We start from the raw sequence: 54,231 nt of genomic DNA on the forward strand, positions 1-54,231 counted from the left end.
GCCACTTGTAAAACGTCGGCTCGCTCACGCCGTGCTTCCGACAGAGCTCCGCCGCGCTCAGCCCGGCCTGGTGCTCCTTCAGGATGCCAATGATCTGTTCTTCGCTGAACCTGCTGCGCTTCATCGTCCGTCTCCTCTGTCGAGGAACAGACTAACCTCAGAGTGGGGAGGTTTCAGGGGAGCAGGTCAGCCGCCCTCAAGCTCGGACCATCGACCGGAAGCTGACGTCCGTCAGAAGTGCGGCGAACGAGCAGCTTCCCCATTCTGTCGAAAGATCGATGCTACTGGGCGTCACTCGCACCCACCGCTGTTGACCTTGCCCGTTACCGTATGTTGTTGATCGAGCCTGAATATACTCCGTATAACGTATCGCACGCCGACCGAGCGGTGAGACGGAGGCAAGCCTTGAAGCGCATTGTTATTCTTTGCGACGGAACATGGAACAGGTCCGACAGCAAGACTCCGACAAACGTCGTGCAACTTGGGCAGGCTGTTGCGCCCGTCGCGACAGACGGGACCGTGCATGTTCCGATTTATATCCAGGGCGTCGGCACTGGCGAAGGCGTAACGCGATTGTCGCGCAAACTCGACGCAGTGCTTGGGGGTGCCTTCGGGTGGGGTCTACTGGACAATATCGCTGAGGCTTACCGCCATCTGGTCTTTCTCTACAAGCCAGGTGACGAGATCTACATCTTCGGCTTTTCTCGCGGCGCATACACGGCCCGGTCGCTCACCGGATTCATTCGTTCGACCGGGATCGTCAACCGGGACTCCCTCAACCTCATCCCCGAGGCCATTTCGCGATACAGAACGCTCGATCAGCCGAAGCGCACACATCCAAGCAGCAACGCGAGCCATGATTTCCGAGCGAGACTTTCGCCTCGCGTGGTTACGAGAGAGGTGGAAACCGATTGGAGGAGTGCCAAAGGAATGCCCGATGTTCCGCGCCTCCGGATCAACTTCCTTGGTGTTTGGGATTCCGTCGGAGCACTTGGCGTACCTGCCCATATTCCCGTCTTGGGCAATGGGCGAAACGACGCTATCGCTTTCACGACGCGGACCTTTCGAGCATGGTTGTGTCCGCACGCCACGCCGTTGCACTCGATGAACGGCGCAAATCATTCGAACCGACACATTGGACGAACATCGCCGAGCTCAATCAAGAGAGCGGGAACCCAGACCCTGAACTCTACCAGGAACGATTCTTTGCCGGCGACCATGGCTCGGTTGGGGGCGGCGGCGACATCCGGTCTCTCTCCAGCATTGCGTTGACATGGATGATCGAAGGTGCTCACGCAGCAGGCTTGCAGTTCAATTCTGAACGGGTTGCACAGATCGAAACCGAACATGATCCGAACGGCCCGCTTCGCAGCACGCGCGAAGCACCGACGGGCATCGTGAATTGGCTAACTCGTCTCTCGCCAAAGGATCGGGCAGGGCCGGGTGCGATCGACGAGCTGCACTCGGCGGTGCTGGATCGCGTAAGAGTAGATCCGAATACGTATCGTCCCGGCAGCTTGGCGAAGCTGCATGAAAAACTCGTCCTCCTGCTTTCGGACGAAAGCTCCAAAAAGGGGTCCTCCCAAACACAACGCCTAACCCTGTCCCGAGAGCATCGCGCGGTCATAGGCAGCAGCATGTTATCCGAATAAGCGACAAGGACGCGCTACATCGTCCTCCGTGATCATCTCGGGGTTGTGGCACTGAGACGCCGGAAACTCCCCCTTGGAAACAAGGCCGATTTCAGGCGTCAGGCAAAAGCGACTTTCCCGTCAGATCGCTAATTTAGATCGCATTTTCGAAGGAGAAGCTGTCGTTCGCGCTCCTTCCAGCCAAAGTCGGCAGCGAGCCCAAAGTGACCGCGTCGATTTTGGGCGTGTTCGCGATTGCAGCATGGGCGCGCCCGTCGCGGACGGCCCTCTCCGGCCATTCACGAGACTGGCCATCGCTGCGCCGCAGCTTCCCTGAACTGGCCCTTCGCGGCAACGTGCAGCGTCATCTTCCTGCCCGACGTCAGCAGTGCGGACCTTCCAGCCGTTCGCCGCTGGTGCGCGATCTCTGCTGCGTCCGCGAAGGCCACAGGTCGGAAGGGCGGGGAGCGGACCTTCTCTGCATGTGCAAAAGCACCCTTGCCAGGACGTGTAAGCGGACATTCCGCCAAGAGCACGCCGTCGGACCCGGCGTTATCTTCAAAGCGGCCGAAAAGCGGCATGACAGTCTTGCGGCATAGCAATCGCGGTAATTTTGCGAAAGTGGCCATAGATGCAGTCTGAAACGTCTAGCAACCTACTGCGTGAAGTGCATAGAACGCCAACCTGACGGCGGTGCGCTGTCCTACTGATGGCGAGGTGGCGCCTGAGGTGTTAAGGAGCGGTATGGCCAAGGAACTGAAAGAAGCCGACGAAGACATAGCTGCGCTCACGGTGCGGGTGCCGCGTGCGCTGGTAAGCAGCATCGATCATGAGCGGAGAGCTCGGGCCGTTCGTGTTCCGCACAACACTTGGATTCTGGAGGCTGTTGTCGAGAAGCTAGATCGAGAGAAGCAGGGCCCGCATAACGGTTTGGGCCAGGGAGCAGCCGATGGCGAGGAGTGATCTGCTTATCTCGCTGGTCAAGGCAGGATCAAGCGGTGACTCCCAAAGCGTGCGCGCTGCGGCCGAAGCCATTATTGCCGAAGAAAAGGCCAAAAATCATAATGTTCTGGCGGATCGCTTGACAAAGGCCTTGCATGTGAACGGCAATGGCAAGGGTCACCAAGCGCCGGCCGTGCTCGGAGTAACCCCCACCCGTCACCGGGAATTCCTGCTCGAACTGACGCCTGAAAAACGTATCGAGGATCTGGTGCTGTCGGATCTGAACCGGCGTGCCTGTACGGAACTGATCGAGGAGCAACAGCGCGCCTCGCTTCTGCGGGCGCATTCGCTTGAACCGCGGCATCGGGTGCTGCTTTCCGGGCCGCCAGGCAATGGTAAAACCTCGCTTGCCGAGGCGATCGCCGAGGCGTTAGCGCTGCCGTTTTTTCTGGTTCGCTACGAAGCGATGATCGGCAGTTATCTCGGCGAGACAGCGGCCCGGCTGAAACGGGTCTTCGACTATGCCCGTACCACTCCCTGCGTTCTGTTTTTCGATGAATTCGATGCTGTTGGCAAGGAGCGGGGGGACGAACACGAAACTGGCGAAATCAAGCGCGTCGTGACCTCGCTGCTGATGCAGATGGACGATCTGCCCAGCTATACGATCACCGTGGCGGCAACTAACCACAGCGAGCTGTTGGATCGGGCGGTCTGGCGCCGGTTCCAGCTCAGGCTGTCACTTAACGCTCCGACGCGGGCGGAATTGACCACATATTTTCAGAGGTTTGCTGACAGCATGGGTCAACCTATGGGGCGGGCCGCCGGCAGCATTGCGAAAGCGCTCGGCGCGATCAGCTATGCTGAGGCCGAGGAATTCTGCCTAGATGTACGCCGCCGACATGTTCTGGCCATGGGGGAACTACCACTGAAAAAAACCGTCGAGGAGCGGCTGAAGATGTGGGCCGCACGAACCTCGCCAATTGCCCGGGAGGATGGCTCGCATGACCGAATACCCACTTCTGCCGGTCCCGAATCCGAGGCGTGACAAGCGGCCGAAGGGTGGCAGCGGCGGTGGCAAGGTGCAGACCCCGTCGCGCGCCAAGCAGCGCGACAGGCTTGGCCCCACCTTTCAGCGACTCCGCGATGTCTTCGACGGGGATGGAGACCCGCTGAGTCTGCGCGAGGACCCTCTTGGCATCGCGCCGGAGCGGGCGCTGGTGTTCGAGGTCGCGGGCTCGATCGGCGACTTCAGCGCGGCAGTCGCCCGCATCGGTGGGCTAGATTTTCTTGCCGACGAGGAGATGATCTTCGAACCGGACGAGAACTTCGGGGTGATCGAGTCCCGCAAGGGGCGCGAGCCGGGTATCCGTGACGATAAGCCGATCGCGGGCCGCCTTTATATGGCCATGCCGGACACACAGGCCCTGCGCCATCTGTTGTCGCTCTGGCGGCGCTATGAGGCGGGAGAGGCTGCTCCGCGCGGCTTCGCGCCCTGGTTCGAGGTCTTCAAGCATCTGCATACGCTGCGGGTCTGGGGACCGGCAGATCGGATCCCCAGCGAAACGATCCAATATCTTGAAGAGGAACTGGCCGCGCAAGGCGCGAATGCCATCGTGCGCGTAGAAGTCGAGCTGTGGTTTGCCGGCACCGCAGCCCGGCGCGCGGCGGCGCAGGCGGGTTTCGCGCGCGCTGTCGCGGCGGCCGAGGGCGTGGTCGTCGATCGGGCGGAGATCGGTGAGATCGGCTACATGGCCCGCTTGGTGGATCTGCCGGCGGAGGAGGTGCAGCGTCTGATCGCGCGAGAGGAGGTCAGCCTCGCGGTCTGCGATGATGTCATGATGGTGCGACCGCAATCAACGGTGGAGTTCCCTGTCGCAGCCGATCCGCTTGACGAAGCGTTGCCTGCGCCGCATGGCCCGGAAGCAGGGCTTCCGCCAGTGGCCGCCCTGTTCGATGCCATGCCGGTGCAGAACCATGCACTGCTTGCCGGCCGCTTGGTTCTGGACGACCCCGACGATTTCGAGGCAATGAGCGCGGTCGCGGAGCGCAAGCATGGGACAGAGATGGCGTCGCTAATCCTCCATGGCGACCGCAATCTGGGAGAGGAGCCGCTGTCCCGGCCAATTTATCTCCGTCCGGTGCTTTACGCACCAGGCGGAGGCCGCAGTGAGCAGCCGCTGCGCAACCGACTGTTGCTCGACCTGATCTACCAAGCGGTCCTCCGGATGAAAACTGGCGACGCCGAGGGTGAAGCAACAGCGCCGGGCGTCTTCATTGTCAATCTCTCGTTGGGTGATCGAAACCGTCCCTTTGCTGGGCCGATGAGCCCTTGGGGCCGGCTGCTCGATTATCTTGCAGACAGGTTTGGCATCCTGTTTCTAGTAAGTGCCGGTAATGTCAGCGAACCGCTTGCGGTTCGGGACTTCGCCGGACTGATCGACTTCGAGAACGCCTCGGTCGAAGACCGCGAAGCGGCGATCCTTCGGGCTCTGGCGGAGCAGCAGGCGGTGCGCACGCTGCTATCGCCGGCGGAATCGCTAAATTCGGTAACCGTCGGCGCCTGGCACGAGGATGGCGCGCCGCCGATGAATGGCGCAGCGGTGTTCTCGCCCTTTGCTGATGGACCCGGCCCCAATATATCTTCCGCCCTTGGCCTCGGACACCGGAAGGTGGTCAAGCCGGACATCTTCATGCCGGGAGGCCGTGAACTGGTCCGGGTCGCAGCCAACGGCACAGGCGGCGTAAGCCTTCGGTTGGTGCCGCCGGGACGGCTATACGGTTTGCGTTGCGCCATGCCCGATGGGGGGGGCGACTTGACCCGGGAGGGCTTCAGCTCAGGCACCAGTGCCGCGACGGCGCTGGCAACGCGGGCCGCACATCGGATCTTCGATGCCCTCTCCGATCCAGATAACGGCAATCTTCTCGAAGGAGTCGATCCGGCTTTCTATGGGGTCATCGTTAAGGCGATGCTGGTGCATCGCGCACAATGGGGCAGCTTAGGCGGGCTGCTCGATCAGACGTGGCAGCCGCAGGGTAAGGGGAGCCATGTCGTGCGCCGGGACGGTATCGCCCGGCTGCTGGGCTATGGCCGACCGGCGGTTCACGAGTCGATGGAATGCGCCGCAAACCGGGCCACGATGATTGGCTTTGGGGAGATTCCAGCCGGCGAGCAGGCGGCCTTGTACCGTATCCCCCTGCCGCAGAGTTTGGAGCGCGTGCGCGAACCGCGCGCGCTGACGGTGTCGCTGGCGTGGTTCTCGCCGGTGAACATCCGGCATCAGGCCTATCGCCGGGCAAAGCTGGAAGTTGCACCGGACAGTCCGGATACCAAATTTGGGGTCGCGCGGGTCGCCGGTCAGCCCTCGGACAAGTCAGCTCCGCGCGGGTCGCTGTTCCATGTTCGCTATGCAGGCGAGCGTGCCGTCGCATTCGTCGATGGCAACACGTTAGCGCTCCGGGTCTTCTGCCGAGAGCAAGGCGGCGCGCTTGACCAGTCGATCCGCTACGGCCTGGCCGTCACCATCGAGGCGGGCGCGGCCATCCAGGTTTATGAAGAGGTGCGCCAAGGGCTAGGTATCCGGCCCCGGCCCTAACCACTGCGGTCTATCGGAGGAAATGCTGCGCTCGCTTTCGAACGACTGCTTCCGAGGCAAACGCCTTGCGGCATAGAACTAGGCTGATTGTCAGCTTCGGGCCTATTCCGTTGAAAAACTCGTCCTTGATCGGGGGGCATCTGGCTGATTCAATTCCTGCGAAGGGTGGGAGGATCGGCGATGATGGGACCGCGGCAGGAGGTGCAGCCGGCGTTGTTCTACGAGTTCTCGCTTGAGGATCACGTCCCGCAAGACCACTTGCTTCGATCCATCGACCGCTTTGTCGACCTGAGCAGCATCCGCGCCCATCTTGCAGATTTCTACAGCCACACTGGCCGCCCCTCGGTCGATCCCGAGTTGCTGATCCGCATGCTGCTGGTCGGCTATTGCTTCGGCATTCGGTCGGAGCGGCGGCTGTGCGAAGAGGTGCATCTGAACCTGGCATATCGCTGGTTCTGCCGCCTCGATCTGAGTGACAGGGTCCCGGATCACTCGACGTTTTCGAAGAACCGGCACGGGCGATTCCGCGACAGCGAATTGCTTCGCCACCTGTTCGAAACGACCGTTGCCCGCTGCATCGACGAAGGCCTCGTCAGCGGCCAGCGCATGGCCGTTGATGCAAGCCTCATCGAGGCGGATGCGAACAAACAAAACTCGACGCCGAAGGAAGAGTGGGATGCGGGGCAGATTGATCCCGCCGACGCATCGCGGGCCGTTCGCGAGTATCTCGACACCCTGGACGAGGTAGCGTTCGGTGCCGCCAGCGAGGTGCAGCCCAAGTTCACGTCGCATTCCGACCCCGCCAGCCAGTGGACGGCAGCCCGCAAGGGCCCGGCATTCTTCAGCTATTCCGACAATTATCTGATCGACACGGATCATGGCGTGATCGTGGATGTCGAAGCCACCAGGTCCATCCGGCAAGCCGAGGTCGGTTCGACCAAGACCATGCTGGACCGGGTGAAGGCCAGGTTCGACCTGCATCCTGAACGGCTGATCGCGGACACGGCCTACGGCACTGGGCCCATGCTGGGCTGGCTGGTCGACCGCAAGATCGCGCCGCATATTCCGGTCTTGGACAAGTCCGAGCGCACCGACGGCACCTGGAGCCGAGCGGACTTCGAGTGGGACGCCGAGAACGACCGATACACCTGCCCCGAGGGGCAAGAACTGAAGCAGTTCCGAAGGAACTATTCCGACCCGAACCGGGGGCCGACCGGACAGGGTAGAGCGAAGTACCGTGCCCTGAAACTGACCTGCCAGGCCTGCCCATCCAAAGCAAAATGCTGCCCGAACGCTGATGCCAGATCCATCACTCGTGAAGAACATGAAGACGCCCGCCAGGTCGCCCGCGAGATCGCCAAGACCGACCAATATGTGATCTCGATGAAGCTGCGGAAGAAGGTCGAGATGCTGTTTGCCCACCTCAAGCGGATCCTCGGCCTCAATCGGCTCCGATTACGCGGGCCATACGGCGCAAACGACGAATTCCTCCTCGCCGCAGCCGCCCAGAACCTCCGCAAATTGGCCAAGATCCTTCCTGCACCGCAGCAACCGCGAAAAGCCTGACACGAAAGGCGCTCGTGCCCCTTCCATGCGTCGATATTCTGCGCCAGCAAACGGGTGTTTTTCCACAGAATCGGCCGAGAGCGACAGTCGCCGCTGCCCGCAAGGCGCACGACCCACTGCGCCGCCGCATGTCGGCTCCGAGCCCAAAGTGACCGCGTCGATTTTGGGCGTGTTCGCGATTGCAGCATGGGCGCGCCCGTCGCGGACGGCCCTGACCTGCCGTTCAAGGGGCTGTCCCTCGCTGCGGTGCGGCTCCCCGGAACCGGTTATTCATGGCATCGTACAGCATGGTCTCGCAGGCCAAAGTCAGCAGTGCGGGACGGGGACGAAACCGCTCTCGCGGTAGGGGCGCCAGGGGCGAGTGTAGGGCGCTGATCGGGGCGCCGGGATTCTGTGGATGGGCGCGCCTGTCTGACGATTGGGACCTTCTCAATCCGATGACAGGAGGTTCCGATGACGGACCAGCATGTTCCCGCCCTGCGGCGACGGTTTCTCGAGGATATGCAGATCAGAGGGCTGCTGCCGAAGACGCAGACGATGTACCTGCGCGCGATGCGCGAGTTCACGCGGTTTCTGGAGCACTCACCGGATACGGCGACACCGGAGGAGCTAAGGGCCTTTCAACTCGACATGAAGGAGCGCGGCGTCGGCGCACCGACCTTCAACAACCGGCTGACGGTGCTGAGCTTTTTCTTCGCGACGACGTGTCCCCGCCCCGAGATGAAGCGGCACATGCGCTATCAGCGCGCCGCGAAGAAGATCCCGGTCGTGCTGAGCGCCGAGGAAGTGACGCGCATTCTCGAAGCCGCACCAGGGCCGGGGCTGAAATACCGGGCAGCCTTCAGCGTGGCCTATGGCGGCGGGCTGAGGGCGAGCGAAGTCACCCATCTGAAGGTCGGCGATATCGACAGCGACCGGATGCTGATCCGCGTCGACCAGGGCAAGGGCCGAAAGGACCGCCACGTGATGCTGTCGCCGAGCCTGCTTGAGCTCTTGCGCGACTATTGGCGCGAAGCCCGGCCCGCGGGCTGGCTGTTCCCCGGCCGCAGCCGGATCGATCCGATCTCGACGCGGCAGTTCAACCGCGCCTTCGGCGTCGCCTGCGACTTCGCCGAGATCAGGAAGAAGGTGTCGCCTCACACGCTCCGGCACAGCTTTGCAACACATCTGCTGGAGGGCGGGACCGATATCCGGGTGATCCAGGTGCTGCTCGGTCATGCCAAGCTGGAGACCACGACGATCTACACGAAGGTCGCCACCAAGACGATCCGGGACGTGACCAGCCCGCTCGATCTGTTGCTGCGACGGGAGGCTGGTTCCGGCTGATCCCGGTCCCGTGCCCCGTCCAAAGCTGGAGCTCGCGGATATCTTCCGCGCCCATGGTGCTGCATATCGCCGTGGCCATGACGGGCATCTGAACCTGTCTCAGTTGAAGGTGATGTCCGCCATCAAGACCTGCCGCACCGCCGCGCTCGGCGGGCATGTCGCGGTCTGCACCAAATGCGGCCACGAGCATGTCGCGTACAACTCGTGCCTTATGGGCAGATCCGGTAATGGGGAGCTGGCGCGCCGAGACGGGTATTTTTCGGCGACTTGCGGCGCATTTTTGTCTCCATAACAGAGTGGTCCCGTGTCTCCGTCGACGCGGCCATTGATGGCCGGTCACAAACGGGGACGAACATGCTGGATATCTACTTCTCGGCACCGAAGATGCTGGGGCAGTTGCGGACTGGGCCAAGCGGACCATACCTTGACGGCTTTGGCGCCGCGCTCGATCGTCAGGGTTACAGCACCTGCACGGCTGTGCGATATCTGCGGGCGGCAGCGCATCTCGGCCATGTCGTGGCGCGGGGTAGAACGATGCCGAGCGACATTGATCTGGCCGTGTTTGGCGAACATTTGCGCAGTTGCCGATGTCCTCGATCCATGGGAGGGCGGCGCAACCACCACACCATTTTCGGCGCCAGGCTCTTTCGTCGGCACCTTGTCGAAATCGGCGTTTGCCGGTCCGCTGCTCCCGCATTGCAGCCCGCCGAGCCGTCTCTGGTGACCGACTTCAAGGTGTGGCTGCACAAGCATCGCGGGGCGTCCGCTCCCACCATCAAGTCCTATGCCCGTGATGCCGCCCACCTGATGGCAGCACTCGGGGATGAGCCTGAGCGGTGGGAACCGGCGGCCATTCGCAGTTTCTTTTTGGACCGCGCGAGTCAGTGCGGCAATCGAACCGTCGAGAAGCTGACGACCAGCCTACGCGCGTTCCTGCGATACCTTGCTGTCACAGGCCGCTCCCGGGCAGGTCTCGCCGAGGTCGTCCCTAGCCATGCCCGTTGGCGACTTGCCGATCTGCCGCGATATCTGTCGACGGAGCAGGTGAACCGGCTGATCGCGGCAAGCGATGGCGAAGGCGTTTCGCGTCGACGCGATCGCGCGATCGTGCTTCTCCTGGCGCGCCTCGGGTTGAGGGCTGGCGACGTGGCACATCTCCGCCTCGACGACATCGAGTGGGAAACGGGGGCGCTGCGGGTCTCGGGCAAGTCGCGCTACGAGGTGCGTTTGCCGCTTCCGCAAGACGTCGGGGATGCGATCGCCGCCTACCTCGCCTGCCGCCCTTCGACATGCCAGAGCGATCACGTATTCCTACGCAACATCGCGCCGTTCCAACCGTTCCGGAGCGGTGATGGTGTCTCGTCGGTGGTGAAACGCCTCATGCAGCGGGCCGGCATCGTGGCGCCGGTCAAGGGTGCGCACGTCCTTCGGCACACGGCGGCGACCGAGATGCTGCGCCATGGCGTTCCACTCGAAAGGATTAGGTTGGTCCTGCGGCACAGAGGCATCGAACCCACGGCCCGCTACGCCAAGGTCGATGTCACGCTCCTGAAGCAGATTGCGCAGCCCTGGCCGGAGGTCCTGTGATGCTGAAGGCCATCGAGGCGTATCTGGCACTCCGTCGTGCCACCGGGTTCGCGATGTCGAATGCGGAATACCTGCTCAGAAGCTTTGCCGCCTTCGCTACCCAGCGCGGACAAAGGCATGTCCACACGCAGACCGCAATCGAATGGGCGGCACTGGGACCGTCTCTGGCGCAACGTGATGTCCGATTGAAAACCGTCTGCCGTTTTGTGCGTCATGTCCGGATTGAAGATGGCCGGCATGAACTGCCGCCGGCACATCACTTCGGCGCCCGCAAGACGCGACGCTTGCCGCATATCTACGCGGCAGCGGATATCGACCGCCTTATCGAGGCCGCCCTCCGGCTTCGACCCAAGGGCGGCTTGCGCTCCCAGGCCTATGCGACATTGATCGCGCTGCTCTCGGTCACCGGGTTGAGGATCTCCGAAGCTCTGAAGTTGACGATCGCCGACGTGACGCAGGACGGTCTGCTGATCCGCGAGACCAAGTTCCGGAAGACCCGCCTGGTGCCGCTGCACGACACGACAGTGGCGGGCTTGAATGGTTATCTGACGCTTCGTCGACCCTGTTCGGGGACCGATCCGCTGATCGTCGATGCGCGTGGGCTGCCGCTGCGCTACATTGCGGTCAAGGAGACCTTCGACAGGCTCGTCGTCCGGGCTGGCGTTTTGCCGACGTCGAAGCGCCGTCCACGTCTGCACGATTTGCGTCACACGTTTGCGGTTCGCGCGCTGCAAGGCATTCCGCTGGATCGCAGCCGAAGCGGCGCACATATGGTGGCGCTGGCCACCTACATGGGTCACGTCAACATCCCTGCAACCTACTGGTATCTGGAGGCCACCGCCGACCTGATGCGCGATGTCGCCGCGGCCGGTGAAGGGTTCCTCACCGAAGGGGGACAGTCATGACACCGATTGCACCCCTCATCGAAGCGTTCCTGGATCAGACTCTCGCCCGCCAGCGGGGCGTCAGTCGGCATACGCGCGACTCCTACGACCTGAGCTTCCAGTTGCTGTTCATCTTCGCGGCAAAGAGGTTGAATGTCGCGCCATCGGCACTGACGCTGGAGCAGCTCGACGCCGACCTCATCAGCGCCTTTTTGGAATATCTCGAGGACAAGCGTAAGAACGCGCCGGTGACGCGCAATGTCCGGCTGGCGGCGATCAAGTCCTTCTTCCGCTTTCTCGAATACAGCCAGCCGGCAGCTCTGGATCGTATCCGGCGCGTTCTGGCGATCCCATTCAAGAAAACGGATCAGCGTCTGGTCCCCTATCTTCTGCGGGAGGAACTGCAAGCGGTGCTCGACGCTCCGGATCCCGCCACGCGCGATGGCATCCGCGACCGGGCCATGCTGCATCTGGCGGTTTGTGCAGGTCTGCGCGTGTCCGAGCTGACGGGGTTGAAGCTCGATGACATCGACCTGTCGTCGATGAGCATTCATGTCCTGGGCAAGGGTCGGCGGGAACGGACGCTCCCCTTGTGGAAGACTACGGCCGCGGCCCTGCGTGCCTGGCTTGCCGTTCGCGGGCGGGTTCCAGCACCCGAGGTGTTCGTCAACGCCCGGGGAGAGCCGCTCAGCCGATGGGGCTTCGCCTATCTGCTCAAGCAGCATGCAGCGACTGCCGCCCGAGCACATCCCGGCCTCAACAAGAAACGCATCTCGCCTCACGTGCTCCGGCATACATGCGCAATGATCATCCTCCAGGCAACCAAGGACATCCGCAAAGTGTTGCTGTGGTTGGGGCACGCAACTCTAACGACCACCGAGATCTACACGCGGGGCGATCCGACAGAGAAGCTCGACGCAATGGAATCGATCGTTCCCCCGCATCTGCGGCGCGGCGCGTTCCAGCCGTCCGACAGGCTGATCGCGCTCCTCAAACGCCCAACATAATGGTGAGCCGGGATGACGGCGGCGGACACAATAACAAGGCGATGCCGCCGCCAGCTCCCCGTTACCGGATCTGCCCATAATGCAGGTAATGGGCGGCGCCCATTACGTACCGCAACCGGCATTGCCCGAAATGCCAAGGGGCCGCATCGCGGGACTGGATGCAGGCGCGCATCGAGGACCTTCTGCCGGTCGAATACTTCCACGTGGTCTTCACCCTGCCGGCCCGGATCGCCGACATTGCCCTCCAGAACAAGGCGGCGGTCTATGGTCTGCTGTTCAGGGCATCCGCGGAGACGCTGCTGACCATCGCCGCCGATCCCAAGCGTCTGGGCGCGCGGATCGGCATGACCAGCGTGCTGCACACGTGGGGCTCGGCGATGACCCACCATCCGCACGTCCATGTCATCGTCCCGGGCGGGGGGGCTGTCGCCGGACGGCGCCCGGTGGGTCGCCTGTTGCCCGGGGTTCTTCCTGCCTGTGAAGGTCCTGTCGCGGCTGTTTCGGCGCCTGTTCCTCGAAGGGCTGGAGGCGCTGCACCGGGCCGGCAAGCTGGCGTTCTTCGGCGATCTGTCGAAGTTGGCCGACCTCGATGCCTTCAAGGCCCATCTCGCGCCGCTGCGCAAAGCCGACTGGGTCGTCTACGCCAAGCCCCCCTTCGGCGGCCCGGAGGCGGTCTTGGCCTATCTCAGCCGATACACCCACCGCGTCGCGATCTCGAACCATCGCCTTGTCAGCGCGGACGCCGGCACCGTGGCCTTCCGGTGGAAAGACTACCGCATCAAGCGCGGCGATCGGATGAAGGTCATGCGTCTGCCCGTGGCCGAGTTCATACGCCGCTTCCTGATCCATGTCCTGCCATCGCGGTTCCACCGCATCCGCCACGCTGGCTTCCTGGCCAACGGCATCCGGCGTGACAGGATCGAGAAGATCAGGCGTCTGATCGATAAAGCTCCGGAGCCGGATCGGACGACAGAGGAGGACGGGCGCACCGCCCCGGACGAGCGCAACCTGTGCCGGGCATGCCCCAGATGCGGTGGCGCTATGCGCATCATCGAAACCTTCACCCGCGGTGAAACTCCGAAGTCCCGCGCGCCACCATGGGAGGATGCCGCATGATCCAACCGTCACACCCGGCCCTGCAATCCAGAGAAGTCGGACCCGTCAGCGCGGCCAACCGCCCAAAATCTGGGCCACAACATGCACATGACGACCAAGACAGGCATCAATCCCTGGCACCGGCGCACGCAAATCGACGGTCCTACAGTGCTCAAAGTCATGGGGCCGCAGTTCAGCGCAGCGACGGCCCGAGACCCGAGCCACAATCCCCATAGCACCGAAATCTGCCCGCGCTTTCCTCCTTGTCAGATTTGTCGCCGCTGAATGGCAAGCATCCAGCAGCCACAAACCTTAGACAAAGCAGTCGCGGGTCCAAATTCATCGTGCTATGGCTTCCCCGTTGCCAAGCCCTGACGTCAAGACCGCTACACGTCTGGAACCTGATGAGTAAAATCATGAAGAGATCCGCCTCTCGCGCCCGTTCCCTGTCAGTATGGGCAATTTCAATGCTGATTGCTCAACAGGGCATTGCCGCTGAATATACCGCGGGCGTTCGGCAGATGGTGGTTCCATCGGACGAGAGGAACACTGATCTTAAGGTGACAATCTGGTATCCGGCATCGTCAGGCGGCGAAGCTGTCATGCTGGGCGAGAACGTCTTTTTTAATGGGACGCCCGCCATGCAGGATGCACCGTTTATCGACGGAGAATTCCCTCTCGTTTTGCTGTCACATGGGGCGGGCCTTGCGGGACGCTCCGAGGCGATGAGCTGGATAGCGACCCCACTTGCCGAGAACGGATTCATCGTCGCCGCGCCCACCCATCCCGGCAATACTGGCCCCGACCGATCGGCGGCAGAAACGATGAAGCTCTGGCTACGACCCGCGGATATCTCGGATACGCTCGATGCAATCGAGGCAAGTCCGACCTTCCAACGGCATGTTGCCTCCGATCGTATCGGGGTTCTGGGCTTGTCGATGGGAGGCAATACCGCTCTGTCCCTTGCTGGCGCAAAACTCGAACCCGAGCTATTGGCGAGCTATTGCGACACCGATGAGCTCAACCCATCCCTGTGCGATTGGGTTCGCATGAGCGGCGTCGATCTCCATGCGATGGACAAGACGACCGCCGGTCGAGACAATACTGATCCCCGTGTCCGTTTCGCTATGGCAATCGATCCGGCCCCCGCGGATATATTTTCACCCGAGTCGCTCCCCGAGATTTCGATCCCTGTTTACGTCGTTAACTTGGGCTCGGCTTCTGAGATTCCAGCAAGCATTTAGGCCTCGGGGGTCGCAGCTGCAATTCAAGATTCGACCTATCAGGTGATCGAAGATGCAAGTCACTATTCGATCCTTGGAGAATGCAGACCGGGTGCAGCGGAGATAGCCATTGAAGAAGGTATCGAAGATCCGATCTGTGACGATGGAAAAGGAGTCTCTCGGTCTGCGATCCATGCCCAACTCATCGACGTTACCACGACCGTTTTTCACAGCGCACTCAGTCCAGAAGATTGATGCCTGTGAGATCCATCGGTTCCAACGCTGACCGAGGCGCAATTGCCACTTTCCAACCTGGCTGTGGCGGATCAGAGCCGTCTGAGTAACCTTGGCGCCGGATTGGTCTGGCAAAACGAATGGCGAGAAAGGGCTCGACCCGGTCATGCGGCGCTTAGGCGGGGCGCGCACGCGTCGCCCAGGTGCGCAGTCAATCTCGGCCCATACCTGCCTTTGACCGGGCACGTGTTTGCTGCGGCGCAGCTTCCCAAAACAGACATTGGCTCATTCTGGCAAACATGGCTTTGCTGTTTGATCCGATGCGTCCCGCATCATGCCCAAGCGATCGTCTCGACAAATTTTACTTTCCTTCGGGGCTTACTAGAGACACCTATTCCCGTTAGCGTCGCGGAATGACACAATGCCCCAGTTCTCCGATCCGAAACGAACGAGTATCCATCGCCGACGCTGAGATAAGTATCGATGGGTTTACGCTCATGGAAGTGCTCGGTAGCGGCGCAAACGGTACGGTTTTCAGAGCCAAGGACACCCTACTCAGGCGAGACGTCGCTATTAAGATTTGGAACCTGAATGGCTTGGAGCGCTCAAGGGACGAAATCTCAAAAATCGCCCAGTTTCAGCACCCGTTGATAGTTTCAACGTACCTGTTTGATTATGCTGGTGGCGTTCCATATGGAGTGATGGAACTGGTCGAAGGAATGACCGGCAAGAAATGGCTGGAAAAAGGTCCCGACCTTCGAGCCCGAATGCGTTTTTGGGGTCGTTACTCTGAGGCTCTTGGCATTTTGCACCGTTCCGGGACAGTTCATGGCGACCCACACTTGGGAAATGTATTACTGTCAGGCTCAGGCTGCGAGTCGATGCAAACGGGTTCTGGCACAGGCTTTGTTTTCAAGCTGGCAGATACTGGAACCAGCGTCTTTTGGGGTAACCACGATGACTTCGAGACCCGGGAAGAGAAGTTGATCGTTGAAACGGCCAGAAAGCTATTCAAACCTTTTGGACTGGGGAAGGTGTTTAAAATCCCAACGAACATTTCATATGCGCTGGCGGTTAGCCTCATCGATCGGTTCGTCGAGTATCTTTGGCGAGTGTATGAATGTGTTGATTGGGACAGGCGAAGTGAAAATGCAACCTTCATTGCAGAGCATATCATCGCAACACCCTTGTTTGATATCCATGCGGCGGTCAAACAGGTTGAAAAGTCCGGTGTCACCGACGCTGGGCGACTTTGCCGACGCGTGAACGCAAACCTTGTAAACGGAGGTATTTTGGACTTGGATCAAGATGAGTTCCGTTCTGACGCTTTGGTGGAATTTGAAGCAAAGAAAGCCGCCCTAATCACATCTTTGAAGGAACGGACACACCCGGGCTTTGGGGTTGAACATCCTGGAATGTCATCATTTCGCTTCGCTCACTGGTATTAGGATTGCAGCGGCCCAAAGCTGTCTTTGGCGAGCCGATCAGGATGCCGAGGTGCGGCCCGTCGAACTAGCCATTCGCTGCGACTGCAAAATCTCAACGCAAGCGAACTCATAGTCTGCGGAATTTGATGACTTTCGCTGCGGTTGCTCCGACTGTCGCTGTCGGCCTCTTACCGCCAATCGACACTCAATTCATCGTCGTATCTGAGGGGCATGACCATCATGACTTCCAGATTGGAGAAAAGGCGGCCCAGACGTTCGCGCGCAACGTCATACCCAAAAGTTGATTCTTCCATCATCATCTCGATTTCCGCTCTGGGTTTTTCCTCAATCAGGCCAAGCACATAAATGAAGAAGGCGTGGACATCATGGTATCGAGCGAGCACACCGGCAACATCGAATACCGCCTCTCTGTTCTTGAATAATTCGAGGATTGGATCAGCACCTCTTTCGTAGAGCGGCGTAAAACGGTCGAAGTAGACTGTTTCGATGGCGTCCTTGCCAGGATCAATGTTTCCATGGAGGTTATGATTCCGGCGATCCATAACCCGTTTGAACGCTTTGTATTCATCGCTGTTGGGATCGACCCCTGCTGAGAAGTATTTGCATTTCAAGTGCAGGTCGAAGACCCTCGTATCAATTGGTTGCCGGATATAGTGTTCATACTGTCTCGGGTTGCTCTTCAGCTCGTCCTTTCGGCTCATGAATATCACGAGATTGATGAATGCCTCAGCTAGTACTGGCGTAATCAAATCGAGTGAGAGCGATGCACCAAACACCCTGTCCGCTCGCTTCCCTATCTTCTCAACTTGTTTGGAGTAGCGCTTGATGCCTGCGTCGGACCGACGCTTTCCCGGAGTGAAGTCGGGAAGGTCTTGCTCATCTGTCAATATTTCGTGGAAACCAGCGCAGGTATCCGCGATCAACGCAAATCGGTTCGAGACAACGCTCCACTTTTCGAGTGTCGCGCCGACTGCCGCCATTTTGCTACCACAGCGGCGGAAATCGACCTTCAGCGCCTTTGCGAATTTTACCCAGTTCTTGGACGACATCCGCCTGCCAAAAACCGCGACATGGACATCGCGGTTCCCTCCCTGCAAGTAAATCCAAGCCTCACCCGCTCTTAACAGGTAGTCCCAATGGAAAAGGTTGTCGCTGTCGTGCGGTTTCTTTGCCATCGTTTGGAAACCGTAGGGTTGGCCAAAACGGGCAACAAGGTATTTGTAGACAGACAGTGGCGAGAGCTGCTTGCGAAAGACGAGCATGCTGCCACTAGGTTTCCCAGTCGTCTTTGGGCGATCCATGAAATCAAGCATCTCTCTTGGAGAGGGCTTTTCCCAATGCTCAGGTTCAAAGATCATCAGTGGTTATCGCCTCTTCATGCACATTACTCAAAACGATAGCCGACATCTGAACAGGTTGCAGCATGCTTCTATACGGGCACTGCGCAGACTTGCGGTGGCGCAGCATAGTCCCTGAGAAGCCTGCAGTCTGAATGTCGGCTTCCGTCCTGACGCTCAGATCTGTTCGCTGCCGCAGAGAAAGTCCGCAACCCGCCCTTCCTGCAAAACGCGTTTGCAGACGCAGCGAAAACTGAGCAGGTGCGGCGAGCGGCGGGAAGGTCCGCGATGCAGGCACTCCCGCGCGCCGCGTTGAAGGTACGTTTTGGGTCGGAAATACTTAGCAGCTGGGTCAGGATTGGTTGGGATTGACTCCCGAAAGAATGCAGAAATTCAGGGGCTCGAGTCGCTTTCGTGTGGCATTCGACAGCCGATCATTACAGCGAGTAAAACGCGCAATGAAAGACACAAGGTGAACGAAACCAAGTCAGTCCTATTATCGGCCCTTTGCGTCACCGACCCGCGCTCCATGACAATGGTCAATGGATCGTAGGCATGCATGCGATCGTCTCCGCGCGTTCAATCATCCGCATGACTGTTCTAAGGCTCGGCAAGCGTGCCCGTGGAGGAAGCGATGCCAAACTCTCCTCAATCGCAGATATTGCGAGGTCCGGAAGCTTTCTTCGCTCGGCTTCGCGGCGCGCGAAATCCTGCAGGTCCTCTCGCGATATATCGGAAAGCTGCAACGGCGGGCACCTGCTGAGGAGTGGTTCGGGCAATCCCTCAATACTGTTTGCTGTGAGAACCCACCCGACCCAAGACATATCAAACTGGATACGGAAATATGGACAATGCCATGTCGAGGCGGTCGATAACTCAAGCAGCGGCAATAGGGCGTCGGTGATGCTAAACCGGATTCCCTTGCTGGAATACACGTCGCCCGCCTTCTCGACCTCATCAACCACCACGATCGGACTTGCGTTCTTCTCTCGAAGAATAGTCGTCACGACCTTCCCTGGTTCGCCGTTCGCCCACCCACGCTGTGATCCGACAATTGAAAAGCTCGCCGGTTCCGATGTCGCCTCGACCATGGAAGTGGGGCGCTCGAGGTACTCTGCGAGCCGACGCGCCCAGAAGGACTTGCCGATACCGGGCGGCCCGACCAGAAGGAGTGCTGGAAAACGAAAGCCCGGCTCATCGCAACGGACCGACCGCCGCATTGCGTGCCACACGCATTCAGTGGCCGGGGCCATCCATGGCATCTCTTCGTGAAGACTAGAAGCGACAACGTCCGCCTCGTGCTCGTTCGAAATACCGCTGACTGTCAGGCCGTGCCTTAGCCCTTCCAATCGAGCTCGATCCTGATCTTTGAGATGGTCCATGCCCGTTGAGGCATGCAGCCGCTCAAGATATGCCATTGCCCGATTGGCGATGCGGATCTTCTCCCTTCTCGAGACGATCGCATGCGGCGCGAGTTTGTCGTCTTCGGAGATGCGACCAGCCGAGAATTCGGCTTCCTGTCGGGAAATACGAAGGTCTTTGAGAAAGCGTTGAAGCCGTTGCTCCACGTCGTCGAGGCGAGGAATATTCTCGTAGAAACGAACGTTGGAAAATGGGATCTTCGTCGTCTTCGGCATGGAAGTGTCCTTTCGACATACGGCGCCACGCGGTTCGAGCGCGGGCTGACCCCGCCTGTTCAGGCGGTGGACGCGGTTAATGTGAAAGGCTCCGGAACCTTGGAACAGACGATGAACACCAAGGCTTGAACGAGTCAACTCGGGCGCCGCTGCGAGCAGATCTCAGTGAGTTTGAGCGGGAATTCTCGACCAATCAAATTTTCAATATGCTGATTTTAAATGATATTTCATTGAGGAACAAACCTTTGGACTTTTGGCCTTAAGAAAATTCGGCAGGCTGTGTTAGCGCTAGCGCAGTAAAGCTGACTTTCTTCGCAAAACCGGTGTTTGGATTTCGTTCTCCAACTGCACGATGGCGACCCCGGCAGGAGTGCCAGAAAGCCCGAAAACACACGATAAATCGTTGCCAGCGGAAACAAGGACCGCGACGGCAGAACAGCTACTTACGATGGAGTGGAAAAGCGATGACCAGATGCAACGTCAGGATCGAAGACCAGCACTTTCACGAGATGCACCATGCGCTCGGCAATCCGTGGCCGGATGAGATCGCGGGCGAAACATACCGAAACTACTTCGCCACCGATGCTGACAGCGACACAGCTGATCGCATGCGAGCCTCGTCTCACTGGACAAACGGAAGTGCCAAGTTTGGCATGATTTACTTCCACGTCACTGATGAAGGAAGGCGGGCGTTGCTCAAGTTCATGCGCGATCATGTGGCCATCCCGGCCCGATACATAGTCACCTATCGCCACCACAATGGTAGCAGCGTTGTGGCCGCTAAGAACCGTTCTGCCGCACGCTACGCAGCTTATCAGCACGCGGATGTAGACTGGCCGTTCATGGAGTTTGCCGCAAACATACGGTCAATCACGCTTTACGCACCGGCACTCACCCCCGCCTAGGCCGGTGTCCCTGCAAAGGAAGAGAAGGGAAGACGATGACGGATGATCTGGTGAAGCGGCTGCGGGCCGCCTATAGCCGTTGGAGCAACCCACCATCGCCAGAGCTACCGGACGGCGCTCGCATCGTCCTTGAGGCCGCGGATCGCATCGAGCAGTTGGAGGCAGCACTGCGGGACGTAACCGAGCGGCATCAAGTGACGCATTGCCACGCCGCCGCCCGCGCCGCTCTCGCCCCACAGCGAGGTTAGAGCGCTTCCCTCACGTTCCGTCTCATCACGCGTACCAGTCCCAGAGAGCCGGCGCCCTCAGATACTCGCGCCATTCGTCGTAGGTGCGCGGCGGCGTGGGTTTGCGGAACGGAGCGCCATCCAGAATTGCACCGCTGCGCCAATCGAGATGCTGCCGGGGTCCAGCACGATGCTCGCCGCTGTTGACCGGAGACCCGTCGCCAAACTCCAGGGGCGAGCCGTCTGCCCGCTTAAGATCACCAACCCGCAGCCGGTAATCATGTGTCGCCGGATCGCCCGAGAACAGACGGGCGATGTCCGCCTCGGTCAGCCTGATTGAGTTCTGGTCGATTCCGTCGGACGCCATCGCCGAAAGGTAGGTCTGCCAGTTGGCCTCAGTGTCGATGCGATATTGCGTGCCATCGACCCGGATCGACGGAATACTTGAGCCGGCCAGTATATAGACGTTGTAATCCATATCAATCGGCCCGCTGCTCGGCAGGTCTATATTCACAAGATCGCTAATGCCGGTGACCGTTTCGCGTCGATTAATGACGATGTTATGCGACCACGTCAGACCCCCACCAACAGCAGAAAACACCGCGGCCCTTACATTATAGTCGTCAAGCCAGTGCAGATTGTTTCGGAACGCGGGCTGGCACAATGCTGAGAACAAGGCATGAGCTGCCTGCGACCCCGGAGCCAAGTGGAAAACGCAGTCCTCGACCGTATTGATCGGCGGATTTTCGGTGTTCGCTGAATAGCCTGCTGGAGCGGCAAGATAGAGTCCGTAAATACCGATCCCGAAAAACAGACCTCGTCTGATGTCACCGTAGCGGTCTGGGTTCGCGACCGTGCTGTGCGGAATTTGGACGAATCCGTCTTGACCGAAAAACTCGGTTTCTTCCCATTCTGGCGTCGCGAGCGCGCCGTTCCAGACATACCCAGTCGCAACGTTGTTCGCGATCACCACCGCATAGTCGCGATCCGAGCCGGTCACTGCATTCAGAGCGGACACACTCGTGTAAACCTGCACATCGTCGGCCGTCGCGAGGTAATCGGACACGTCCAGCTTGCCGCGAATACTAGTGCTGATCTTGCCGCCATTGTGCACAAAGGGTTGGTGCAGGGTGATATTGCGTAGGCCGGTGCCGCCGGCCGCGCCGCTGTCGTGACAATAGACCGCCTCATTGCCGCCGCGATAGTAATCCGGCCAGATCACGTGCAATCGCGTGGCCTCGGCATCTGCCAGCGGGCCGGCGTCGCGATAGACTGTGATCGGAATCGGTCCAGCGCGCGGCGTTTGAACAGCAGCGAAAGCACCGGTGTCTTCCATCGTGCCGCACCCGATGATCAGGTTGTGCTTCGGGCCCCAGGCAGCGCCGCATCGCACAAGACGGGCGTCGTCTCCGCTCACAATCGAGCCGTGCCCGTCCACTTGCCTCTGCGCGATCACACCCTCTATCGTCACGCTGTCCATAAGGAAATCGGGCGTGCTGGCGAGCTGGTCGAACGTCCCGATCCCGCCCTTGTATTTCGCGATCCGGATCGTCTTGCCGCTGAACGTGTCGCCACGCGGGCGGTAGAACAACGTCACCAGTTGATCATTTGCGCCGGCGGCGGTGTCATCGTCGCCCCGCACGCCGACGTGCAGCCTCCCTGGCTTTGCATTCGCGGCGGTCTTGTCTTCCGCGTATTCCGACGGGAAGACCCGACCCGTGGATGTTTCGACCTCGAACACGGTGAATTCCGGGTCGTTGATCATACGCACGGCGTCCTCCCATTCCCAGTCGAGTGAGTAGAGATTACCGGTTGCAGCGGACCAAGCGCCGGATGAAACAGCCTCAGAGCACTCAAAAACCGGAAGCTCGCCTTCGCCTGCACCAACGATTGAGCGCACACCGCCGGGAAACTCCAGCGTGCGGCCCTCGAACGCGCTGCCCGTCTGGATCGCAACGCCGGAATCCGCGTGCGGGCATAGGTAGGCCAGCCAGGTGTCGGACGACGCGGACAGATCATTGCCAGCGAAGCCCCGCACATACGCAGTCGCGGTATCGCCGCGCGGGTTCTCCACAAAATAGGCCGCGCCGCTCGCAGCGGCCACATCGGCAATGCTGGTCTTGCGTTCGATCTGGTTCGGACGCCCGATCGGGTCGCTTGCCGCCACGTAGGCAATTGCCCATTCCGCCTCGGGCGGTGCGGCCGTCGCGCCTCGTGTCAGCGTGATTTCGTAGACCCCTGATTGTCCGCTGACAGCCGCAAAATCACCGTTGCTCAGCGTCTCCCGCCGGATCAATCCGGCGACGGTCTGCTTTGCCACGGTCGACTTGTGGCCCCGCCCCGCATCGTCTGGGGCGTTTCCATCGAGCCAGAAACGCGACCCGGTCGCCAGACCTGCCACTCGACCGCGCTTCGTTTCATCCCGGGCACGCCGAGCACCGGAACCCTCATGGTCAAGCGAGACCCGTTGCCAAGACGTGTCGCCCAGATCGGCGCTGTTTTTCAGCAGAGCTGTCGCGGCCGTGCCGCCGACCGGCAAGTCCGCCTTCTGATGGTCGGCGGCCAATCCGATCTTGAGATCGATCTGCGTCAGTTCGCGCCCGGAAACCGACGAAAACGACCCGCTCTTTCCGTAGAGGCGCAGGCTGTCGAACCCTTTTGCCACGCCCAACACGCTCTGAACCGGCAGCGCAAAGGTCCGCGTCGTGCCGCCGCCCCTGAAGTCGAGAAGGATATCCTCAATCTCGGTCCATGCGTCCTCTTCGAAACGATTCCGCATCTGCACGGCGAACGTCCCGTGATCATTGTTGAACGCACCGGCCACCGTCACGGTGATTTCGGAGGCGATGACGCGGCTCCCGCGCGGCCATTCAATCGCGTAAATGTGCCGATCCGCCTCCGTGCCCGCGCCGTCGTTCGCGCCGGAAAAGCCGAGAACAGTCGCGTTGCTGCCGTCGATCAGATTGGCGGGTTCTGCGCTGGTCCCTTGCGCGCGCGCCGAGAGGATCTCGCGACGATCGCCTTCACCGCCAAGACCGGAATATGCTGTATCCGGAAAAATACGCGTGAGGGCGTCCTGAACATCGGATTGCAAGCTGCTCTGATCGCTGAATAGCGTCCAATTGACGTCATCCGTGCCGAGCGTCGTCACGGTGCTGCGGGCGAAGTAGGTCCGGCCGCCGTTGGTCGTGCCGCCGTCGACGTAGACCAGGGCCGCGCGCACCTCGGCTGCGGCGTTCATGTCGGTGGCGCGCGACCATGCACCCGAGGCCGAGACGTAGATCCCGTTCTCGGCTGCGTCGCTCTGATCCTTCACCAGCACCCGCGAGCCGGACGTGGTCACCCCGTCGATCGTCTGCTCGCCGGACAGGGTGATGTTGCCGGTCGTTGCCGCAGCGACCGGGCCTCCCGGCACAGGCCGCGTTCCGGTCACGGCAAGCTGTTCAACGGAGTTTACGCGATCTTCAAGTCCCGAAGCCTCGCCGCCGATAAGTGTGTTCAGATCAACCATGTCTTACTCCGCCTCGTAGGTGACGTATTCGCCGTCGTAGGTGACGGGCTCGCCGTTGTAGAAAACTGCGTTTGCAGGAATACCCCCGCCCCGCCGATTGCCCAGCCCGAGATATAGCCCTAGCCTCATGATGTGCCCCTATTCGATACCTTGACGCTCAGGATCTCGCCTGCCGATTGCTTTATTCGGATTGTAGGATATAATTGACGGGCCGGAAAGGCGTTGCTGCGCCTGACCGACCCTAACCACATTGCGATGATTGGAGCATCGAACATGGCTAAAAAGCCCCTACCCTGCCCGACTGTCCTGCGTCAACTGCTTGACTACAACCCCGAAACCGGAGTCCTGACTTGGAAGCATCGGCCTACCTGGGTTTACAAGCCCAAGAAGGTCTCTCCGCAAACTCGCGCTAACAGATGGAATGCCACGTGGTCTGGAAAGCCCGCGCTGAACCTTGTGCGAAGTGGCTACAAAGGTGGATCTATTTTCTCCGTAACCGTCGAGGCACAGCGCGTCGCTTGGGCTATATACTACGGCGAGTGGCCGAGCGACCGGCACATTGACCACATCAACGGAGATCCGACCGACAACCGGATCTGCAACCTGCGACTTGCTACGCGCTCTCAGAACAACCAGAACGTCCGATCCGCCAAGGGCTCTTCATCGCGCTACAAGGGCGTGGCGTGGGATAAGTCGCGCGGCAAGTGGACGGCCGGCATCAAGCACAATTACAAGCGTCACAACCTCGGGCGCTTTGACTGCGAAGAAGAGGCAGCCCGCGCTCACGATGCGGCGGCGCTACGGATCTATGGCGAATACGCCAAACTCAATTTCCCGCCAGCCCCGCTGTAAACTTGACGCGAGCGAACACCTCGGCTTCGTCGCGCATGGCTTCGATATCCTCGGATGAGATCATTGCGTTTCCGTGCTGTTGTGTTACGATTTCAGAGTAAATGCGGCGTGCCCGAGCGGTCTAAGGGTGAGGGACGCCAAAAGCCGGATAGCGCCGGACCGTGGGTTCGAATCCCACCGCCGCATTTACTTTCCACACCCCGCCTCAGTGATAATCACCACGTCCGTTGCGGGCTCTCCTACAGCGTCAGGAGTGGCCTCCAGGTTGCTTTCCAACCCGGCCCGCAATTCCGTGACAGGCACTCTCAGCGCCCCGCACATGGCCTCGTCAGTCGCAATCACCGAGCAGCCGGTCGCGCCAGTTAGCGCCAGCACAGCGAGAATTCGCATCGTCAATCCTTTCCCGTGTTTCGATGGTATCGCGCGCGCGGTCCAACTCAGCGGCATCGCGGCCGGTGAAATACATCCACGTCAGGGCAGTGACGCAGAACACGATGATTGCGCCGGGTATCCAGAGGTTCATCGCGCCACCTTTGTGTTCCGATAGGCAACGTATCCTGTCACAACCGCCATGATCCAAATCCCCGCAGCGCTGTCGGCATAGACAAACAGCCACGCGGCAACGCCAGCGAGGGCCAGTTTCGCCACCCACCAGAGCCGCCCGAAATACGACATGAAGAAACGCACGACGGGGTTAGCCTCACGCCCGCCCCGCTCCAGCGCCTCTATCGTGGTGATGATGTCGAACAGCGTAGCAATGCCAAATGCGATGAGAGCGGCGGTCATGTGGTCCATCCGTTCTTCTTCGCAACGGAATACACCGCCTCTGTCACAGCGCCGATCAACGCACCGGCAATGGCGAGGTAATCCGGATCAACGGCAATAGCCTGTCCAGTTTCTGGGCTGACAACACCGTAGGCGACGAGAGCGCCAGCGAAATACCGCATGGCAATGCGCGCCAGCGGGGCAACGGGAATGGTCATTTGCGACCTCCGAAGATGCTGAAGGGGCGACCGGAGCCGCCCCGATTGAGTCATACAAAGTTGGCTTTGACAGCCCACATTGCCGCTTGCTCATAGTTCGTCAGCGCAATAGAGCGCTGTCGGTTTTCCGGAACGTTGGTTCGGATATATTCCATAAGCTCCTCCGTCAGCCGCTTGGTTTCGGCCACAACGTCAGAGCCAGAAGGATTGAACTCGGGGATCGTAGTTTCGTTGCTCATAGCATTCTCCTAGAGCTATCGCGGTTGACGCTCCGCGCGGCGAAACCCCGTTTTGGGGAATTACTTGCCAAAGATGCTGAGAAAGAAGGACACCAGCGCGGCCCAGATGCCCTGAGAAGGCACCTCCTGCGCGGGCTCGGGTGCAGGCGCCTGCTTGGCCTTTCGCACAGCATCCATAAAGTCACCGACGCTCACGTGCGCTTTGTTCAGGCTGTCTCCGGCGTAATAGCTTTGCCCTTTACGAACGACGCGAGTGCCGCGACGAACGTCTGTCACAACGGGCAGGCTGGCCCATTCCTTCGCCAGCGAGTTGCAGAACTTCTCCAGTGACAGCTTGCCTTGCAGATAGTCTTGATATCCGCGCCGAAACAGAAGGGTGGTGGCGAGCCGATCCTGGCCGCCCTCGTCAAACATATCCGTCACGGACATGCCCGCGTCGCGATAAAGGCCGCGCAGCGTATCTTCGAGGATCTGGTATTTGCCGGCAGCCTCGCTCATGTAAAGCGGGTCAATGCTGTCCTGCCATGCGAGCACTTCGCCAATGGTCATGGACGTAAGCTGGCGCGGGCGGTGCTTGGACTTAATCCCGCCCCACACGATATTGTAGTCACCGCCGCTTTCAGGCTGAGCGATGAAGTTTAGCAGCGGTCGCGCTTGGGCAACCACCCGAGGGGTGATCTGCATTGCGTCTGTCCTGTTTTGGGGGTATCGTTGTGCGGTGAGCGCGGCGTGTTTGTTCCGCCTTTTTCGCCGTCAGTGCACGGATTACCGAAGAAGGGGGCTGCTATCCGCAATGCCGCAGGTCGCCGCGCTTACTCTCTCAGGAGGCGATATGCAGATTAACCTTGGCTTCGTTTGCTTCAGCTTCAGCCGCACGACTTGGTGGGTTCGCAGGAAAGGTGGCCGCTGCCACATGCTGAAAATGCCTTGGTGCCCAGCCCTGTTTTCAGAGCGTTACGGGCGCTGGCCGCACTATCGCCTTGCTGGATTCCGCTTTGGCTCGCAAGAATAAGCCACCGCTCCCAACTCCGCCGACAGTGATTAGCCTCTCCCCTGAGAGCGTATCTCCACAGCCAATCCACGATCACCACGTAGACAGCCCACACGCGGCATTCAGAGCGCCACGCTGCGTGGGCACAAATGCTCATATCCGGCAAGTCGGGAAACAGGCGACGGTGCAGCATCACCGAAGCCCGCTCGATCTTCATCCACCTTCTGGCGTAAATACGACAGGGCCGGGAGGGCGCTCGCCCTCAACCTCCGTCAGATCCACGCTGGCTCTAAGAGGAATTACGCCGAACAACATCACGCGGCGCTTCGTCATCAGGTAGAATGGCGGGCCGGCATCAAGGCAGCGCTCTGCCCAGTCGCCAAGGCGATACGTGACAGTGTTCCCGGCTATCTCCTGGTACGTGGCCTCTTGCCAGTCACCGGAATTGCATTCGTATCCGTCACCGTCGATCAGCGTGATTTCCGAGCGCCACACCGCGTCTACAGTCCCAAAGGGAAGCTCGCGCACAAAGCGCACGTTATCGCCGGCCACTTGAAGCGAGACAGGGCGGATGAACAAAGACGACGGCAGGCAAAGCCAGAGTGCCGTTCCGATGATGCCAAGGATCACCAGAACAGCCCCCAGTTTGTCCGAGAAGGACCACCGCATGTCATAGGCTGGCCTGTTCATTTGCCGCCTCTCAGTGCCAATATGGCTGCTAGGGCGCCGGCAATGCCACCGATTGTCAGAAACCCCTTGATGAGCCAACGCGCGGCCCAGTTGGATCGCTCCACGACAATTACAACGCCGGCCATGCGCTTTATCAGCGGAGGTTCGCCAGCGGGTGTTGGCTCCATGAAGGCCTGATACATTTCGCGGGACCACGCGTGGCACTCGTCCAGCTTCCTGCGTTCATCATCAGTCATTGCTCAACGCACAACCTGAAAGAAAAAACCGTTGTTCGCCGCGCTACCGCCGCCGTCCACGATATCAACCTGGAAGTTGCTGTTGGTCTGCGTGACAACTTGCGCCTCAGTTGGCGTCCGAGTTCCACCGGCGCCAAACGTCTGCACGATTACAGAATAGTTCGCATCCGGCATCGTCGTGTTGAGGCCGATTTGATACCGCCCCGTGGTGATGCGGGTTGAGGTTACACCGCCGCCTTCGGTCAGCGAGCCGGTAGCGTTTACCTTGCCCCAGGCGCGAGTGGCAAAGGCCGCAGCCGCAGAGCCATAACCCGCATCTACCGAGAAGTCGCCGTCAAGGATCGTGTCACCATTCACCTCCAGCTCTGCTGCGGGCGTAAGCGTGTTGATCCCCACGTGCTGCGTTGAGCCATCGCAGAAAATGGTTGTGCTGTTGCCGGACTGAATGAACACATCGCCTTGCGTGCGGACGCGGACATATCCGGTCGTTTCGTTGATGATAGTGAAGTCGGAGCTGGAACCGTTATTGAAGCCGACATAAGCCTCGCGCGCACCATCGCGGTCAAAACCCATGTAGACGTTGCCAGCCGAAGAATTGACCAGCGTCGCCACTTCTCCGCTGCCGGTGATCGTCGTGGCGCCAGACGCAGAGAGCGTGGTAAACGCACCAGTTGAGGCGCTGTTTGCCCCGATGGGCGTGCCGTCAATCTCACCACCGCCGATATCGACGTTGCCGGCGCTTTGCGTGGCAATCGTGCCGAGGCCTAGCGTCGTGCGCGCCGCCCCTGCGTTGGCGTCATCCAGAAGCGTGCCGGCGAATGCCGTAGCCGCGCCAAGGTAGCCCCACTGGCTTGCGCTGATCGTGGTTGTGCCGATGTTCTGGATCTGCCCCAGCTCGTCATCAGTCAGGGCGTCAATCTCGGCATTGTAGGCCAGAACGTCCGAGCCAATCTCAAGGCCAAGAGCCGTCCTCGCGGCCGACGGGCTAGTCGAACCCGTCCCGCCCACAGCAATCGGCCGGGCTGCGTTCTGCTCCTGCTCCAGATCCTCCAGCGGATCGTTGTGCTGGCTCGCACTGGCCGTCTGGCCGTCTACTGCCAGATATCCGGCTGGAAGGCTGTATGTATCGCCGCTACGGGGCATCGCTGCACCTCATTGACAAACGGGCATCGGATGCCGACTTTCATCAGCATGATGCGGATTCTGTTTTCTGTGATTGCTCTCGGCACCATTGCCGGTTGCGATTTGGCCGAACGAGACACCAGCGCGTGCGAGAGCTACGGCTTTTCGCCTGGGACCGAAGCCTTTGGGAATTGCCTCATGGAGCGGGATCAGACCCGCAAGCAATCAATGGCAGACGCGCTTCGCTCCAGCGGTGACAACTTCAACTCCACACCAGCGCGCACGTGCTCAACTTACGTTTCGGCGCACGGCTCCACCGTTCAGACGCGGTGTTATTGATGGGCTTAGTCGATTTCGCTTGCGCTGTGTTTTTGGGAAACGTGATGACGCTCAGCGTCATTTGGGGTTTTCGGCAATTTGTTAAGCACGACGAGCAGGCGTCATGGAAGGCATACGGAGCGTTTCTCCTGCCAATGCTAGCGCTTGCCGCGAGCGTTTACGTTATTGAGGGACCGCCACCGCAGTTCGACGCACTAAGGCCTCAAGAATCTGCCGCTGCGCCTCAGACCCCTGCATCTGCTCAATAACGGGCTCAAGAGCTTTTGCATCCCCGGACATGAGTGCGCGCGCAATCAGTTGTCGCGTCGGTTCGTTCATGCCCGTGACGGCGGGTCCGACAGCCGCGCCAAGATTCATCGCGGCACTGCCCATCTGAAGGTTGCCTGCGTCCCGCAGCGCACGCCCAACGTTGGCAAGAGGCCCAACATCCTTGATATCTTCCAGATTGTCGGCTGTCCGCGACCCACCTAGCGCCCGCTGATAGGTGTCATACATCGTGTTTTCACGACCCACCCGCCGGCCTAGCAGGCCCGGATTGCTGGCGATTGCACCGGCTTCCTGCTGACGTTTGGTGCTAGCGAATTCACGAGCGGAGTTTGGAGCTTGTGCTTTGTTGCGCTCGATGCTCTCTTGGATGGTATCGCCGTAACCAACGCGAGCGGCGCGTTGCTGGTCTGGCGTCATGCTTTGGAATGTAGGAACGTTGTCAGCCGCGCGGCCGCGCCTCGCCATCTGTGATCCAGAATCGACGGCATCAATGACCCGAGATGCTGAGCGAAACCCGTCATTGGCAGCGCGATACGCATCGCTGGACTGCTCAAGAGCTTGATCCAAGGCGGTCACCAGATTGCTCAACTCGCGAGCTTCATTGCTCCGCCCTGCGCGCGTTGCAGCGCTGATCGCGTCCTGCACGTCTTGCTTGACCCCTAGGACGCGATCAAAATCCGACAGTTCGCGGGACACTCCGTCTGGCCCGGGTTGAGCGGCGAGGCGGCGGCGAAAGCCGGCCATTCGACCATCAATGCTATCTCCAGCAACACCGCTTCCCTGCATGCCACCAATGCGACGATCAATGACGGCAAGTGCATTTCGCACGTCCACCGGCCCCGCATTGCGACGCGCTGCATCATACGCTGCATCGGCAGTGGCCTTCCGAGAACTGGATAGCCTGTCAGTAAGAGATGCCGCACTTGTTTGCGGCCGGTCCAGAACGTCAGATACCGTCTCCTGAAACTGGTAGCCCTCCGGAACAAGGTCTGTCCCAGGCTGACGCGGCTGCCCCCTAAAACCAAAAGCATCATCGACAAAGCCGCTCATTCGATCAGATTGATTTACTTGGCGCTGTTGCAGAAAGCGTGCAAGCTCATCTGCACCATCCCCGCCGGATCGAACAACTCCAGATGCACGACGTTGCCCGGCTTGGCCCAAGGCGTCCATAAGGCGGAATTCGGGCTGACCTTCGGTTGACGCCTCAATCATTTCTGCTGAAACGTCATCAGCGCTTTTCCCGGATTTTTGAAGCGCGGAAGCTATTGCACGACGAGCGCGGTTTTCGCTAGCGCGACCGAGGGCGTTATCCACACCGCCACCGATCATATCCCTTGCTGCGCCTACACCCGCTCGCCCCGCACCAACAACCGCAGGAGCTGCCCCGCCCGCCATAGCCCCCCACAATGCAGCGTTGCGGCCTTCTGTAAGTCTGTCAGAAAGCCCCTCACCCTCCATGCCGCCATATGTGGCGCCACCGAGGCCACCGGCGATAGCAGAGCCGGTCATGCGAGCCGGAAGAGATCCGGCCGCTGCCGCACCACCTGTTGCAACGGCTCCCAACACAGATCCACCGATGTCCGCTCCGAGCGCCAAGCCCGGATTCTCACGCTCCAGCACCTCTTCCTGCTGACGGTAGTGGTCGCGGCGATCAGCATAGTTGACACCCGGCGCGATGCTTTCGACCGCAGCCGAAGTCTCGTCGCCAATCAGCCCGAAGGTCATGGCCTCGCCGGCCTTGTTCAGAAACGAGCCAATGCGCTCCCCAGTGTTCTGCGTGGTCGGATCGTCATCGCCAAACACGTTTTCGCGGATGACCTGCCCCATGCCTTTGGGCTCGGCTCGCTGCCCGCCATCCACGCGCCGCTCGGCCTCGCGAATAGCAGCCCGGCGCAACGCAGCCTTTTGCTCTGGCGTCATCGGAACAGCCTCCTGTCAGCTTCTTCCATCGACTCCCAAAGGCTTTCCCAGCGCTCCTGAGTGTAGCCTTCGGGCGGCGGGGGAATATCGGAGTCGCCTTGTTGCTGAGGTTCAGACGCAGCCTGCGTAGGCTCTTGGCCCCCAGCGGAAACACTGCCGTCCTCCGCAAGGCTCCACTGACCTTCGCCGTAGGCCAGATCCAGCGCGAGCTTCCGATACGCCTTTGCCGCCCGAAGGTATTCCTCAGCACTCGTAGAGTTGTTCAGCGCTGTGACAGCGTTACCGATTGCCTGACGCTCGCCGTCCGTAAGCTGCCCGACTGCGCCGCCCGTCGGGCTGTTGTCGCGCATCCTCTGGATTTCAGAAAACGCCGCGCTGTCGGTAACTTGGTTGGTGCGGTTGCCGAAGTCCACGGCGGCATTGCCGGTCAGAGCGCGGCCGATGTTTGTTCTCCGAAAATCGCCAAACGCGCCTGTTACGGGGAGACCACCGTTCTCGATCTCATCAATGTTCAAGTTGATCGAAGAAAGCGTTGTGCCCAACATCAGCTTTTGCTGCGCCTGTTTGCGCTCCTCAGCCTCCGCATTCTGCTGCCGTTCGATGTCACTGTCCGTTCCAGCCACCGGCGCAGACATGGGCCGCCCCTGCTCGTCAAGGCGGATATTGCCGTCCTTGTCGTAGAGATACGTCATTCCTTCGCCGAGCTTGGACAGGCCGGGAACGGGATTCTGGTTACCGGTATTCACGTTGATGGTTTGGCCGCCACCGCCAATCGTCATGATCTTGCCATCGGGGCTGCGCTGGTAGTTGCCTTCCGGCAGGCCAAGGCTCGCAGCCTCTTCCCGAGACAGCATTTCATATCCTGGATCAGGCGCAGTTTCGTAGCTTTGAATGACTTGCCCGGACTGCTTGTCGATAAGGCCGACGCCATCGACATACTGCGTCTCACGCTGTGGATTGCGAGCGTTCTGCAATTCAATCTGAGCCTGCTCAAGCTGCATCTGTCGCAGCGGATCTTCCGCATCCATAGCCCGTTGTAGCGCAAATTTCGCTTGCTGGCGCTGCTGATCGCTGAGGAAGGGATTGGCCAGAACCTGCTGGATCTGCTGCACGGACGGCCCGTTATAACGCGGCGCGCTGTATTGACCGCCGCCCGACGTGGAAACCGACCCCTGCGAGACACGCGCCGGGCCGCTCCTTCCGGCGTCAGCATTACCAAACCAATGGTTGCCGATTTGCGTCCAGTCTCCGCCGGCCCGCATGCCCCAGTTGGGATCTGCCACATTGGCGTTGTAATAGTGCGTCGCACCGCCCGTTGGGTCTTCATACTGACCGCTGAGAAGCATATCCGCAGCGCGATACGCCTGCTCGGACGGCTGCATGTTTTGCATGTCCAAGCCGCCTTCGCCGCCCGCGTAGCCAGTAACGCTGTTCCACGCGGAAAACTGGCCGGGCTTCATGATGACGCCGCTCAGACCGTCACCGTACCCGCCGTCCGCAACGCGATTGTTGATGACAGAGCCAGCTGCAATCATCCCGCCAAGCCCCTCACCGCCAGCCTCAGCTTGCAATGTTCTAGCAAGCAATTCGCGTTCCGACGACAGAGCATCGGCCGCCGCGCGCGTAGGCCCGCCATTTGCTGCCATAGCCGCGTTGCGGCGGTCACGCTGGGTCATTGCCGACGACACACGGCCAACGCCACCGCTGGTGCTTACGGACGGGCGCGGGCTGTTAAAGACGCTATTGAAGATCTCCGTAGCCGCGTCTTGCCCCTCCTGCTCCTTGCGGTTCGCATGCCGCTGCATCAAGCCGCCAGCGATGCTGTTAGCGGCACTGTAGATGCCTTCCCCCACGTTCTGCGGGGCAGCAGCTTGGCCCATCATCGCCCGAGCAATCTCACGCCGATGCTTGATTTCTTCGGGGGTGATCCCGGTATTGCCGCCAAAGTTATACATTAGAGCGTCCCGATGTATGCGCCGCCAAGAGAGCCCGCCGCGCCAAGAATGCCGCCCATGAGCGCCTGACGTCCGGCCTGCTGCTGCTGCCATGCGTTCAGCCGGCCTTGGTAAGCGTCCATCTCAAGCCCTGCCCGATCCACCGTCGGGATTTGAGACATATTCGGCGTGACGAAGTTCGGCTGCTGCACCTGCCCCGTGCCGAGAAGCGAAGCGATTTCGTTGATCGGCTGATTCCGGAACGCGAACATTTCCTGCAAGGCCGCGCTGCGCTGGTCATTCCGGCGCTGCTGAAGCGCGTTGTAGGACTGCTCCTGCTGGTTAAGCAGGCCCGCGTTGAGTGTGGACGCGTCCATTTGCGCCGCGTTGTTCTGCGTGGCCGCTTGGTTGGCCAGTTGCTGCTCTGCCAGACGCTGCTGGAACTGCTGGCCGCGCGCATCGTTCGCAAACGTGCCGCGTGCAATATCCGACTGCAATTGATCCGCCGTCGCGTCGTTGTAGAACTGCGCCTGCGCCTGGTTCTGGCCGAACTGCTGCTGCTGAGCCGCATTGCGCCGCGTCATGGCATCCGCGCTCTGCTGATATTGCTGCCCGACAGCCTGATTGCCGAACTGTGCGCCCGCCAGATCGGTCTGGAACTGCTGCCCACGAGCGTTGTTGGCGAACACGCCGCGCCCCTGCGCCTGCTGGTAGGCCTGGGCCTGTGCCGCATTCTCGAAACCGGCCCGCCGTGCCTCCAGATCCGCCAGCCGCGACTGCTCCTGCCCGCCGGCAAGGATCGTCTGCATGCGAGCATCATTGGACTGCTCGTTGAAGCGGTTCATCGCCCGGTCATACGCTTCCGAGCCCTCACGAATGCCCTGATTGAGAAGGCTTGTCCGCAGCGACTCGCGGTCCCGATCAAGTTGCGGGTTCAGCCGGGAAAACAGTGCCTCTTCCACGCGCCGACGGTCATCGGAGAAATCCGTCCCGTAGGAGCGGGTAATATCCCCTGCATCGCCAAATTCGGTCTGGAATTGCTGCTGCGGAACGGTCGTCTGGATGTCACCGGAGCGGTCGTCCAGGCTCTGCTGCACTCGGCCGCCGGCGCTGAAGCTGTTGCGATACCGCGCGCCGTCCACGCTGGTCTGGAGTTGGTTGTCGGTGTTCTGAACGTTGCCGCTTGCCTGCTCCAGCCCGTCAACCATCAGGTTGTTGCGGCGCTGGTTCAGGTTCTGCACATACCCTGCGCCAAGGTCACCGCGATCCGGAAGCGCGGACGGGTCCATGCTTGTGCCGAGAAGCTGGCCGAGACGGCTTGAGCTGTCGCGCGCAAGCTCCGCAAGGTTGATCTGCGTGTTGACTTGCGCGTCCTGCAATTGCCGCCCCTCGGGGCTGAGCGTCTGCTCAATCGTCACACGCGGAATGCTGTAGGTGTCGCCGGTGGACGGGTCGGTCCACGTGTAGGTAGAGTTTGGATCATAGCCCGGCAGCCCGCGCTGATATTCCTGCGCCGCTTCGTAGGTGTCGAACGTCTCACCGCCCACGCGATAGCCGGTGGTGTCCGGAGTGCCCTGATTGCCGCCACCCAGCATATTGAGACCAAACTGCCGCTGCCCGTTGTCGTTGACCGTCGGGCCGGAAGCAGTGCCGGGCGTGCCCTTGATCGTGTATTGCTCGATCTGCGGGACGTTGCTGTCGCCAAAGCTGTAGGTCAGCGAGCCATACGGCGTCGTCTGGTTCGGGTTCATTAGAACCGAGTTTGCAACCGCGGTGGTGACGTTCGTTCCAGTCTGCGCGCGCTGGACCTCTTCCGGATCAGGCGGCTTGGGTGCGGATGGTGAACACATGCTAAGCCCTCAGAAGCGATAGACCATGACGGACGAGACCTCCTGAAAGCCCATGCGCTTCCAAATCTTCGCCACTCGGAGATCAGTTACGGGGTTGATGAGAACGCGCTTGACGCCTCGCGTTTTCAGATCGGCCAATGCCGCCTGCACCAGTTTTTTGCCCAAACCGTTGCGATGCTCGGGCACGACATACAACACGTCCTCTTGTGCGATGAGATCGCTGTTGTGCATGTCGTTGGTCAGGTAGACGTTGCAGTGACCAACCGGGCGGCCCTCATGCCGCGCCACGTAGTTAAGCAGGTATCCCGACGAGAACGCCTCGAAATACTCTTTCAAGCGCGGATTAAATGGGCTCACCGGCAGCCCGTCGCGGGCAAACCGCTCACAGGTTTCCTCGTAGTGAGCGCGGTAATTCGGCTCAAGTTCGTGGTAATTCAGATCACCACGCTCCAGCGCAATCTGATAGGTCAAGACGCCCGGCCACCCGCTTCCAGAAGGACATCGACGGCAACCAACTCAACCGGGAGCTTGATCGAGCTACCCGACGAGATCTGCACCACCGGCGCAATTGCGTAGCCCGTCGCCGCCACGCTGCTCCACAGCCCCACAACGCCCCTGCGCGGATCACCGACATTCCGCGCCCAGGTGTTCGTGCCCCATACGCCAGTGCCCCAGATCAGATCGCTGGTATTGACCGCGCTGATGTTGGGCGCCGCCGCAAACGACACGTTGTAATCAACCGATACTTCGTATTTTGCGAGGAAATCCGCGTCCGCGTAGAAGGCGCCGCGCGCCATCGTGGCCGCTTTGTATTGCGTCGGGTCGCCCAAGTCCGAGAACGAGTAGCACACCCGCGCCGTGAAGCTGTCCTCAAGGTCAAAGCCGCCTACGTTAATCTGAATGACCTTGCCATCCTCGCGGCCCACGTAGGCCTCGTCCTGAAAGATCGTCGCGCACGTGCCGACCCAGCCCGTCTGGAACGCCCAGGCACCAGTCTGGAGATTTGCAGTCAGCATGCGGCTGCTGGACGGAAACACCGTCAGCATGAGGTTTTCTTTCGTCCACTTGTGCAGCTCAACGTCTTCGTCGCTCTGCCGAACCTCATCGCTCCACGTCGCCTTGATCGGACGCGACACAGCAGCCAGAGACAGCGCGGCAGGATCTTTCTGGATCGCCTGACTGATCGGCACGATGCCGTCTACGGTCGCCACGAGAAGATCGCCACCGGCCTGCATCGTCGCGCGCTTGCCGATGGGCTTGCCGATGTCGTAGCGCCCCTCCAGCGCCCAGGTCGTCGCGTCGGACGGATCGGACCCGGAATAAACCGCAACCTCGCCCTGCGTGCTGATAAACACGCACTTGTCGTCAATGCCGTCGCCGCTATCGAGGCTCCACGTGCTACCCATGAGAAGCGAGCCGCCCCGACGGAAGATTCCCGCAAGCGTCGTGTCCGATGCCGTCCCGGCGATTGATCCCGCCGACAGATACCAGACTTTCAGGCTGTCTTTCTCGATGAAGAAAAGCCGGTTGCGATACAACCAGACATCCGACAGGTCCGACGTCGTGACGCCCGTTACGCTGAGCGAGCTCCACGATGTGCCGTCGTAGATCCGGCCCTCATCTTCGCCGTTGACGATCACCAGGTAATCGCCGCCAGAAACACCAATCTGCTGCGCGGACCAATCACCGGACGTCAGGCTGGAGACAACTGACGTCTCGGTCGTGGTGATGTCGTAAACCGTATCTGCCGTGGCTGCGTAGATCTTGTTGAGCGTTCCGCTCTTGAACGTGAACAGCGTCTTGACCGGATCGGTGACGTCCGCAAACTCCTGCGTGCCGCCCCGAACCTGTAAGCCCCGTTGCGTGGGAAGGAAGTTTTCCATCCATTCGGCCGTGAGCGGACCTTTCGCCGCCGCCGGCTGGCTTTCTACAATGCCTTGAATGGGTGCGGGCAAGCTGATCCGCTGCGCCTGCGCCCGCTTGATCGGCCGTTTCACGGAGTGATTTTCCACGGATACGCCGTCTTGGCGCGGTAGTTGGGCCGCGATGCCTGCCCGATGATCCGAGCCCCGCGATCCCGCTCGATATCCCGAGCCAGAGCAATCTCCGCATCACGCATTTCCTCAGCGTAATCCAGCGACTTCTGCTTGCGCCACTGAGCGACGAGCATCAGCTCTAGAACACGATCATCCAGCCGGAACGTGTCTTCATCCGCCGTGAACGTGGCCTTGTTGGCTCCTGATGTGGGCGTGATGACCGCGTTGCTGACATACCAGAACTTGGCATCCTCATCCGCATCCAGCGCCGGCTTGTGAACGAAATTGCCGCCGTAAATCGTCCAAGTGCCATAGACCAGCTCATACTCCCGGATATCAAGGTTGAGCCATTCCTCCGGCGTGATGTGCTCAAGCGGGGTTTCCCACTTGGTAGACCAGATCTGAGCGTCCTTCGGCATCCGCAGATAGTCGTCCGGTACGGGAAACTCCGTAGTGCTCCCGTCACCGTCGTGCGTCTCCAGCGTCAGCAGGATCTGCCAGTCATGCGACTGAACGATCTTGTCCGCTGCCTCGACAAGCGCACGGCGCAGCTCGATATGCGTGCGGTCCGAGCCCGTGAACAACGCATCAGGCTGCTCAATTCCAAGCTTGGCCGCCGCGTCCTTCGCGATCTGCAACGCCGTGCGAGCCATTTAGGCGGCGTCCTCTTTGGCCTTCGCCAGCGTCTCGATTTCCTCGATCAGCCGCTTACGGCCCCAGCGCCGATCAGCTTGCACACCAGCGTCACCGAGCATGTTCCGCAGGTCGTCGTCGGTCATGCCGTCAAACTGATCCACAGCGGGCGCTACGGGCGCCTGTGCGCTTTCCAATTCGGCAATGCGGGCCTTGAGCGCGGCAACTTCGGACGTGCCCTCAGCGCGCTTCAGATACGCCTGTGCGGCCTCCACGAGATCTCTCGAGCCCATGCCCAGCTTTCGCATGGACGAGTCCGGCAGCCCTGCTAGTTGCTCGACGGTGCGAACGTTCTGCGCGCGAAGCTCTGCCCGCTTTGCCTCGGTGAGAGACGTCATTTCAGCAAGCGGCGTGCCCGTGACAAGCTCTGCCTCAGCGTCTTTCTTGAATGCCTCGTATGCCGCCGGGAAACGCTCCGCGTAGGTCATCTGCGCCTTCGCGTGAGTTACGTAGTGAACCTCGTGCGCCGGGGCGACCAGTTCGCGCTTGTTGTCGGCCGGAAAGCGGATGCGAACGTATTCGCGATCCTCGAAAATCGGGCGGCCGGCGTCTTTGCTTTGGCGCATGTTTTGAACGGCCTTGCCGAAGAACTCCACGCCCAGTGCCATATCGGGATTGTCCATGTCTCTTGTCCTGTCTGAGAGGAATGCGAATAGGGCGGGCCGTTAAGCCCGCCCCGATTGTGTTAGTCAATGATGAACCAAGCGTAGTCGCCCGAAGACAGCTCTACGCCGGAAGCATTGTCCGCCGACCCGCCGGAAGCAGCCGCAACATACTCGCCGTTGGAAACGGTGATGTTTGCTGCGGTATTGCTGGCGCCAATCGTCGCGTTGGCTTTCACGTACTGATACGTTTTGCCATCATCGCCGAATACGGTTTGCCCGGTTTTGAAGGGGCGCGGCTTGATGCCGGACGCTGCCTCAGCAGCAGTGTAAACGTCGGTGAAGTCCACACCGACCGTGTTGCCGGAGATGTTCGCCATTTTTGAGCCCTCCTTACGAGCCGTTGAACAGCTTGGCCATGTGGATCGGGTTGCGGAGGGTCAGTTCACCGTAGAAACCGATGTGCTGAACAACCGCGTCCTGGTTCACAGGCGTCTGCTTGCCACCGAACTTCGAGAAGTTGCGGTCCTTGTGGTAACGGAAGCAGATGTGATCCGTGGCGATGAAGTAGGAGATGTTCGCCGGCATTGCCGAACCGATCCCGCCTTCGAGCACGATATCCATCGACTTACCGCCGCCGTAGAATTTGAGCGCCGGGAAGCCGAGCTGCGCCGCTTTCGACGTGCCGCCGTCCGTGATCCGCTGAATGCTCTCAGTCGCACCCTCGTAGGCGAGGTAATGCTCCTGCGAAGCAAGGATCAGGTCCGGGCCGGTCTTGGCACGGCTGCGCTCGATGACGATCTGGTTGTAGATCGGCTTGATCGACGTGGACGACACCGAAGTCGCCGTAGTCTGATCCCACGAGTAGGACGACACGTCGTATGCCGACGTCCGCCAGATGGCGTTGTTTGCACGGCTGATGCCGCCATACGTGCCAGTGGTCGGATCGGTCGGGAGCGCGAGTTGCAGACCACCAATCTGGCGACCGGCGTCTGCGGTGCCGTCAGAGTGAAGATCCTCGACAAAGCGGTCCTCGAGTTCCGTTTCGGCCGCTTCAAGGTGCAGGTCCATGATGTTCATGAGCTGCGCCGTGGAGCCGCTGTTCTGGAGAATGTCCTCCATCGACAGCACGACCGAGACCGCCGCCATTTTCGGCGTGAACTCAGCATCGTTGACGAGTTCTGCGGGCTTCGGGTTCAGGAACTGGTAACCCGAATAACGGGTGTAGGTTCCGCTTTCGTTGTAGAGAAGGCGCTCGCGGATGGTCGGACCTTCAAAGGTCTTCCAGCATCCCTTGTCCTTCATGACAGCCAGGAGGACGTTCGAGTTCGACACAAGGTCTTGATAGCCCGTCGAACGATCCTCGATGGCCAGCGACAGCGCCTCTTGGAGGCGTTCGTTGGTGTTCAGAGCCATTAGCTCACTCCATCAGGTTTTGAACTAGAAGCCTGCCGAGCGCATTGCGCGCGCGATGGCCTCTTCACGGTTCGCGGACGGCTTCCTTTGTGCCGGGTTTGAGCCAGCCGTCGGTGCACCAGTCACGGATTTGACCTCGCGGGTTTGAGCCGGGGTCTCGGGGGCAGCCTGTGGCTGCGGAGCCGGGGGATTCATCCGCTCGGCTTTCTCGTAGGCCTCCTGCAAGTCCTTGGCGTAACCGGTGGACAGCATGGTGGCGATTTCTCCAGAGAGTTCTTCAAAGCGCGGGTTCTGCGCTGCGAAGTCCTCGATCTGCTTGTGAACAGCTTGCTCCTGCTGCTGCTGCATCGTCTGCTGCACGCCGCCGAAGCCCTGCCGAAGCTCTTTGACTTGCTGGCGAAGCTGCTGAATCTCCTTGTCGCGCGGATCGCTCTGTCCCGGCTGCTGGCCGGTGAGCATCTGGCCGATCTGCTGCGGGCTCATGCCCATGTTGCGCGCGATCTCGGAGAAGCCCGCCACCGGATCACGGCTCAGCATGTTTTCCAGGTTGATATACCGCCCGAGTGCATCCTCCAGCTTTACTCCCTGCTGCTCGGCCATCTTGTAGAACGGCTCCAGCGGCTCGATGCGCTGCCTATACTGCTCGATGCCCTGCTCCATCTCGCGGACGGCGCGGTGAGCCTCGGCCTTGATGGCTTGCGGTGCGTTGGCCCATTCAGCCTTGGCATCTGCGGAGAAGCGGGACGGCGCCTCGTTGAAGCTGTCCGCCGCCTTGGGCTCGGCTTTTGCTTCCGGCTTGTCGTCCTTCGCAACAAACTTGCCATCAGGGCCGCGCTGCTGCTCGGTCTTGGCCTCGGCAGGCTTCTGCTCGGCCTCTTTCTTGGACTCGTATTTCTTTACGTCCGGCTTCTTGGCCTTTTCGCCTTCCGCTTCTTCGTCCAGATCGCTGAAAGCCTTTTCCAGCGCCTCACGACGGCTGCGCTTGGGCTTTTCTTGCGGCTCCTGCTGCTCATCGGCCTCCTGCGGGGCTTCTTGCTGCGGCGCCTCCTGCACTGCTTCGGGTGCAGGGGATTGTTCCGCCAGGGCGGGTGTGAGTGCTTCTTCTGACATGGTGTCTCCGTCTGAGGGAGTTGCTTACGGCGCGCCGAAGCCCGCCTGGGACAGCGCCTTGGCCGCAGATGCACGGCGCTCGCGCTTCTTGCGCTCTTTCTCCGCAATAGACGGCTGCGCGCGCTTGTGCGGAACGTCATTGCCCACCTCGACAACGCCGGCCCGCTTGTATTCCTTCCGCATTTCCGACTTGCTGTCGTAATACTTGCCGTTGGTCATGCTTTGCAGATGCGGCTGGCTGTCGCCGACCGTAAACGGCGCCTGCGGCTCCATTGCCCGCTGCCCCTGGTGCAGCATCGGCATGCCGTCATCCCCGACCATACGGCCGTCGATATAGCGGTAACGCTCACGCATTCTTCGGATTGTCTCTGATATAACGCTCAGCTACCAAGAGCATCATTTCAGCATGCTTGATGCTTTGGGGAACAGGAATGGTTTCAGGAAATTCCTGAATGGGAGTCATCGGCCAGCAGTTGCACGGACGCCCGTAACCGCCGCCCCCGCATGTTGTGCATGGAACGAAGCTCATTTCACCGCACCAGCATCGCGTAGATGCCCGTTGCCGTAGTGCCGGTTGCCTGAAAGCTGTCTACCTGCGCCGGGAAGTAGCCCGCCTCGACAGTCGGCGTAATCGCCGTGCCGTTCGTCGTGAAGCCGATATCCCCGCCAACCTCGACAAAGAAGCCGATGCACCGCCAGTTGTCCGGAATGCTGTAATTGCCGTCACCCGTCGCAACCCAGACTGGGGCGACACCGTTTTCCGCAGAACTCATGTCGTGTCTCCTAGTGCCACCGCGCGCTTTTGCTCTTTCTCAAGCTCAAGCTCTTCCATATCCAACAGCGCCTGAATCTCTGCCTTCTCGCGCTCAAGCTGCTGCTGATCGACCTTGAGGCCCATTTCCTGCATTTTCAGCGAAAGCTCGTAGCGCTTCACCGCCGCGTTGACCTGAGCATCATATTGCCGCGTCTGCGCTACCTGCTGCGCCTCTGCGCGCTTGGACTGCATTTCCTGCGCCCGCAGCTGCAGTTCCTTCTCCTTGAGCGCCAGCTCCTGGCTCTTGATCTGGTTGTCTGCCTGGGCTTTCTGCGCCTCGATCTGCATTTTCTGCATTTCCGCCTGAGCCTCGGGGCTCGGCTGATCCTGCCCCTGCCCGGCCTGCTCCAGCTTCTTCACGAAGTCATCGACCGCAGCGCCCATGTCACGGCCAGCCCGGAACGCGCCCACACCAAACCGCAGCAGCTCGCCCATGAACTGAGCCGCCTCGGGCCGCGCCTCGATCACCGGCCCCGCCTGCTGGATGAACCCGCCAACCGCCGTCAGGAACTCGATACGGCTTTCCTTCTCCGCTTCCTCGTTCGGGGCAATCGTGCTGTCCGTCTCAACCTCCAGCGCAAACGGACGCAGCCGCTGATTAACCAGAAGCTGCTGCACCATTTCCACAGTCACAATCTGCGGCGGCGGCTGCTGCTGCGCTTGGGCCTGCGCCACGATCTGTTGAGCCTGCTGCTGAGTGGGCATCTGCATGCCCGACATCGCCAGCAATTCCCCGATTTGGTATTTCTCAGCGTAGATCTCGGCCTTGATCCGCAGAACGTCCAAAGCCAGCCGAACCATCTCGGACTGCTTCTCACGCACCCGGACAGAGCCGTACTGCGCCTTGAGGTTCTGAGCCCCCAGCGTCTCCTGCGCCTCCGTAACCCCCCGCATGATGTCGGAGAGGCCGGTGATTTCGTAAACATCCTCAATGAGCTGCTTGCGAAGCTCGATGCACGACTGAATGACCTGGGCGACTTCCGTCACTGGCAGCCAGACGATGCTGTCCTTGAGCGACTGACCGCCCATCGCCGCGAAGTTGGACACCGGCACCAGAATGGCCTTGTTGTCCGTCTGCCTCATCGCCGCTTCAATCGCCTCACCGATCTCAGACGTGCCGGCGGCATAGAAGCCCTTGAGGCGCAGGCTCTCGGCCAGATCACTGATCCGGGCCGTCAGCTCGTTGATCTCGTCAACCTGATCCTTGTAGTAAACAAAGTCTGGAACCGGCTTGAGCGTGCCCGGCTCCAGCGTGGCGTATGCCGGCTTGGGGCACGGGAAAAAGCTCTTTACATCAAACAGCGGCTCCTGCTCGTCCAGAACCTCATCGACGCCCTCGGTGACCCACACGACCTTGCCTTCGGTTCGGGACCAGATCTCCCAGGCCTCGGCCTTCTTCTCCGACGACTTGTAATCGTCCTCGCGCTTGTTCCCGACTTCCTCGCGCTTCGACCGGCGAAACTCATCACCGAACCGCTTCGTGCCTTGCTCCAGCGTCAGGTATGCCCGACGCGCCACCCACCCGACCTCGGACCACTTGCGCCCAGGCTCGTGCACGAAGTCATGCCGATCAACGTGGATCGCGTGGCCATCATCCAGAACCCACACGACACCGCGTGCAGCGAGGCACATATCATCGCGAGCCGAAAGCAGCGTTTCGTGCAGATCGTCCGCCTCGACGTCGTATTCAAGCACACGCTCAAGCAACTCGGCAGCTTTGCGCGGCACCTCGCCAGTGTCCGTATGGCGCGGCATCACGACGGGCGAAGGCGCACGCTGATAGACGCTCGGGCGCAGGATCTCCATGTTTGCCCAGAAAATCTTGAACTCGCGGTCGCCCTTGAAGTCCGCCATATCCGTCAGGGCGGCGTAGAGCTTCGCGATGTTGTCGCTTTTCTCCTGCCAGACGTTGAAAGCCTTCTCCGCTTCGGAGATAGCCTCAAGCCACGGCCGGGATGCTTTCGGCGCGTCTGTCTGCTCGTCGTCTTGCATCAGATGCGCGTCCTCTTGCTGCCGGTCTCTATCTCGGGCGGCGCGATAAGCACCTGACCCGGCTTCGGCTTCGCAACCGTCTTGATCTTCTTCACCGCGAGATCGCGATAACCCTGAGCCGCGTATCGCATTGCGTCTGCGCAATGGCTGGACCAGTCGTGCAGGGGCCTCGGCTTGAACACCTTGGCTTTCTCGTCAAACTCTGTCCGGTAGTGCCGTAGCGCCTCAAGCCCATCCCGGCAGCGCATGGCATCGAACCACATGCGCGGAAGAAGCTGGCGAACACCGTTGATCCCGTCTTCCTGATTGGCCGGCGGCAGCAGGAACGGCTTGCGACCAAGCCCCGCCAGCGTCTCAAGCCTGCTGCGACCCGTATCGAGACTGCGAACCTTTGCATCGTGAGGCACGTAGTCAGTGCCACCCGTCCAGCCGCGCGCCTCAAGCTCCGCGACGTAATGAGGCAGCGGCTTGCCGTGATCCTCCAGGTAATCAATCAGCCGCATTCCGTCAGGCGCGGCCTGGAAAACCCAGATTGCCATGCTGTCGCCAATGCCAAGATCCCACGCCGTATGGATTGGCAACGCGGGCTCCGGCTTGACCTCGGTTATACGTCCCTCGGCCTGAGCGTCAGCCACCAGCGAAGCGTAGTAGGCTCCGAGAATGGCAGCATCAAAGCTGCACTCGTATTCCTGCTCGTATTGCTCGGGCGTCATCGTCAGCCGCGCATCGGCCAGCTCCGCCCCATCAATCAGCCCGCTCTCGGATGCCTTGAGCACCAGAGAAAACCAGTCGTCGCTGCTCTCTGCCAGCTTGTGAACGTCAAAGAAGGCGTTGCGGCCCTTTGGCGTCCCGATGAACGTCGCCCACCCCTTGCGGTCACTCAAAGCAGGGCGAATGACCTCGGCCCATGCGCGCGGGTCCATGTCGCCGTTTTCGTCCAGAATGCAGCCATCCAGATAGATGCCGCGCATCCGGTCGTAGTTGTCTGCACCGTAGAGCCGTATCCGAGCGCCGTTGTGGCCGAACGTGACGTGCAGCTCGCTTTCGTTGGGTGTCGTCCCCGGAATGCCGCTCGTGTATTGCTTGAGATACTGCCAGGCGACGTCCTTGGCTTGGGTGTAGAACGGCGCGATGTAGGCCAGCCGAGCATTTGGCCTGTCAGTCTCGATTGCTGCCTTGATTAGCTTCTGAATGCAGGCGACCGTCTTGCCTGCCCGCCGGTGCGCCACGATGCACGACCAGCGCTGTGTGCTTGTGAGAAAATCCCGGAACGGCTTGCGGGGGATGATCTCGACATTGACGGTTGTCATTCCCCGCCGATTTGAACCTTGAGAACAACGCGATCTGTTGCATCGCCAGTGTCATCAACAGATTTCAGCTTTGGCATCACCCGATCCAAAAGCGACAGGCCCGCGTTAACCTCCGAGGCCGTCATTTCCGGCTCGTTGCCCTCGGCGTGGTCAATTAACCGCTTGAGAATTTTGGAGTTCGCGATTTTAGTTCGATGCTCAGCCCCCATTTGAAAGCCGGGCTGCCTGCCTCGTGCCGCCATGCTGCTGTCTGCGCCGGTTTGAGCGGTCACAGCCTCTTTTTCTGGTTTGAAGTTTTAAGCGTCGGGGTCGTTGTAGATGCGCCAGATAATTTCTTCTGCTGCGCCTTCAGAAACGCCAGCTCCGATCATATGACGAACGATCTTGGCACACCTGTTGTGTTCGCGCTCCATTGGGCTGACCTGCGGGGGCAGAGGCTCCGTCGCATCGCGCCCGGGGCGCAGCGGCTCTTTGCAACAGACCTTAAGCCAAGCGTTGATTTGCTTGATACTCTTTTGCCCGCACCCCGGGGCGCGCAGCATAGTTGCTTCTTTTACAGCCGAAACTGCGTCTGGCGTGATCTCGTCTTCCTCGCAGCCCAAAACGTGACACATCGCCCGGATCGCTCGACTGCTGCATATCTCCCTCATCATGGGAGATACATGATTCAAGAAGACTTCGCTCAGTTCATTTGCGGGCTTTACGCTAGAATATTCTGATTTTGATAGTGCCCGAAGATGGTTTCGGTCCGTAGATTTCATGAAGTTCAAAAACGAACTTTCATCGTAAACACCGTTGATCGCCAAGAGATCGCGAGCTTTTCGGCTGATGTCGTCAATCATTTGAGATGCACCGCTGCGGGTTTGAGCCGTCAGCGCCCCTCGTTAGTGAACCTGCGGGCCGACGTCGCCAAGGGCCGACGTCGCCAATGGCAGCCGCCAGCAATACCGCTTCCATGTCTTCGTTATCCAGGTCAGTGCAGATCCGGACAGTGCCGTCTGTGTAGACTTCCAGCAGGACGTGTCCCGCCATCTCGGCAATCTCTGCCGCGTCGTCGTCCATCAGTGAATCAACGAGATCCGACATTCCGTCGTGCCCATGCTGGCACCTCGCTGTGAGTGGATGGCTGGAATTGCAGTAGCACCAGCCCCGATCCCGCGTAGGGAGCCCCTCAAATTGCGAGGGTGGGCTGGCTTCTCCCGCTTATGCCGGCGGGCGGACGCCGAAACCGCTGCTCGCAGGTAACGACGTCACTTCGGCCTTGTTCGCAATATAGCGCATATGCGGTGGCGGTGCAATAGTGGTGGTGTCAAGCCTTATTCTCTGTCGCCTTTCTGCACGCCCGTCTATAGCCCTGATGATCAAAACCCCAATTTGGAACAATTCGCAGCGGCCCTAAATACCACCTGCCCTGCATGTCCTTTGTTGCTTTCTCAGCATCGCGCATGCGCCGGTAGCTCCCGATACGGTGCTCGTAACTGCCCGTTTGATGAATTATGGCCAGCGGCTTCATGCCCGCCTCTTCGCGTCAATCGGATCAAGCTGCCCCGGCACCCACCCGCCGAACGCCTCGATCTCCACCTCCAGCGACGGGTGCATGTCGTGGGCGTGGTGAACCATCTTCCTAAACCGCGCAAGACGGCCAGCCAGCGGCCCTGTAAGCACCTCCAGAAGCTCTCCAGGCTCATACTGGCACATGGCCGCCCTGTCGTTCGCTTCAATGATCCTGTAAGCCTCTGCGGCTTTCTCTGCGGCTTTTGCGATGAAGGGCTGAACGTGCCGGCGCGCCTCTGCTTCGCTGATCCGCATCGTGGTGGACGAAAGCCCCCGGCAGCGCATGGCCTGAAAGAACTTGTCGTCCGGGATGTCCGCGAACACGTAGTTGGGGCACAGCACCTCCACGATGGGATCGGGGTGTCTGCGCTTGCCCTGCCGCTTGAACGTGATCTTGCGGGGAGCGTGGGCCTCGATGCCGAGGGCGCCAAGCTGACGCTCTACGGCAAACTCGCCCCGCTCTTTCTCAGCCCCCGGCCATGCGGGGATCTGCCTGCTCGTGGTGATTAGTGCGTAGTATGCCATCTGCTCGGCCCCTGTGTGGGTTATCGGTTGGGTTGAACTCTTTTGTTCCAAGCGCTCTTGGGGCCAGATACGTCGTGGTGGTGGCCAAAATCTACGGTGGCACCGCACGACAACTGATCTTCGCAGCCAACCATGTTCGGCCCAAAAACCATTGCTGGCTTCCCGCAAAATGGGCATGGCTTTAGATCAGCCTCACTCATCGCCCCTGCTCCCTGTCCCACCGCTCAAACGGAACCCAATATGAGCCCTTAGGGCCGAAAACCATCGTGCCGCTGATAGTGCGAACAGCGAAGAACCCATCAGGCATAATGGGCGACACAACAACGTCCATCCCGCCAATCTCGCCATGCGTCGGTTTGCTTGTGGTGCGAGCCTCGCCGACTGTTTCAAAGCCGGCTTCACGTGCTATGCGCTCAATCGTCAATTTTTTTTCTCCCTGTCCCACCGCTCCTGCACGACGGCAAAGGCGGCCTGCACTGCATCGCGGATCTCGCGGTCTGGCATGGTGTCGGTGTCAGTCATTGGTGGCCTCCTGCTCAATCTCATCCAGCCGCTTTCGGGCCTCAGAAATCGTGTGAACGTTCTTTGACGTGATGACGCTGGCCTTAATCAGGAAAAACAGAATCGCGATGAGGAAGCCGGCCCACTCCATTGCGCTGCTGTCTGTCCAGACGCCCAAGCCAACCAGGCCAGCGAAAAGAGCAAATGTGCTTGCGTCTCGCATCCATGATTGCAGCGGGGTTTCCGAAACAATGATAACTTCTCTTTCAGCCATCAGCCCTGCTCCTTCCGATAAATCGTGATGCTCGAATTGCCCTGAACGTTGATCCTGTCACGCACCAGGAGCCCCGCGTCGGCCAACTCGGAAAGCCGACGACGAACAGCCTCGCGCGAGCCCTTAACCCGCGTCATCACGTCGTCTATCGTGCGCTCCCGGCCGTCCTTCATCACCGCCAGGATCTCCACCTGCATTTTTGGCAGAGAAAGCGCAGGCGTCAGCTCTGCCTTGCGGTGCTGTGCCCATGTGGCGGCTGTGCGCGGCTTGGGGCGCTCTGGAATGTGGCTGGGGAGAGGGCGGGCTGTGTAGACGGTGTAGGTCATAGAGCGTCTCCGTCCTGATCAGACAGCCAAACCAGAGCACCTCGCATCCATGCGGATCCGTAGGCATCCAAGGGATGGCTGGCGACGGTTGCGTCGTAGGCGTGAGCGTTCAGAAGCACTCTGGCCGCCTGCGCAACTCTGTCGGTTGACGGGTGGTCATGCTCTGTTGGCTGGACCTCCGCCAGCTTGTACCGCCTTTGGCTGCTATGCTTTTGCCAGCGTCCGAAAGACACATGGGTTTCTCCAGCCTCGTCTTCGCCGTACCAAAGCCAAACCGGTGCGGCTGCCGTTCGTTCACGCATCGTCATCACTCGGTCTCCGTGTTAAGCGAGGCGGCCCCGGCTTCTTTTTCCCTAACGATAACCTCGTGCGTCTTTGCGCAACTCGGGCACAGCGCCTTGATAGCGATAGGATCGCAGCCCTCTGTCGGATCGTAAGTCGCGACATAGCGTGAGTCATAAATGTTGGCGTCGTAAAACGCCTTCCCACCGCACACGTCACATTGGTAGTAATCATTCAGCGCCATCGTCGTTCTCCATTCCGGGTGCGTCAGTTCGGCCAAGATCCACCTTCTCAGCAAATGTCCCGACGTTCGGGCTGGCTGAGGTGTGCGAATTTTCTGAGAAAGGGTTGTGCTGGGTGGCGTCCGTCATTCTTCGCTCCCGTCGTCGATCAGAAGGGCAAGATCATCAAACGCTGACGGAGCGGTGTTCTCTTTCATGTTGGAGTGACAAATAGCCCCCCTACCATGTGCCAAATAACCACTCCCGAGCAGCTTGTAGCGGTTGTTCATATTGCGCTTGCCGCGCCCGGTTCTGTAGGTGCGCTTCATCGTGGATAGGCGCCCCACTTTCTCGATTTGCGAGATAGCCCGGATCACCGTTCGGCGGCTGAGGTTGGTCTTCTCAGCAATGCGGTTCATGGACGGGTCGCAGCGCCCCGTCTCCTGATTGTGCGCGTGCCCAAGGTAGCAGGCCACCAAAGCGGCCGCCTGCCCGAGCTTGTGATGCTGGATCGTGTCAAACGCCCACTGGATGCCACGGAAGCTCATTGCCCGCCCTCCAGTGCGCTCAGGATGCGGCGGCGGTAATCTTCCTCTGCGGCTTGCTCCGCCCCCCTCAGAGAGTGTTCGTCGCCAATCCAGCCACCTTCGTAAACGTCGAGAGCGTATCTCCCGCACCCCAAGAGACGAATGCAGTAGAAGGCGGGCACGCCGAACGCGTCCGCTTCAAACATACATCCTTCGTCATCGCTGTGCTCCAGTAGGTCTACCCACTCCAGCGGCTTGATCGCTACAGGGGCGCTGAGAACGTCGCGGGCTTCATAAACTGCCTCAAGATCATAAAGCGTGATCTGGCAAAGCGTGGCCCGCGCCGCCGCCTCAATGGTTTGGCCGTTCACGCTGCCGGCAATGCGCTTGGGCCCGCGCTCGGCGCGCTGCAAGGCGTCGTCCAGCCTAGCCACCAAGTCAGTGTTAGCGGATTGTTCACGATTGTCTTTTGCGGTATCATCCCGCAAATCATGCTCACATGGCATGTGCCGAACTCCTTTTCAGTTTGGCTATGTCTAGGGCTGAGCCGGTGCTACCAACACCGGCCAGTCCGCCTCTAATTCTACAGCAATTCGGACGTTTAGCCAACACTATTCGTCCTCCATTAGCGGCCCATCCGCATTGCGCGTCGCTCGCCAATCGGAAAAATACCGCTTCACAATTGCCTGCACGTTCGGGCTTGGCGTCTTGCCGGTTCGGATACACTTCTTGAAGTTAATATCGACGCCCTTTAGCGCTTTATCATCGCTCGGGATGCTGGCGGATACCCTTTTCCACCAGTGCGCGATATACTCCAGGTCGGGATCGTTGATATCGAGGAACACGCGAGGGAGAGCGTCAGGCTCCGGTTCTTCATTGCTCCACACTTCGACAAACCGTTTCTGCCAGCGCTCGTCCATGAGCCGCATCATGCGGTGTATGGCTTTCCCGAGGTGCTGGCGCTGGGTGTGCTTGTCCTGAGAGGAAAACGCAGTGTATACGTCATCAAAGATCACGTCGCGAATGTCAGCCATCACAGCTCCCCCACATACTGCTTGAACCGCGCCAGACGCTCGCCCTCCAGCGACTCACAGCACGCACGCAACATCGCGCCGATCTCGTGCTTATTCGCCCAGAAGGCCCATTCACGCGCTTGCGGAAGCAAGTCCTCTTGCGGCAGGGGATCGGGCCACCCATATGCTTTGAACACCGCCTGAACACGGCCCTCGGCGATATCGGCCGGGAAGGTGCGGAGAATAACCCCGAGGGCTGTATACCGCTCTTCGTCCGTAAGCCGCGTGAGAGCCACCCTGGAGGCTTCCGCGAGATTTTCCGGTGTGGGATTGCTGATTGCGTCCAGCAGCATTCTCAGCGCCCACGAACGCCTCTCTGCGGCTGTCGGGTATATCGGTGACTGTTCTGTCATACGCCCCCTCCACTCCATTCCTCTACCTGCGCGTTGTAGTCCCGCGCCGTGTCCTCTTGCATGATCGCCAGCGCTTCCTCGGCGCTGTGGATCACATCAACCTGCCCGTTCCACTCGACGTGCCAAAGGCTTTCCATATCGGTCAGCCGGCGTGCTGATGGCGGTTTGTTACCGTCCTTGATTTCAAAGAAAAAATTGCGCGATTTGTAGCCGCAGGCTATGTCAGGGCAGCCCATTCCGACGCGGTGCAGATAAAGAACCGTCACACCGCGAGCGCGAAGCTCGGCAACGATTTCGCCCTGGTTTGCGTCTGCTTTTGCGGCCCAACGTGGCATCTCACATCCCGCTATATTGCCGAATGAATATCGCCCGCGTATCGCCTTCCTCCACCTCGATAGCGTGAGGCATGGCAACGTAGCCCTCGGGCAGATCCACGACTTCCAGAGTGTCAGGGCAGCAGCCGCCCAATGCGTTCGGGCTGGTGATATGCCGCACCGTGACATCGCCAATGGGCATGGTGAAAACCATCACCTCGTCCGTGGGCGCCTCCTGCTGGTTATGCAGAATGATTGCGTCGTCCGTTGCCGTGACGCTCTGTGCGGCGGCTGGAAAAGCTATGAGGGATAGGAGGGCGGCGCGGATCATGATGCGGCCCTCAATCATTCCAAGGCCAAATGCGAAGGTGCATGAGGGCCCTGATTGCAAACTCGGCAATAACTATTCCAACCATTGCTCCGGCGATCATTTCAATAAACTCCATTGACTGCTCCCAAGATCAGAACGGTATCGAATCTGTGTCGATATCATTACTCGCCGGATGGCTTCCCGACTGCTGCCCGTTATTCTGTCCCTGCTGCTGGCCTTTCGGCTCGAAACAGGATACAATTACGTTGCTGCGGTTGTCGGGATTGGGCAGGCCGGCGGGGTTGAACCAGCGATCTAGCAGCAGAAATTGCTTGCCGTCATCGCCGCTCATTACGGCGCCGATATTCTGCCAGCGGGCTTTCTCATTGCCCTGGTTATCGCGGTAAGTGTCCGTCTTGACGGCGAGGTCATACAGTTTGCGAGCCATTACGCGGCCTCCAGTGTAGGGAAAGGGGCGGGAGCCGTAGCCCCCGCCAGTTACGCAGGCAGTTTGGGAGGAACGACCAGGGAGGTTGCCTGCGGGGAAAAGTGCGGAGGGGACAAAGTGCCCGCCTCCGCGACCCGGCGGGGGGATGTCGGGGTCATTGGGTTTCCTCTTTGGACTCGCGGAACTTCTCAGCCGTGAAAGCACCAGCCGCGTATTGATCCGCAATGAAGTCGGGGCACATGCCAGCCAGAGCGCACGCACGGCGATAGTCCTTGCCGCGCTGGGTGATCCAACGCTCCGCAATAGGCCGCTCTCTGCGCGCCTCTGCGCTATTCTCGCAGCCAACGGCGTCCTTGATCGCGCGGACGACAACGGCCTGCCACAGCTCCTGCATGCCGGCGCTCATTGGGGAGCCTCGTGCGGCTCGAAAGTCAGCGGGTTCTTGAAGTATCTCGTGCCCGAGCGCGCTTCCTCGGAGCGCTCGTCCGCCTTCAGAAGCTCTTTTTCCAAAGACGCCAAAGAGAACGGCCCGCTACGCCCACGAAGGCGCTCGCTGTTGAACGGTTCAAAATCGTCGGTAACGTCCACGGCTGGGGCGACGACTGAGAAAGCATCGCGGATTGCCTCCAGATCGCTGACCCACTCGCCATGCGTGACCCAAGGCAGCAGCCACGAAAGCACGTGACCCTCGAATGCCTTTGCGCGCCAGAAGCAGCCGCAATCCAGAACAATGCGCGGGTGCATTGTGTGCGGCGTCTGACCGGCCAGCTGTTGCAGCCGCTGCGGGACGCTGACTGTGTGCCCGACTTTATACATCGGCATGTCATCAGGCTGGAACGCGTAGAGGTATCCCGTCATTGCGCGCCCCCAGCCACAAAAAATGCGTCTGCATACTTGAAGGCGGAGCCGATTGTTTCCACTTCATCGGACAGGCAAGAAACGTCGTGCATCAGCTAGCCTCCTCAGAAGGGGCAGCATCGGACGAACGGATGGATGCATGTGCGAAGATATTGTCGGGGCATCTGTAGCCCCGATCCTGTGCCGCGTCTCGCAACGCCGGATACCAAGACCACGGAAGCCCGCCACGAGCCTTTGCGTTCGTGACAGCCTGCGGCGTCCTGCCAACAATGTCGGCGACAGATTTGGCGCCGCCCATATTCTGTATGAAGTCGTTCAGCCTGCTCATGGCCCTGCATAATACACACTATCTGTGCAACAGCAAGTCCAAGTTTTCGCGATGGGGGCTACAGCCTAACTGTGCGACAACGCCGGACATGAACGCACCGGCCAAACAGCCCCACCCCTTTGCAGACGTAGGCGCGCGGCTGCGGTGGCACCGCGAGGAAGTCGCGGGCCTGACTCAGCGCGAGTATGCAAAGCGCGCCGGGCTGAACCCGACGCAGTATGCTAACTGGGAAACTGGGTTATCTCACCCGTCGATGAACGGTGCGAAGGCGCTGCGGCGCACGTTCGGGTTGTCGATTGACTTCATCGTAGAGGGCAACCCCTCAGCATTGTCGGCCAGCTTGTATAGCGCCTGGATAGCGAGCCCCTCGCACAACTCCGACCAGTAATCTGTCGTCAGTCCAGTTGCGTTGGCGATGCGGCGAACCAGCTGCAAATCGTTCATAGTCTATCCCGTACTCATGTGCCTGTAGCCTTGTAAGGGTTACAGCACGCAACGTGCGCGGGAAAGGTCCGTTTTGGACCGCTTCCAAGCCCTGTCAATATGACGGCGCACAACACCTCGTGACAGCCCTGTGTCCCTGCTGATCCGGCGAATGCTGGTGAAGCCGTGCGCGCGTATGTGCATCTCGACAAGCGAGCTGTTCAGGTCGCCAGCCACCCGGCGGCACCCCACAAGTATGGTGTATACCTCGTTCGCGTTCAGCTTCTGCATGCGCCGAATCTGGTAAGCAATCTTGCAGATTCCATGGCACCAGAATCGGGCGCCTGTGCGGGCTGTACTAATAA

The 54,231-nt window shown here is 60.2% G+C and carries 56 protein-coding genes, 1 tRNA gene and 4 pseudogenes; 18 read left to right on the forward strand and 43 right to left on the reverse strand.

From position 1 onward, the window contains the following. Positions 1-124 (reverse strand): transposase (locus tag ROJ8625_RS20055; protein ID WP_143535044.1); only part of this gene is annotated, 124 nt, incomplete at its 3' end. A gap of 206 nt (positions 125-330) precedes the next feature. On the opposite strand from ROJ8625_RS20055, the pseudogene ROJ8625_RS20060 reads away from it, so the two are divergent. The 13 genes and pseudogenes from ROJ8625_RS20060 to ROJ8625_RS20120 all read left to right on the forward strand — a co-directional run bounded on the left by ROJ8625_RS20060 (position 331) and on the right by ROJ8625_RS20120 (position 16,536). Next, positions 331-1,652 (forward strand): annotated as a pseudogene (locus ROJ8625_RS20060) (T6SS phospholipase effector Tle1-like catalytic domain-containing protein). 723 nt (positions 1,653-2,375) lie between these two features. Next, a complete protein-coding gene (locus ROJ8625_RS20065) occupies positions 2,376-2,594 on the forward strand; it encodes a hypothetical protein (protein ID WP_085793716.1) in 219 nt (72 codons plus the stop codon). Then, positions 2,581-3,618, forward strand: coding sequence for an AAA family ATPase (locus ROJ8625_RS20070; protein ID WP_085793717.1), 1,038 nt, complete (start codon positions 2,581-2,583; stop codon positions 3,616-3,618). The genes ROJ8625_RS20065 and ROJ8625_RS20070 overlap by 14 nt, the downstream gene beginning before the upstream one ends. Continuing rightward, positions 3,575-6,166 carry a S8 family peptidase gene (locus ROJ8625_RS20075; protein ID WP_159456829.1) on the forward strand — a complete coding sequence of 864 codons (2,592 nt, stop codon included), beginning with the start codon at positions 3,575-3,577 and terminating at the stop codon, positions 6,164-6,166. Before ROJ8625_RS20070 ends, ROJ8625_RS20075 begins: the two co-directional genes overlap by 44 nt. 180 nt (positions 6,167-6,346) lie before the next feature. Then, on the forward strand, positions 6,347-7,732 hold the full coding sequence (locus ROJ8625_RS20080; RefSeq protein WP_085793719.1) for a transposase: 1,386 nt from the start codon (positions 6,347-6,349) through the stop codon (positions 7,730-7,732). Between the two features lie 453 nt (positions 7,733-8,185). Continuing rightward, a complete protein-coding gene (locus ROJ8625_RS20085) occupies positions 8,186-9,058 on the forward strand; it encodes a tyrosine-type recombinase/integrase (RefSeq protein WP_085793720.1) in 873 nt (290 codons plus the stop codon). 10 nt (positions 9,059-9,068) lie between these two features. Further along, positions 9,069-9,266 (forward strand): annotated as a pseudogene (locus ROJ8625_RS20795) (transposase zinc-binding domain-containing protein); the annotation flags it as partial. A 146-nt stretch (positions 9,267-9,412) separates the two neighbouring features. Continuing rightward, positions 9,413-10,645, forward strand: coding sequence for a tyrosine-type recombinase/integrase (locus ROJ8625_RS21400; RefSeq protein ID WP_234984329.1), 1,233 nt, complete (start codon positions 9,413-9,415; stop codon positions 10,643-10,645). Beyond that, on the forward strand, positions 10,645-11,550 hold the full coding sequence (locus ROJ8625_RS20100) for a tyrosine-type recombinase/integrase (protein WP_085793722.1): 906 nt from the start codon (positions 10,645-10,647) through the stop codon (positions 11,548-11,550). Before ROJ8625_RS21400 ends, ROJ8625_RS20100 begins: the two co-directional genes overlap by 1 nt. Then, on the forward strand, positions 11,547-12,536 hold the full coding sequence (locus tag ROJ8625_RS20105; RefSeq protein ID WP_085793723.1) for a tyrosine-type recombinase/integrase: 990 nt from the start codon (positions 11,547-11,549) through the stop codon (positions 12,534-12,536). The genes ROJ8625_RS20100 and ROJ8625_RS20105 overlap by 4 nt, the downstream gene beginning before the upstream one ends. A 110-nt stretch (positions 12,537-12,646) precedes the next feature. Continuing rightward, positions 12,647-13,652, forward strand: a pseudogene (locus ROJ8625_RS20110) (IS91 family transposase); the annotation flags it as partial. Positions 13,653-14,047: 395 nt separating this feature from the next. Continuing rightward, entirely contained in the window at positions 14,048-14,875 is an 828-nt protein-coding gene (locus ROJ8625_RS20115; RefSeq protein ID WP_234984330.1) for an alpha/beta hydrolase family protein, read from the forward strand. Positions 14,876-15,585: 710 nt separating this feature from the next. Next, the gene (locus ROJ8625_RS20120; RefSeq protein ID WP_159456830.1) at positions 15,586-16,536 is read left to right on the forward strand and encodes a protein kinase domain-containing protein; all 951 of its coding nucleotides are present in this window, start codon (positions 15,586-15,588) and stop codon (positions 16,534-16,536) included. A 167-nt stretch (positions 16,537-16,703) separates the two neighbouring features. Here the strand turns inward: ROJ8625_RS20120 and ROJ8625_RS20125 are convergent, their stop codons facing one another. Continuing rightward, the gene (locus ROJ8625_RS20125; RefSeq protein WP_143535214.1) at positions 16,704-17,894 is read right to left on the reverse strand and encodes a hypothetical protein; all 1,191 of its coding nucleotides are present in this window, start codon (positions 17,892-17,894) and stop codon (positions 16,704-16,706) included. 518 nt (positions 17,895-18,412) lie between these two features. Then, complete coding sequence (locus ROJ8625_RS20130) at positions 18,413-19,510, reverse strand: AAA family ATPase (RefSeq protein WP_085793726.1); 1,098 nt, start codon at positions 19,508-19,510, stop codon at positions 18,413-18,415. A 464-nt stretch (positions 19,511-19,974) separates the two neighbouring features. Between ROJ8625_RS20130 and ROJ8625_RS20135 the strand changes: the two genes are divergently transcribed. After that, a complete protein-coding gene (locus ROJ8625_RS20135) occupies positions 19,975-20,415 on the forward strand; it encodes a hypothetical protein (RefSeq protein WP_085793727.1) in 441 nt (146 codons plus the stop codon). A 273-nt stretch (positions 20,416-20,688) separates the two neighbouring features. Here ROJ8625_RS20135 and ROJ8625_RS20140 read toward each other — a convergent pair whose 3' ends face one another. Together ROJ8625_RS20140 and ROJ8625_RS21520 are read right to left on the reverse strand one after the other, a co-directional pair. Continuing rightward, entirely contained in the window at positions 20,689-24,153 is a 3,465-nt protein-coding gene (locus tag ROJ8625_RS20140) for a hypothetical protein (RefSeq protein WP_085793728.1), read from the reverse strand. A gap of 3 nt (positions 24,154-24,156) precedes the next feature. Continuing rightward, positions 24,157-24,282, reverse strand: a complete 126-nt coding sequence (locus ROJ8625_RS21520; protein ID WP_268794714.1) for a hypothetical protein — start codon at positions 24,280-24,282, stop codon at positions 24,157-24,159. Positions 24,283-24,375: 93 nt separating this feature from the next. Here ROJ8625_RS21520 and ROJ8625_RS20145 point away from each other — a divergent pair, with 93 nt between their 5' ends. Continuing rightward, a complete protein-coding gene (locus ROJ8625_RS20145; RefSeq protein WP_085793729.1) occupies positions 24,376-25,005 on the forward strand; it encodes an HNH endonuclease signature motif containing protein in 630 nt (209 codons plus the stop codon). A gap of 102 nt (positions 25,006-25,107) precedes the next feature. Beyond that, positions 25,108-25,191, forward strand: a tRNA-OTHER gene (locus tag ROJ8625_RS21110). A gap of 142 nt (positions 25,192-25,333) precedes the next feature. Here the strand turns inward: ROJ8625_RS21110 and ROJ8625_RS20800 are convergent. From ROJ8625_RS20800 to ROJ8625_RS20175, 7 genes are all read right to left on the reverse strand, one after another. After that, on the reverse strand, positions 25,334-25,528 hold the full coding sequence (locus ROJ8625_RS20800) for a hypothetical protein (protein WP_143535215.1): 195 nt from the start codon (positions 25,526-25,528) through the stop codon (positions 25,334-25,336). Next, positions 25,525-25,791: a DUF5658 family protein gene (locus ROJ8625_RS20155; protein WP_085793731.1), complete on the reverse strand. Its 267-nt coding sequence runs from the start codon at positions 25,789-25,791 to the stop codon at positions 25,525-25,527. The genes ROJ8625_RS20800 and ROJ8625_RS20155 overlap by 4 nt, the downstream gene beginning before the upstream one ends. Further along, positions 25,788-25,988, reverse strand: a complete 201-nt coding sequence (locus ROJ8625_RS20160) for a Pam3-gp28 family putative phage holin (protein WP_085793732.1) — start codon at positions 25,986-25,988, stop codon at positions 25,788-25,790. Before ROJ8625_RS20160 ends, ROJ8625_RS20155 begins: the two co-directional genes overlap by 4 nt. A gap of 50 nt (positions 25,989-26,038) precedes the next feature. Continuing rightward, positions 26,039-26,227 (reverse strand): Acb2/Tad1 domain-containing protein, encoded by a 189-nt coding sequence (locus tag ROJ8625_RS20805; RefSeq protein ID WP_143535216.1) that lies wholly within the window; start codon positions 26,225-26,227, stop codon positions 26,039-26,041. Positions 26,228-26,287: 60 nt separating this feature from the next. Beyond that, on the reverse strand, positions 26,288-26,911 hold the full coding sequence (locus ROJ8625_RS20165; protein WP_085793733.1) for a lysozyme family protein: 624 nt from the start codon (positions 26,909-26,911) through the stop codon (positions 26,288-26,290). Positions 26,912-27,431: 520 nt separating this feature from the next. After that, the gene (locus ROJ8625_RS20170; protein WP_143535217.1) at positions 27,432-27,908 is read right to left on the reverse strand and encodes a hypothetical protein; all 477 of its coding nucleotides are present in this window, start codon (positions 27,906-27,908) and stop codon (positions 27,432-27,434) included. Between the two features lie 239 nt (positions 27,909-28,147). Next, entirely contained in the window at positions 28,148-29,287 is a 1,140-nt protein-coding gene (locus ROJ8625_RS20175) for a hypothetical protein (RefSeq protein ID WP_085793735.1), read from the reverse strand. A gap of 30 nt (positions 29,288-29,317) precedes the next feature. On the opposite strand from ROJ8625_RS20175, the gene ROJ8625_RS20815 reads away from it, so the two are divergent. Then, positions 29,318-29,605 (forward strand): hypothetical protein, encoded by a 288-nt coding sequence (locus ROJ8625_RS20815; protein WP_143535219.1) that lies wholly within the window; start codon positions 29,318-29,320, stop codon positions 29,603-29,605. 162 nt (positions 29,606-29,767) lie between these two features. Here ROJ8625_RS20815 and ROJ8625_RS20820 read toward each other — a convergent pair whose 3' ends face one another. The 30 genes from ROJ8625_RS20820 to ROJ8625_RS20315 all read right to left on the reverse strand — a co-directional run bounded on the left by ROJ8625_RS20820 (position 29,768) and on the right by ROJ8625_RS20315 (position 53,115). After that, a complete protein-coding gene (locus ROJ8625_RS20820; protein ID WP_143535220.1) occupies positions 29,768-31,792 on the reverse strand; it encodes a hypothetical protein in 2,025 nt (674 codons plus the stop codon). Continuing rightward, on the reverse strand, positions 31,789-33,747 hold the full coding sequence (locus ROJ8625_RS20185) for a cell wall hydrolase (protein WP_200813351.1): 1,959 nt from the start codon (positions 33,745-33,747) through the stop codon (positions 31,789-31,791). The genes ROJ8625_RS20820 and ROJ8625_RS20185 overlap by 4 nt, the downstream gene beginning before the upstream one ends. Next, positions 33,747-35,576 carry a hypothetical protein gene (locus ROJ8625_RS20190; RefSeq protein ID WP_159456831.1) on the reverse strand — a complete coding sequence of 610 codons (1,830 nt, stop codon included), beginning with the start codon at positions 35,574-35,576 and terminating at the stop codon, positions 33,747-33,749. Before ROJ8625_RS20190 ends, ROJ8625_RS20185 begins: the two co-directional genes overlap by 1 nt. Positions 35,577-35,585: 9 nt before the next feature. Continuing rightward, the gene (locus ROJ8625_RS20195) at positions 35,586-36,047 is read right to left on the reverse strand and encodes a GNAT family N-acetyltransferase (RefSeq protein WP_085793739.1); all 462 of its coding nucleotides are present in this window, start codon (positions 36,045-36,047) and stop codon (positions 35,586-35,588) included. Beyond that, complete coding sequence (locus ROJ8625_RS20200) at positions 36,044-37,573, reverse strand: hypothetical protein (protein WP_085793740.1); 1,530 nt, start codon at positions 37,571-37,573, stop codon at positions 36,044-36,046. Before ROJ8625_RS20200 ends, ROJ8625_RS20195 begins: the two co-directional genes overlap by 4 nt. After that, positions 37,570-38,265 carry a hypothetical protein gene (locus ROJ8625_RS20205; RefSeq protein ID WP_085793741.1) on the reverse strand — a complete coding sequence of 232 codons (696 nt, stop codon included), beginning with the start codon at positions 38,263-38,265 and terminating at the stop codon, positions 37,570-37,572. The genes ROJ8625_RS20200 and ROJ8625_RS20205 overlap by 4 nt, the downstream gene beginning before the upstream one ends. Further along, the gene (locus ROJ8625_RS20210) at positions 38,266-38,928 is read right to left on the reverse strand and encodes a hypothetical protein (RefSeq protein WP_085793742.1); all 663 of its coding nucleotides are present in this window, start codon (positions 38,926-38,928) and stop codon (positions 38,266-38,268) included. 62 nt (positions 38,929-38,990) lie between these two features. Next, complete coding sequence (locus tag ROJ8625_RS20215) at positions 38,991-39,287, reverse strand: hypothetical protein (RefSeq protein WP_085793743.1); 297 nt, start codon at positions 39,285-39,287, stop codon at positions 38,991-38,993. A 13-nt stretch (positions 39,288-39,300) separates the two neighbouring features. Further along, positions 39,301-40,323 carry a phage major capsid protein gene (locus ROJ8625_RS20220; RefSeq protein WP_085793744.1) on the reverse strand — a complete coding sequence of 341 codons (1,023 nt, stop codon included), beginning with the start codon at positions 40,321-40,323 and terminating at the stop codon, positions 39,301-39,303. Between the two features lie 24 nt (positions 40,324-40,347). Then, a complete protein-coding gene (locus ROJ8625_RS20225) occupies positions 40,348-41,433 on the reverse strand; it encodes a cell envelope integrity TolA family protein (RefSeq protein ID WP_143535221.1) in 1,086 nt (361 codons plus the stop codon). Between the two features lie 24 nt (positions 41,434-41,457). After that, positions 41,458-41,787 (reverse strand): hypothetical protein, encoded by a 330-nt coding sequence (locus ROJ8625_RS20230; RefSeq protein WP_085793746.1) that lies wholly within the window; start codon positions 41,785-41,787, stop codon positions 41,458-41,460. 176 nt (positions 41,788-41,963) lie between these two features. Continuing rightward, on the reverse strand, positions 41,964-42,206 hold the full coding sequence (locus tag ROJ8625_RS20235; protein WP_085793747.1) for a spike base protein, RCAP_Rcc01079 family: 243 nt from the start codon (positions 42,204-42,206) through the stop codon (positions 41,964-41,966). Then, positions 42,203-44,239 carry a cell envelope integrity TolA family protein gene (locus ROJ8625_RS20240; protein ID WP_085793748.1) on the reverse strand — a complete coding sequence of 679 codons (2,037 nt, stop codon included), beginning with the start codon at positions 44,237-44,239 and terminating at the stop codon, positions 42,203-42,205. Before ROJ8625_RS20240 ends, ROJ8625_RS20235 begins: the two co-directional genes overlap by 4 nt. Next, positions 44,239-45,549, reverse strand: coding sequence for a terminase large subunit domain-containing protein (locus ROJ8625_RS20245; RefSeq protein WP_085793749.1), 1,311 nt, complete (start codon positions 45,547-45,549; stop codon positions 44,239-44,241). Before ROJ8625_RS20245 ends, ROJ8625_RS20240 begins: the two co-directional genes overlap by 1 nt. Further along, positions 45,546-45,821 carry a hypothetical protein gene (locus tag ROJ8625_RS20825; protein ID WP_143535222.1) on the reverse strand — a complete coding sequence of 92 codons (276 nt, stop codon included), beginning with the start codon at positions 45,819-45,821 and terminating at the stop codon, positions 45,546-45,548. Before ROJ8625_RS20825 ends, ROJ8625_RS20245 begins: the two co-directional genes overlap by 4 nt. A 24-nt stretch (positions 45,822-45,845) precedes the next feature. Further along, positions 45,846-46,391, reverse strand: coding sequence for a hypothetical protein (locus ROJ8625_RS20830; RefSeq protein WP_143535223.1), 546 nt, complete (start codon positions 46,389-46,391; stop codon positions 45,846-45,848). Further along, positions 46,384-46,635, reverse strand: a complete 252-nt coding sequence (locus ROJ8625_RS20250; protein ID WP_085793750.1) for a hypothetical protein — start codon at positions 46,633-46,635, stop codon at positions 46,384-46,386. The genes ROJ8625_RS20830 and ROJ8625_RS20250 overlap by 8 nt, the downstream gene beginning before the upstream one ends. A gap of 423 nt (positions 46,636-47,058) precedes the next feature. Continuing rightward, positions 47,059-47,628, reverse strand: a complete 570-nt coding sequence (locus ROJ8625_RS20255; protein WP_085793751.1) for a transcription termination/antitermination protein NusG — start codon at positions 47,626-47,628, stop codon at positions 47,059-47,061. Between the two features lie 514 nt (positions 47,629-48,142). After that, entirely contained in the window at positions 48,143-48,403 is a 261-nt protein-coding gene (locus tag ROJ8625_RS20260) for a hypothetical protein (protein ID WP_085793752.1), read from the reverse strand. Next, positions 48,403-48,729, reverse strand: a complete 327-nt coding sequence (locus ROJ8625_RS20265; protein ID WP_085793753.1) for a helix-turn-helix domain-containing protein — start codon at positions 48,727-48,729, stop codon at positions 48,403-48,405. Before ROJ8625_RS20265 ends, ROJ8625_RS20260 begins: the two co-directional genes overlap by 1 nt. Positions 48,730-49,036: 307 nt before the next feature. Further along, complete coding sequence (locus ROJ8625_RS20270) at positions 49,037-49,291, reverse strand: hypothetical protein (protein ID WP_143535225.1); 255 nt, start codon at positions 49,289-49,291, stop codon at positions 49,037-49,039. 87 nt (positions 49,292-49,378) lie between these two features. Beyond that, positions 49,379-49,780 (reverse strand): helix-turn-helix domain-containing protein, encoded by a 402-nt coding sequence (locus tag ROJ8625_RS20275; RefSeq protein ID WP_085793755.1) that lies wholly within the window; start codon positions 49,778-49,780, stop codon positions 49,379-49,381. Then, positions 49,777-50,265 (reverse strand): hypothetical protein, encoded by a 489-nt coding sequence (locus ROJ8625_RS20280; RefSeq protein WP_085793756.1) that lies wholly within the window; start codon positions 50,263-50,265, stop codon positions 49,777-49,779. Before ROJ8625_RS20280 ends, ROJ8625_RS20275 begins: the two co-directional genes overlap by 4 nt. A 105-nt stretch (positions 50,266-50,370) precedes the next feature. After that, a complete protein-coding gene (locus tag ROJ8625_RS20285) occupies positions 50,371-50,793 on the reverse strand; it encodes a hypothetical protein (protein WP_085793757.1) in 423 nt (140 codons plus the stop codon). Next, positions 50,793-51,125 carry a hypothetical protein gene (locus tag ROJ8625_RS20290; protein WP_085793758.1) on the reverse strand — a complete coding sequence of 111 codons (333 nt, stop codon included), beginning with the start codon at positions 51,123-51,125 and terminating at the stop codon, positions 50,793-50,795. The genes ROJ8625_RS20285 and ROJ8625_RS20290 overlap by 1 nt, the downstream gene beginning before the upstream one ends. Positions 51,126-51,181: 56 nt before the next feature. After that, the gene (locus ROJ8625_RS20295; RefSeq protein ID WP_200813352.1) at positions 51,182-51,520 is read right to left on the reverse strand and encodes a hypothetical protein; all 339 of its coding nucleotides are present in this window, start codon (positions 51,518-51,520) and stop codon (positions 51,182-51,184) included. Position 51,521: 1 nt separating this feature from the next. Beyond that, positions 51,522-51,830 (reverse strand): hypothetical protein, encoded by a 309-nt coding sequence (locus tag ROJ8625_RS20300; RefSeq protein ID WP_143535226.1) that lies wholly within the window; start codon positions 51,828-51,830, stop codon positions 51,522-51,524. A gap of 130 nt (positions 51,831-51,960) precedes the next feature. Beyond that, on the reverse strand, positions 51,961-52,257 hold the full coding sequence (locus ROJ8625_RS20305; RefSeq protein ID WP_085793760.1) for a hypothetical protein: 297 nt from the start codon (positions 52,255-52,257) through the stop codon (positions 51,961-51,963). Between the two features lie 154 nt (positions 52,258-52,411). Continuing rightward, positions 52,412-52,651 (reverse strand): hypothetical protein, encoded by a 240-nt coding sequence (locus ROJ8625_RS20310; protein WP_143535227.1) that lies wholly within the window; start codon positions 52,649-52,651, stop codon positions 52,412-52,414. An 8-nt stretch (positions 52,652-52,659) separates the two neighbouring features. Beyond that, positions 52,660-53,115 (reverse strand): GIY-YIG nuclease family protein, encoded by a 456-nt coding sequence (locus ROJ8625_RS20315; RefSeq protein ID WP_085793762.1) that lies wholly within the window; start codon positions 53,113-53,115, stop codon positions 52,660-52,662. Positions 53,116-53,531: 416 nt separating this feature from the next. Here ROJ8625_RS20315 and ROJ8625_RS21585 point away from each other — a divergent pair. After that, positions 53,532-53,687 (forward strand): annotated as a pseudogene (locus tag ROJ8625_RS21585) (helix-turn-helix domain-containing protein); the annotation flags it as partial. Here the strand turns inward: ROJ8625_RS21585 and ROJ8625_RS21405 are convergent. After that, positions 53,687-53,887, reverse strand: a complete 201-nt coding sequence (locus tag ROJ8625_RS21405; RefSeq protein ID WP_234984331.1) for a hypothetical protein — start codon at positions 53,885-53,887, stop codon at positions 53,687-53,689. The pseudogene ROJ8625_RS21585 and the gene ROJ8625_RS21405 overlap by 1 nt on opposite strands. Between the last annotated feature and the right edge of the window lie 344 nt (positions 53,888-54,231).

Source organism: Roseivivax jejudonensis (assembly GCF_900172265.1).
Taxonomy (GTDB): Bacteria; Pseudomonadota; Alphaproteobacteria; order Rhodobacterales; family Rhodobacteraceae; genus Roseivivax; species Roseivivax jejudonensis.

Excerpts from the sequence above, each read along its gene's own strand:
- ROJ8625_RS20065 (WP_085793716.1), top strand. The coding sequence starts at position 2,376 with ATGGCCAAGGAACTGAAAGAAGCCGACGAAGACATAGCTGCGCTCACG.
- ROJ8625_RS20070 (WP_085793717.1), top strand. The coding sequence starts at position 2,581 with ATGGCGAGGAGTGATCTGCTTATCTCGCTGGTCAAGGCAGGATCAAGC.
- ROJ8625_RS20075 (WP_159456829.1), top strand. The coding sequence starts at position 3,575 with ATGACCGAATACCCACTTCTGCCGGTCCCGAATCCGAGGCGTGACAAG.
- ROJ8625_RS20080 (WP_085793719.1), top strand. The coding sequence starts at position 6,347 with ATGATGGGACCGCGGCAGGAGGTGCAGCCGGCGTTGTTCTACGAGTTC.
- ROJ8625_RS20085 (WP_085793720.1), top strand. The coding sequence starts at position 8,186 with ATGACGGACCAGCATGTTCCCGCCCTGCGGCGACGGTTTCTCGAGGAT.
- ROJ8625_RS21400 (WP_234984329.1), top strand. The coding sequence starts at position 9,413 with ATGCTGGATATCTACTTCTCGGCACCGAAGATGCTGGGGCAGTTGCGG.
- ROJ8625_RS20100 (WP_085793722.1), top strand. The coding sequence starts at position 10,645 with ATGCTGAAGGCCATCGAGGCGTATCTGGCACTCCGTCGTGCCACCGGG.
- ROJ8625_RS20105 (WP_085793723.1), top strand. The coding sequence starts at position 11,547 with ATGACACCGATTGCACCCCTCATCGAAGCGTTCCTGGATCAGACTCTC.
- ROJ8625_RS20115 (WP_234984330.1), top strand. The coding sequence starts at position 14,048 with ATGAAGAGATCCGCCTCTCGCGCCCGTTCCCTGTCAGTATGGGCAATT.
- ROJ8625_RS20120 (WP_159456830.1), top strand. The coding sequence starts at position 15,586 with ATGGAAGTGCTCGGTAGCGGCGCAAACGGTACGGTTTTCAGAGCCAAG.
- ROJ8625_RS20125 (WP_143535214.1), bottom strand. The coding sequence starts at position 17,894 with ATGATCTTTGAACCTGAGCATTGGGAAAAGCCCTCTCCAAGAGAGATG.
- ROJ8625_RS20130 (WP_085793726.1), bottom strand. The coding sequence starts at position 19,510 with ATGCCGAAGACGACGAAGATCCCATTTTCCAACGTTCGTTTCTACGAG.
- ROJ8625_RS20135 (WP_085793727.1), top strand. The coding sequence starts at position 19,975 with ATGACCAGATGCAACGTCAGGATCGAAGACCAGCACTTTCACGAGATG.
- ROJ8625_RS20140 (WP_085793728.1), bottom strand. The coding sequence starts at position 24,153 with ATGGTTGATCTGAACACACTTATCGGCGGCGAGGCTTCGGGACTTGAA.
- ROJ8625_RS21520 (WP_268794714.1), bottom strand. The coding sequence starts at position 24,282 with ATGAGGCTAGGGCTATATCTCGGGCTGGGCAATCGGCGGGGCGGGGGT.
- ROJ8625_RS20800 (WP_143535215.1), bottom strand. The coding sequence starts at position 25,528 with ATGAACCTCTGGATACCCGGCGCAATCATCGTGTTCTGCGTCACTGCC.
- ROJ8625_RS20155 (WP_085793731.1), bottom strand. The coding sequence starts at position 25,791 with ATGACCGCCGCTCTCATCGCATTTGGCATTGCTACGCTGTTCGACATC.
- ROJ8625_RS20160 (WP_085793732.1), bottom strand. The coding sequence starts at position 25,988 with ATGACCATTCCCGTTGCCCCGCTGGCGCGCATTGCCATGCGGTATTTC.
- ROJ8625_RS20805 (WP_143535216.1), bottom strand. The coding sequence starts at position 26,227 with ATGAGCAACGAAACTACGATCCCCGAGTTCAATCCTTCTGGCTCTGAC.
- ROJ8625_RS20165 (WP_085793733.1), bottom strand. The coding sequence starts at position 26,911 with ATGCAGATCACCCCTCGGGTGGTTGCCCAAGCGCGACCGCTGCTAAAC.
- ROJ8625_RS20170 (WP_143535217.1), bottom strand. The coding sequence starts at position 27,908 with ATGAACAGGCCAGCCTATGACATGCGGTGGTCCTTCTCGGACAAACTG.
- ROJ8625_RS20175 (WP_085793735.1), bottom strand. The coding sequence starts at position 29,287 with ATGCCCCGTAGCGGCGATACATACAGCCTTCCAGCCGGATATCTGGCA.
- ROJ8625_RS20815 (WP_143535219.1), top strand. The coding sequence starts at position 29,318 with ATGCCGACTTTCATCAGCATGATGCGGATTCTGTTTTCTGTGATTGCT.
- ROJ8625_RS20820 (WP_143535220.1), bottom strand. The coding sequence starts at position 31,792 with ATGACGCCAGAGCAAAAGGCTGCGTTGCGCCGGGCTGCTATTCGCGAG.
- ROJ8625_RS20185 (WP_200813351.1), bottom strand. The coding sequence starts at position 33,747 with ATGTATAACTTTGGCGGCAATACCGGGATCACCCCCGAAGAAATCAAG.
- ROJ8625_RS20190 (WP_159456831.1), bottom strand. The coding sequence starts at position 35,576 with ATGTGTTCACCATCCGCACCCAAGCCGCCTGATCCGGAAGAGGTCCAG.
- ROJ8625_RS20205 (WP_085793741.1), bottom strand. The coding sequence starts at position 38,265 with ATGGCTCGCACGGCGTTGCAGATCGCGAAGGACGCGGCGGCCAAGCTT.
- ROJ8625_RS20210 (WP_085793742.1), bottom strand. The coding sequence starts at position 38,928 with ATGGACAATCCCGATATGGCACTGGGCGTGGAGTTCTTCGGCAAGGCC.
- ROJ8625_RS20215 (WP_085793743.1), bottom strand. The coding sequence starts at position 39,287 with ATGGCGAACATCTCCGGCAACACGGTCGGTGTGGACTTCACCGACGTT.
- ROJ8625_RS20220 (WP_085793744.1), bottom strand. The coding sequence starts at position 40,323 with ATGGCTCTGAACACCAACGAACGCCTCCAAGAGGCGCTGTCGCTGGCC.
- ROJ8625_RS20225 (WP_143535221.1), bottom strand. The coding sequence starts at position 41,433 with ATGTCAGAAGAAGCACTCACACCCGCCCTGGCGGAACAATCCCCTGCA.
- ROJ8625_RS20230 (WP_085793746.1), bottom strand. The coding sequence starts at position 41,787 with ATGCGTGAGCGTTACCGCTATATCGACGGCCGTATGGTCGGGGATGAC.
- ROJ8625_RS20235 (WP_085793747.1), bottom strand. The coding sequence starts at position 42,206 with ATGAGTTCTGCGGAAAACGGTGTCGCCCCAGTCTGGGTTGCGACGGGT.
- ROJ8625_RS20240 (WP_085793748.1), bottom strand. The coding sequence starts at position 44,239 with ATGCAAGACGACGAGCAGACAGACGCGCCGAAAGCATCCCGGCCGTGG.
- ROJ8625_RS20245 (WP_085793749.1), bottom strand. The coding sequence starts at position 45,549 with ATGACAACCGTCAATGTCGAGATCATCCCCCGCAAGCCGTTCCGGGAT.
- ROJ8625_RS20830 (WP_143535223.1), bottom strand. The coding sequence starts at position 46,391 with ATGATTGACGACATCAGCCGAAAAGCTCGCGATCTCTTGGCGATCAAC.
- ROJ8625_RS20250 (WP_085793750.1), bottom strand. The coding sequence starts at position 46,635 with ATGTCGGATCTCGTTGATTCACTGATGGACGACGACGCGGCAGAGATT.
- ROJ8625_RS20255 (WP_085793751.1), bottom strand. The coding sequence starts at position 47,628 with ATGGCATACTACGCACTAATCACCACGAGCAGGCAGATCCCCGCATGG.
- ROJ8625_RS20260 (WP_085793752.1), bottom strand. The coding sequence starts at position 48,403 with ATGGCTGAAAGAGAAGTTATCATTGTTTCGGAAACCCCGCTGCAATCA.
- ROJ8625_RS20265 (WP_085793753.1), bottom strand. The coding sequence starts at position 48,729 with ATGACCTACACCGTCTACACAGCCCGCCCTCTCCCCAGCCACATTCCA.
- ROJ8625_RS20275 (WP_085793755.1), bottom strand. The coding sequence starts at position 49,780 with ATGAGCTTCCGTGGCATCCAGTGGGCGTTTGACACGATCCAGCATCAC.
- ROJ8625_RS20280 (WP_085793756.1), bottom strand. The coding sequence starts at position 50,265 with ATGCCATGTGAGCATGATTTGCGGGATGATACCGCAAAAGACAATCGT.
- ROJ8625_RS20285 (WP_085793757.1), bottom strand. The coding sequence starts at position 50,793 with ATGGCTGACATTCGCGACGTGATCTTTGATGACGTATACACTGCGTTT.
- ROJ8625_RS20290 (WP_085793758.1), bottom strand. The coding sequence starts at position 51,125 with ATGCTGCTGGACGCAATCAGCAATCCCACACCGGAAAATCTCGCGGAA.
- ROJ8625_RS20295 (WP_200813352.1), bottom strand. The coding sequence starts at position 51,520 with ATGCCACGTTGGGCCGCAAAAGCAGACGCAAACCAGGGCGAAATCGTT.
- ROJ8625_RS20300 (WP_143535226.1), bottom strand. The coding sequence starts at position 51,830 with ATGATCCGCGCCGCCCTCCTATCCCTCATAGCTTTTCCAGCCGCCGCA.
- ROJ8625_RS20305 (WP_085793760.1), bottom strand. The coding sequence starts at position 52,257 with ATGGCTCGCAAACTGTATGACCTCGCCGTCAAGACGGACACTTACCGC.
- ROJ8625_RS20310 (WP_143535227.1), bottom strand. The coding sequence starts at position 52,651 with ATGCAGGAGCTGTGGCAGGCCGTTGTCGTCCGCGCGATCAAGGACGCC.
- ROJ8625_RS20315 (WP_085793762.1), bottom strand. The coding sequence starts at position 53,115 with ATGACGGGATACCTCTACGCGTTCCAGCCTGATGACATGCCGATGTAT.
- ROJ8625_RS21405 (WP_234984331.1), bottom strand. The coding sequence starts at position 53,887 with ATGAACGATTTGCAGCTGGTTCGCCGCATCGCCAACGCAACTGGACTG.